Origin of the sequence: Hungatella hathewayi WAL-18680 (genome assembly GCF_000235505.1) — a bacterium.
GTDB classification, from domain to species: domain Bacteria; phylum Bacillota; class Clostridia; order Lachnospirales; family Lachnospiraceae; genus Hungatella_A; species Hungatella_A hathewayi_A.
In genome coordinates, this window is the sequence record NZ_JH379027.1 from 1,839,284 (window position 1) to 1,890,469 (window position 51,186).

The window sequence follows — 51,186 nt, forward strand, 5'->3', positions numbered from 1 at the left end:
CAAAACAGCTACAATGCATGCGGAACCACCGGCGGCATTACCATATCCGGAGGCGGTGCAGCCGGTTCCATTGCGGGGAGCGGGACTTCCGGAAGTTCGGTGGTCCGGTGTTACAGCGAGGAATTGCTTACTGGCGAAAGCACCGGCGTGGTAACGAAGCTGGACGCATCCACCAACAAAAAGATTTGGGAGCAGACAGACGGATTGAACACGACGGCGGACGGAGAGCGTGTGGGAACCGGTCGGGTATGGTATACCAGCCTGGCATCCGAAGCGACAAGAGGTCTGCCGACGTTTGACGCCCCACAGACGATTTCCATAACGCTGAATGCGGCGGACGCGGATACGGGGCGGAGCGAAACGCTGCCCACCTCCATAACTGGCGCGCTGCTTCGGGGAATTCATCAGGAGAACACTAATGAAGCGTCATTTGAATCGGAATCAGCAGCCACGGTGGCCGGCCAGTTTTCCAGGTATGGCTCCGTCAATGCCAATAAATACATAGGTTTCAAAGCGGGAAATGTGGACTTAGGGGCGCTGACTGCTTCTCTGCGCCAGCCAACTGGGAGCGCAGGCACGGTCAGCCAGCTGACTCTGTATACGGGAGCCGCCTATACCCTGGGGACAGCGCGTGTCGTCCTGCTGGATTTTGCAGGAACGTCCGGTGGCCGGTATGAAGTCCGTGTGACGATACCGGCGGTTACCAGCAAGACGCTGAGTGTGGAACTGACGAGAAATGTAACCGTCAATTTGACGCCTGACAGCACGAAACATAAGGATTACAGCAATGATGCTTCCATTATGAATCACGGGAATTATCCGGTGGAGGGCGGCATTATCAGTCTGACGCCTTTGAGTGGTGGCAGCTATGTGGAACTGACGCCAGTGTTTGAGGAGTCGAAGCTAAGCGGGGACAAGTGGATTACGGACAGCGCCGGAGGTGTCCGGGTAGGCATCGCGGAGCCGGCAGCCAACAAGGGGGGCATTATTCCGGCGGACGGTCTGTACTACAATCCGGCCAGTCCGGGTGCCTGGATGAACTGCAGGCTGAAAGGAAACGGGACATTGCGATACCGGTATTTCATGGAGTATACGGCCTATTTTAACTTCTGGGAAAATGACTATGGCTACGATGTCAATTATCAATTCCAGGTGGCTGAGAATGACTTTACCGCAAATTCCGGCGAAGCACAGCTGGTTCCGTAGGCAGGTGGACGAATATGCAGGAACATAATCAGAGGAACAAAAGCAGACAAAGATACCGTCTGCACCGGAACCGGATTCTGCTTGTCATGGGCTGTCTGCTTGTGACAGCAGCTGTGGCAGGAGGTATCGCCGTGTTTGGATTTCCGGCGCCGGTTCAGGCGTGGATGGATATTCAGCCGGACAGACATGCTGTCTCCGGGAGTCTCCATAACAGGGAGAGCCGGGAGATTGATAAAGATAACTTCTGGGTGGTGTTAAACCAGCTGCCCACCATACCGGAGGGAAGCCGGGAGTGTAACATCGAGTATGAAAATCCGGACAGCAATCATTACAGCGCCCGGGTCAGCCTGTATCTGACAGAAAGCGGTCAGCTTCTCGGCAGCACCCGCCGCGTGGACCCGGGAAATTATGTAGAGGTTATCCAGATGAACCAGACGCTGGAGGCGGGGGAATATCCGCTGACCGTCCGGATAGAGCTGTTCGAAGAAACAACCCCATCCGGAACTATGACGCTGGAAATGACACTGCGCATTACAAAGCCGTAATCGGCAACAAATGATAGGAGAATGTTATCATGAGCAGACATCAAAGACGGGGCAGATATACCAACATGCTGGTATTGTCGCTGGCGGTTATCTTCTGCCTGGTGGTGCTGGGAGTGGCCGGAGCGGTTGTCTATGCCAGCCGCTCCCAGCCGGAAATCCACATCCCCCAGATGGAACCGGATGGGAACGTCCAGATAGGAACCCTGAGCGACCCGGCGGGCAGACAGGCGGAACTGGACGACACGGTGCGGGAGGGCCTTCTGACATTTGCCATCAACGCCACGCCGTCCATGAAGGACGGGAAGTCGGCGGCCAATCTGATGATAGAGAATCCGCCGGAAAACACCAACCGCTTTACGGTGACCATCCGCCGGGATGATACCGGGGAGGAAATCTACAAGTCCGGCTATCTGGACCCGGAGCAGTATATAGAGGAGGTGCCTCTGGACCAGGAGCTTCCGGCAGGAGAGTACACCTGCACGGCCTGGTTTGACGCCTACCGCATCAGTGACAACGCCTACATCGGCCGGGCTGCCGCACAGATAAAACTGTATGTGCAGAACTGATGGCCGGACATAAATATCAGGAATATCAGGAAAAACAGAGAAGACACAAGAGGACAGGAAGGATGAGAACACTCATGAATGGACAGGAGATACGGAAGGAGCGCACCCGTGGAAGACCAAAAAAGGAAAGACAGAATGCCAATACCGGCCGGGTGCCGGTCGCCGTGATTCCAGGCATCATTCTGCTGACCGTGGCGCTGATGGCAGTTCTTTTTTATCTGAAAGAGCAGAGTAAACCGGCCCCCGCTCCGGGCCTCGTCTACGAGGCGAATATCGTGGAAGGGGATATCCCCGGCAAGACCAGGGAGGAGCGGCAGAGGGAGCTGGATTCCATTGTGCAAGAAGGCATGCTGTCCATGTCTATCAATGCCACGCCCTCTGGCAGAACCAACGGGGCGGACAGAACGATCAACTGGCTGATAGAAAACCCCTCCAACCAGGGGAAGCTGATCCGCGTGGAAATCAGCCGGGAGGATACCGGGGACATCATTTATGAGACAGGCGCTATCCCGCCCGGTAACTATGTGGAGTCCGCCCCGTTGAAAGTGGACCTGCCGCCGGGCCAGTACAGCTGTATTGCAAGATTCTACGCCTACAAGGAGGAGGATGAAACCTACCTTGGCCAGGCCGCCGCCCAGATAAAGCTGGTGCTGTATGAAGATGAGGAAGGAGAGGAGACAGGAAATGAAAAAACGAATTAACCGGACCATACTGTCCGCCGTTCTCCTTCTGTCCCTGGCCAGCCGGTGGAGCCCTGTCTACGGGGCCGTGGAGGTGGAATCGGAATCAAGCGTTGTATTTCCAAAGGCGGATGGAGCCCGCCAGGTGGACACGGAACTGCACGGCGCCATAGAGGTGGCGCTGATATCGGCGGCCCTGCCGTCGGATGTGGAATTCCGCATCAATCCGGAAGGGCGGTTCTCCCTGGACACGCCGGATGGGCAGATGGAAAACCCGTCGCCGGATAAATTCACGGTGACCAACCTCTCCAGGGTGCCGATCCGGCTGGAAATCGCCTCCGTCGATGAAATCCGGCCAGGGGATGTCACCTTCCATTCCCTCAAAGATGTCAAGGACGGCCCGCCTCAGAGCTTTCAGTTGGTGGATAAGCTGTCAGGCGTCAATGATTTTGGTACAGCCATCCTGGTGCTTGGAGAAGCCGGAAAAACTTACCACAGTGAAGCAGATTTTGAGCGGCATGCCATTTATCCGGGAAGAACAGGAATCCCGGTGGCGGACAGAATCGAGGCGGAGAGCGCGGCCAGACTCCAAATCTACGGAAAAGTCATGGCGGACTTCTATGGGGAATATCAGTTCACCGTCCGCCCTACCTTAAAAGTCAGTGCGGTACGGAATCAATAGTCCGTCTGAATATATCAATGAAAAAGGATACAGGAGGAAAGAAAACATGAGAAAGAGCAAGAAGAGGAAACAGATCACAGCCATCATGCTGGCGGCAGGAATGGCAGTGGCCGGAAGCGCCCCGGCCTTCGCATCAAGCGCCGGAACAGTAAAGGTGGAAGTCCCCGCCGGCACCGGTGCGGCAGAATCACTGGGAACACCAACCAAGACCACTATCAACGGAACCATCAATGTAACCACAGTTAACGTGACGGTACCACTGACCGCCGCCTTTGATATCGACCCAAACAAATACGACGGCAATGTGGGAACCCAGATCACCACCCAGTCATCCGACTACAAAATCGTCAACAATTCGGCATCTCCCATCTGGGTCTATGTATCGGCCGTAGAAGCCGAGGATGTCAGCCTGGTAGATAGTATATCAGCGCTGGACACTTCCAAGACCATGATGCTCGCCATCAAAGAGAAAAGCACGGTAACCACCAACGCAGCAACCACCAAAGATTTCTGGATGACGACGGCTGTCGATAATAACACCAAGAAATATGTCCTGGACCCGGACAGCGCCGCCAATAAAGGCCAGATAGCAGCCAAGAGCGGCTCCACCCCCGGTGAGATGGAATTGTATCTTTACGCACTGACCAAAACCGGCTGGTCCCACGAGGATAAGTTCACCATAAAACCAAGCTTCATGATCACCGTATCCGACCCGACGCTGTAACCTGACCAAACAACCATAGAAAATCAAGGAGGAAACCCATATGGCAACCAGAATCCCATGCACCCCATTTGGCAAAAAGATGAAAATTGCAATGGTCGAGCAGGACATCCCCCAGCAGGAGCTGGCCAGACGCCTAGGCATCGCCAACTCCACCGTCAGCGACATCATTTACGGCCGCAACCAGTGCGAGCGCACCAAGGAGCGGATTGCGGAAACGCTGGGCATTAAAGGATAAATAAGGATACCCTCACCGGGGATTTGGACAGAGAGAGTCCCGGGTGAGGGTATTTTTCTGTCCATCTGTACACATCCCCCAATTTGTGGTAAAATATATCCATTAATGTGTTAACATAGAAAGCATAGTGAGAGGAGACTTAGACATATGTATGTAGAGAATAAGGATGTGGCATTGACCGATTTGGGCGGCGGAGTCGTGAGAAAGGTGCTGGCGTACAGCGAGAACCTGATGAGCGTGGAGCTGCATTTTGATAAAGGGGCTGTGGGGGCCAAGCATTCCCATCCCCATGAGCAGATTGGTTATCTTATCTCCGGCTCTCTGTTATTCCAGGAGGCGGGAAAAGAGGATAAGGTGCTGGTGGCCGGCGATACCTACTATGTGGAGCCGGACGTGGAGCACGGCGTGGTGGCGCTTGAGGAGACCATGCTGCTGGACATTTTCACACCGATGAGAAAAGACTTTGTTTAATACTTTGTAAAAGGCGGATACTGTAATGAATTATGGAATGAGATGCCATGATATCTGCCCCAAAGCAGACATGGATACGGTATTTGATGCGGTGCGGGATTTGGGGATTCACCAGATTCAGCTGGCATTTGGCAAGTCCATCGCGGGACTTGATTTCAGTTACGGACATTATTCTCCGGGACTTGGGAGGATGGTGGCGGAGAAGCTGCGGGAGCGGGAGATTCACGTGGCGGTGCTGGGCTGCTATATCAACCCAACCAACCCGGATGAGGCGAAACGGCAGACGGAGGTGCAGAAGTTTATCGAGCATCTGAAATATGCCAAAGCCATCGGAGCCGACATGGTTGGCACGGAAACTGGGCGGTATGATGCCAACTTTCGGGTGGTGCCGGAAACCCGCACGGAGGAATGCTATCGTCTCTTATTAAAGAGCATGCGGGAAATCGTGGCGGCGGCGGAGAAGCTGGGCGTGATTGTGGGAGTGGAAGGCGTTCATGACCATACCCTGTACAATCCGCAAATCATGAGGCGTTTCCTGGAGGATGTGGATTCCCCCAACGTGGAAGTCATTCTGGACCCGGTGAACCTGATTGGCGAGGATGAGATAGAGTCCCAGGCCCAGGTGATTGACGAGGCGTTTCGTCTCTATGGGGACAGGATTACCATGGTTCACGTAAAGGATTTTACAAGGGACAGCGAGGGGCTTCATTTTGCCCATGTAGGCGATGGGCTGTTTGATTACGCACCGCTGTTGAAACATTTGAAAGAACAGAAACCTTACATTACCATGCTTCTGGAGAATTCCGCGGCAGAGCGGTACCACAGGGATGTGGAATATTTACGGAAGATATATGAGAATGTGTAACTCATAACAAGGAGAGAGACCCATGACATTAAAAGAAGAAGCGCTGCAAAAGCATTATGAGTGGAAGGGCAAGATCGAGGTGGTTTCCAGGACCCCAATCACTAACCGGGAACAGCTGTCCCTGGCTTACACGCCGGGGGTCGCGGAGCCGTGTCTGGCGATTGCGGAGGATCCCATGAAGGTCTATGATTTGACAAGGCGGCAGAATCTGGTGGCGGTCATCACCGACGGCACCGCGGTTCTCGGCCTGGGAGATATCGGCCCGGAGGCGGCCATGCCCGTGATGGAGGGAAAATGTGCCCTGTTTAAAGAGTTTGCGGATGTGGATGCATTTCCCATCTGTATTGATTCCAAGGACCCGAAGGTTATCATTGATACCGTGGCGTTGATATCTAAAAGTTTTGGCGGCATCAATCTGGAGGACATCTCAGCTCCCAGATGCTTTGAGATTGAGGAGGAGTTGAAGAAGCGATGTGATATTCCGGTTTTCCACGATGACCAGCACGGAACCGCCATTGTGGTGTCCGCAGCCCTGTTAAATGCCATCAAAGTAACCGGCAAGAAGATGGGCGAGTTGAATATCGTCATCAACGGCGCCGGCGCCGCCGGCATTTCCATTGCGAAAATGCTGCTGGCACTGGGATTTGGCGACGTGATTCTCTGCGATATCAAGGGCGCTGTCTACGAGGGCGCTGACTGGACCAACCCGGCCCAGGCGGAGATGGCGAAGGTGACCAACCGCACAAAACGGCAGGGGAATCTGGCCGATGTGATGAAGGGGGCCGATGTATTTATCGGCGTGTCCAGACCCAATCTGGTGACGCAGGATATGGTGCGTTCCATGGCGGATGGGGCTATTGTATTTCCGATGGCGAATCCGGTTCCGGAGATTATGCCGGAGGAGGCGCTGGCGGCAGGAGCGGCGGTGGTAGGCACCGGGCGTTCCGATTTCCCCAACCAGATTAACAATGTGTTGGCATTTCCGGGGATTTTTAAAGGGGCGCTGTCCGTGATGGCGACGGATATCACCGAGTCCATGAAGATGGCGGCGGCAAGAGCCATTGCCGGGGTGGTGAAGCCGGAGGAACTCTGCGCGGAGTATATTCTGCCGAAGGCCTTTGACCCGGAGGTGGTGAAAGCGGTGGCTGGGGCCGTGGCGGAGGACGCGAGGAAGGCTGGGCTGAACCGGCTGTAAGGAAATTGTGACACCGTATCATAGGGCCTTTCATGGCCATCATGATAGATATGAAAAAACTGATGAATGATCAGTGAAGAGAAAAAGGAGGCAGAAGATATGGATGATTATAATGTAACAAACCAATGGTACCAGGCACAGGAGATTCCCCGTGAATATGAACCGGTGGGGAAATATACGGCGAAGACGTTTGGATGGATGTTTCTGGGTCTTATGGTGACATTCCTGGTATCCATGGCGGGATATATGACCGGGGCCATTATCTATGTATTTATGATTCCCTATGCAATTTTTGTGTTGGCAATCGCGGAGGTGGCGGTGGTACTGTTCCTTTCCGCCAGAATCAACAAGATGTCGGTGGGAGCGGCCAGAGGTCTGTTCTTCCTGTACGCGGTGTTGAACGGCATTGTATTTTCAGCGTATTTCCTGATGTACAATGTGCTGGATATGGTGATTGTGTTTGCGGCTACCAGCGTGTTCTTTGGCGTGATGGCAGCGGTTGGGTATGTGACGAAGGCCGATTTGAGCAAGCTGCGCAATTTCCTGGTGGGCGGTCTGATTTTCCTGGTGGCGTTCTGGCTGTTTGGAATGTTTATCAATCTGGCCCAGTTTGAGATGATCGCATGTACGGTGGGTATCTTCATTTTCCTGCTGTTCACGGCTTATGACACTCAGAAAATCAAGGCATACCACGCGGCATATGGCTCCAACCCGGAGATGGCGAAGAAGGCGTCTATCTTCTCGGCGCTTCAGCTGTATCTGGATTTTATCAATCTGTTCCTGTATCTGCTTCGTGTGCTGGGCAGAAGGAAATAATCAGTTTTTCTGTGTAGAATTAAAAGATCCCGCAAGCCAGTAGATTTGGTTTGCGGGATTTTTTTGCTGTTTTATCGTTTATTTCATGGTATGAGGCAGGCGTCCCCGGAGGAATCGCTTCTTCAGCTCGCTCCAGCTGAAGGGGAGCAGGGGGTAAATATAGCTTTTGCCGGCGATGGTCTTGTTGAAGACGATGGCGCAGACCGAGAAAATGATGCCGAAGGCGTAGCCCCAGTAGTTGAAGATGGCTGTGGTTATGAGAATCAGCATGCGCATGAATTTTAGCGCATATCCAAGCTCAAAGCTGGCCTGGGAGTAGTTGGCTACGGTGACGAAGGCCATGTAGAGCATGGTCTCGCTGTTGAACCAGCCGGATTTCACCGAGTACTCGCCCAGCACGATTCCGGCAATCACACTCAGCGGCGTTGTCAGCATGCTGGGAGTGGTGATGGCCGCAAGCCGGAGGCCGTCGATGGCGAATTCCAGAATCAGCAGCTGGAAGATCAGCGGCACGTGGGCCGGGTCCGACAGCTGGATGAATTCCAGCCAGGACGGGATAATCTCCGGGTTCTGCATAAACAGCAGCCAGGTGGGAGTGAGAAGCAGTGTCAGAATGGAGATCACCATTCGGGACAGCCGCAGGTAGGTTCCAGTAATAGGAGGGAAATAGTAGTCATCCGCCTCCTCGATGATATCGAACACGGAGGAGGGAAGAATCATGGCCGCCGGGGAGTTGTCCACCAGGATGATAATGTTTCCCTCCAATATGGATGCGGCTGCCGTATCCGGGCGCTCGGAAAATTTGAATTTGGGAAACGGATTGAACCATTTGCCAGGATACAGGCATTCGGCCAGACTTTCCTGATTCATGGTCAGGGCGTCTACATGGAGGTTTTGGATGCGGTTTTTAATCTGGTCCAGCATTTTTTCATCCACCCGGCCCTTCATGTAGCAGATGGCGATGTCGGTGTGGGAGCTTTCCCCGGCGTTCATGATTTCCATGGTCAGCTTGGGGTCTCGGATGCGGCGGCGTATGAGGGCGGTGTTGAAGATGAGGGTCTCCACAAAGCCGTCACGGGAGCCGCGCAGTACCTTGTCCTTTTCCGGCTCGCTGACGCCTCTGGCCGGGTAAGTCCGGCAGTCCATGGTGAGACAGGTGTCGTAGCCGTCGATGAAGAAGCAGGAGATACCGGATAACAGCTGGACAATCATGTCATCCTCATTTTTTACCAGGCCCACTTCGCCGTAGGGCAGATATAATTTGGAGAATTCGTGGGCTGTCTTTGGCATGTCCTCCGGCTTGATGCCCTCCCAGATTTGGAGTACCTTGAGCAGCACGTCGTCCTTGGTAAAGCCGTCTATAAAGTAAATGCAGGTCTCCCGACCGCCGATTTTCACAACCCGGTAGACCACATCAAAGTTATTTTCAACATTCAATTTCTGGTGGAAATATTTCATATTATCCGCCAGTCTGCTGGAAAATTCCATATACATCCTCCTTTGGCACATCCGCAAAGCCAGGGGCGGTTTTGCAGATTGTTTGTTTTAGATAGGAAAAGTATGTGCAGATTGGGAAAAAATATGAATGAAATCAAAAAAGACCCGCCGGAATGGACTGGATTCCGGCGGGGGATGTGTTTTTAATGAAGATTATTTTTATTGCCGATTCCATATTCCCGGAATAACTGCTCCCGGAACTGCCTGTCATTGGCTGCTTTTAATAAATCGTCGGTTCTGGAACTCTTGAGAAGCTCCGCCGTGAGGGCCGCAAATTGATTCATGCCCTGCTCAACCCCTTGTTCAACCATTCCTCGAATTGCTTCACACATATTGATCGTACCTCCTTCTTCCCGATAGGTTTCTTTCATCTGTTCCAATTCACTGGAGCCGGTCATCGCTATGATGACATCATAGGCATCCTCGTCCAAAGCCCGGAAGATGTCCTCGTGTTCAAAGGTAAAGTTTTCCCATAAAATCCTTCCTTTCCGTAAGCGGAAGGTGCGGAAAGGAGCAGATTACGGCAGGGCGATAAAGGAGCTGTTTTTGTTTCCATTATACCTGTCGTATCATGAAAATGCAAGAGTTCCTTGTCCGTTCACCATCCCCGTTTTCTGTGAAATCACCAGCGAATCTGCCGGCATGTGAAAAATGCTTGATGTGATGCTCATGATACGTCTGGCAGATGAACTGCCACGTAGATATATGTATCATATCACAGACCATTTGTTTGCGCAATAAGAATATTTTAAGGTGGAAATGATTCCAGTCATTCTTTTTGTAATTCCAATCTAAATAATCCGTCAATTGCCCGCTCGGCTTGTGCAAATTCACAGAATAGACGTTGACATATGTGGTAGGAAGTGGTATATTTACCATGTGAGAAGCACAAAGGGGTGCCTTGCAAGTTTTTGGCATGGGATTCTGCCAAGATATTACATGTATAATGTGACGGTTGTGTATCGTGGCAAAGGAGTTGACTTCTGTGGGGGAATGACGACTCCAAATAAGGGCCTGTGGACGAATGTCCACAGGCCCTTAACGTTGTGCAAAAGGTCGATAAAATACCCTTATAAAAGGGAGGAGCCGGCTGACCCTTTCGAGCCGCCGGCGATTATGAAAAAAATTTATCTAAATGTAAAGTTGTTAGCCTCTTCATTTGATACTCTTAGTATACAGGCCATTTGTTAAGAAAATATATCCTTCATGTAAAAGATATGTGAATAGATTGTGAATGATAGTAGCCATATCAGCCCTGGAAATGATAGCTGTCTAACAGCTGGTTTTTCATATTCCAAAGTGGCTGTGACAAATCCACATGGGTCCGGTGAGGATATTCCAGACGCAGGGATTCCTCCCAGAGGGTGGCCAGCTCGCTCTTGCAGTAAGCCTGAAGCTCCATCACCTTCGGTGACTCGTAGATGCAGACGCCGTCCTTGAACACCGGTATCATCAGCTCCCGGAGGGTATAGCTGTCAGGAGCCAGATGGGTCTTCTTCCAGGTCTCCACCGGGTCAAACAGCAGCAGCGGGTCCTTGGAATTGTAGGTTTCATCCACCAGACAGATTAAATCGGCGATAATTTTGCCGGTTTCTTTATTATAAATCCGCTGAATCGTCTTGTTGCCCGGGTTGGTGATTTTCTCAGCATTTTCCGACAGCTTAATCTTGGGGATAAATTCTCCGGTCTTCTTGTCCTTCACCGCGGCCAGCTTGTACACGCCGCCAAAGGACGGGCAGTCCTTGGAGGTAATTAAGTTGGTGCCGACGCCCCAGGAATTGATGGTGGCGCCCTGAAGCTTCAGGCTGCTGATTAAGTTCTCGTCCAAATCGTTGGAGGCGGAGATGACCGCATCCGGGAATCCGGCCGCATCCAGCATTTTTTTCGCCTTCTTGGACAGGTAGGCCAAATCGCCGCTGTCCAGACGGATGCCGTAGAAGGTCAGCGGAATGCCGGCCTCCCGCATTTCGTTAAAGACCTTGATGGCATTGGGCACGCCGGATTTTAACGTGTCGTAGGTGTCCACCAGAAGGATGCAGGCGGAGGGGTAAAGCTTGGCATAGGTGCGGAAGGCGGTCAGCTCGTCCGGGAAGCTCATAATCCAGCTGTGGGCGTGGGTGCCCTTGATGGGAACGTCAAACATCTGGCCGGCCAGCACGTTGGAGGTGCCGATACACCCAGCGATCATGGCGGCTCTGGCCCCGTAAATGCCGGCGTCCGGTCCCTGGGCCCGGCGAAGGCCGAACTCCATCACCCCGTCCCCCTGGGCGGCGTAAATCACCCTGGCGGTCTTTGTGGCAATCAGACTCTGGTGGTTGATGATATTTAAAATGGCCGTCTCCACCAGCTGGGCCTCCATGATGGGAGCGATAACCTTCACCAGCGGCTCCCGTGGGAAGACAACCGTGCCCTCCGGAATGGCATAGATATCCCCTGTAAATTTAAAATGATGGAGATAATCCAGAAAATCCTCCCCAAACAGCCCGGTGGTCCGCAGATAATCCACGTCCTCCTTATCAAAATGCAGGTTCTTCACATACTCAATCACCTGCTCCAGCCCGGCGCAGATGGAATATCCGTTGTTGTTGGGATTGCTGCGGTAAAAGGCGTCGAAGATCACCGTCTCGTTGGCATCCTTCTCTTTAAAGTACCCCTGCATCATGGTCAATTCATACAAATCTGTCAGCAGCGTTAAATTTCTCTGAGCCATTTTCAATTCTCCTTTTCGTGGGAGTGCTCTCGCCTGATAAGAAGCGGGGGTACTCATTTTTTCAAATTTAACTGAAAGTATAGCATAGATTTTACAAAATACAAATAGTTTGATAAAATTTTAACGAAAAATAATGGAAAATACTCGCCAGGAATCCGCAAAATAGGGAATAAGTCTTGACTTTTCTACCAAGAATTACTATACTCAAATAGTTAAATGAATAAAGGACTGCGATGGAGACAGTAGGTCTGTACGGAAAACAGAAGCGAGCCGGGGACGGTGGAAGCCCGGTGTGAGTAGGACAGAATCGAATATCACTCTGGAGTCTTGGCGCCGAACGATATCATATTCGTCAAGTAAGCGCTGACGGTTTTCCCCCGTTACAGGGAACTCATATGATAGTATGCAGTGACAGGTGGTAACGAAGCAGCTTTCGTCCTTTTTTGCAGGATGGGAGCTTTTTTACATTATAAAGAAACTTTGCAGAAAATACGCCAAAGCATACTGGATAAGAAACTAAAAAATGGAGGTTACTTGCGATGTACAACAAAGTCTCTACGGATTTAAAATTTGTAGAAAGAGAAAAAGAAGTAGAAAAGTTCTGGGAAGACCGAGACATTTTCGGCAAAAGCATCGAAGACCGGGAAGGACATCCGACATACATGTTTTACGACGGACCGCCTACCGCCAACGGCAAGCCTCACATCGGCCACGTGCTGACCCGTGTTATTAAGGATATGATTCCTAGATACCGGACCATGAAGGGCTACAAGGTGCCGAGAAAGGCCGGCTGGGACACCCACGGACTTCCGGTGGAACTGGAAGTGGAGAAGATGCTGGGACTGGACGGCAAGGAGCAGATTGAGGAGTACGGTCTGGAGCCATTTATCGCGCACTGCAAGGAGAGTGTGTGGAAGTATAAGGGCATGTGGGAGGATTTCTCCTCCACCGTCGGATTCTGGGCGGATATGGAGCACCCTTATGTGACTTATGAAAATGACTATATCGAGTCCGAGTGGTGGGCATTGAAGGAAATCTGGAACAAGGGCCTGCTGTACAAGGGCTTCAAGATTGTTCCCTACTGTCCGAGATGCGGCACGCCGCTGTCCAGCCACGAGGTGGCCCAGGGCTACAAGGATGTGAAGGAGAAATCCGCCATCGCCCGCTTCAAGGTAAAGGGCGAGGACGCCTATATTCTGGCATGGACCACCACGCCGTGGACCCTGCCGTCCAACGTGGCGCTGTGCGTGAACCCGGATGAGACCTATGTCAAGGTTCAAAACGGCGACTATACCTATTATATGGCGGAAGCCCTTTTGGAGAAGGTTCTGGAGGGAGAATATACGGTTCTGGAGACATATCAGGGCAAAGAACTGGAATATAAAGAATATGAGCCGTTATTTGACTTCGCGCTGGATATCTGCGAGAAGCAGCACAAGAAAGCTTTTTATGTGGTATGTGATAATTACGTAACCCTGACAGACGGTACCGGCGTGGTACACATTGCCCCGGCCTTCGGTGAGGACGACTCCAAGGTGGGACGAAAATACGACCTGCCCTTTGTCCAGCTGGTGGACGCCAAGGGCGAGATGACAAAGGAGACCCCATGGGAGGGCACCTTCTGCAAGAAGGCGGACCCGCTGGTGTTGAAGGACTTAAACGTGAGAGGACTTCTGTTCTCCGCGCCGGCCTTCGAGCACAGCTATCCCCACTGCTGGAGATGTGACACCCCGTTAATCTACTACGCCCGCGAGTCCTGGTTCATCAAGATGACCGCCGTGAAGGAAGATTTAATCCGCAACAATAACACCATCAACTGGATTCCGGAGAGCATCGGCAAGGGACGGTTCGGCGACTGGCTGGAGAATGTTCAGGACTGGGGCATCAGCCGGAACCGTTACTGGGGAACTCCGTTAAATGTGTGGGAGTGCGAGTGCGGTCACCAGCATTCCATCGGAAGCATCGAGGAGCTGAAATCCATGTCCGACAACTGCCCGGACAACATTGAGCTTCACCGCCCATTCATCGACGAGGTGACCATCACCTGCCCGAAATGCGGCAAACAGATGAAGCGGGTGCCGGAGGTTATCGACTGCTGGTTCGACTCAGGCGCCATGCCATTTGCGCAGCATCACTATCCATTTGAGAATCAGGAATTGTTCAAGCAGCAGTTCCCGGCGGACTTCATCTCCGAGGCGGTGGACCAGACAAGAGGGTGGTTCTACTCCCTGCTTGCCATCTCCACACTGATTTTCAACGAGGCGCCTTATAAAAATGTCATCGTGCTGGGCCATGTCCAGGATGAGAACGGACAGAAGATGTCCAAATCCAAGGGAAATGCCGTCGACCCGTTTGACGCGCTGGCCGAGTACGGCGCGGACGCCATCCGCTGGTATTTCTATGTCAACAGCGCTCCGTGGCTGCCCAACCGTTTCCACGGCAAGGCGGTGCAGGAGGGCCAGAGAAAGTTCATGGGCACCCTGTGGAACACCTACGCCTTCTTCGTGCTGTATGCCAACATTGACAATTTCGACGCGACGAAGCATGAACTGGATTATGAGAAACTGACTGTCATGGACAAATGGCTGCTGTCCAAGATGAACACCCTGATTCAAGACGTGGATGCCCATCTGGAGAATTACCGGATTCCGGAGGCGGCGAGAGCGCTTCAGGATTTCGTGGATGATATGAGCAACTGGTACGTGCGCAGAAGCCGTGAGCGTTTCTGGGCACAGGGAATGGAGCAGGATAAAATCAATGCCTACATGACCTTATACACGGCCCTTGTGACGGTGTCCAAGGTGGCGGCTCCGATGATTCCGTTTATGACGGAGGAGATTTACCGGAACCTGGTGTGCAGCATCGACAAGGATGCCCCGGAGAGCGTGCATCTGTGCGACTTCCCGGTAGCGGATGAGTCCCATATCGACAAACAGCTGGAGAAGGACATGGATGAGGTCTTAAAGATTGTGGTGATGGGACGCGCGGCTAGAAATACGGCCAACATCAAGAACCGCCAGCCGATCGGCCAGATGTTTGTGAAGGCCGCCGACACCCTGTCCGAGTTCTACGTGGAAATCATTGAGGAAGAGCTGAATGTGAAGAAGGTGACATTTACCGATGATATACGAAACTTCACATCCTACAGCTTCAAGCCCCAGTTAAAGACGGTGGGACCGAAGTACGGCAAGCAGCTTGGCAATATCCGCACGGCCCTCGCAGAGATAGACGGCAATGCGGCCATGGATACCCTGAAAGAAAAAGGAGCGCTGACCTTTGATTTTGGAGGGGAGGAAGTGGTACTGACAGAAGAGGATTTACTGATTGACACGGCACAGATGGAGGGCTATGTATCCGAGGGCGACAACGCGGTCACCGTGGTTCTGGATACCAACCTGACACCGGAGTTAATCGAAGAAGGATTTGTGAGAGAGTTAGTCAGCAAGATACAGACAATGAGAAAAGAAGCAGATTTCGAAGTCACCAACCATATCAACATTTACCAGGATACCAACGACAGAATCGCTGAGATTATCAAGGCACACGCCGATGAAATCAAGGCGGAGGTTCTGGCGGACAATATCTTCATCGGGCAGATGGGCGGATATGCAAAAGAGTGGAACATCAATGGCGAGACAGTTATGTTGGGCGTGGAAAAGACTGTGAACCAATAGGAAGGTGTAGGAGGAATCGGAAAATGAAAATGGGTTTTGACAAAGAGGAGTTTAAAAAATCGGTAGAATATAATGTGAAGAATCTGTTCCGCAAGACTATCGATGACGCGAAGCCAAACGAGGCATTTCAGGCGGTGGCTTATGCGATCAAGGATGTGATTATCGATGAGTGGATTGCCACCCAGAAGCAGTATGCAAAAGAAGATGCCAAGACCCTGTACTATATGTCCATGGAATTTCTCATGGGGCGTGCCCTGGGCAACAATATTATCAACATCATGGCCTGGGATGAGGTGAAAGAAGTCCTGGAGGAAATGGGCTTTGACTTGAATGTGCTGGAAGACCAGGAGCCGGATGCGGCTCTTGGAAACGGCGGATTAGGACGACTGGCCGCCTGCTTCCTGGATTCCCTGGCGACCCTTGGATACCCGGCTTACGGCTGCGGCATCCGTTACCGCTACGGTATGTTCAAACAGAAGATTGAGGACGGCTATCAGATTGAGGTGCCGGACGAATGGCTGAAGGACGGCAATCCCTTCGAGGTGCGCCGCTCCGAGTACGCCACCGAAGTCAAATTCGGCGGCTACGTGAAGACGGTCTGGGAGGACGGCAGAGAGAAGTTCGTGCAGGAAGGATATCAGTCCGTCATGGCGGTGCCTTACGATTTGCCGATTGTGGGCTACGGCAACAACGTGGTCAACACCCTGCGTATCTGGGATGCCCAGCCAATCAACACCTTCAACCTGGAATCCTTTGACAAGGGCGATTACCAGAAGGCGGTGGAGCAGGAGAATCTGGCTAAGAATATCTGCGAGGTTCTCTATCCCAACGACAACCACTATGCAGGCAAGGAGTTGCGCCTGAAACAGCAGTATTTCTTTATCTCCGCCAGCGTGCAGAGAGCCGTGAAGAAGTACAAGGAAACTCACCCCGATGTGAGAAAGTTCTACGAGAAAAATGTGTTCCAGTTAAATGATACCCATCCCACCGTTGCAGTGGCAGAGCTGATGCGTGTGCTGCTTGACGAGGAGGGACTTCCCTGGGATGTGGCCTGGGATGTGACCACAAAGACCTGTGCCTACACCAACCACACCATCATGTCCGAGGCGCTGGAGAAATGGCCAATTGACTTGTTCTCCCGCCTGCTTCCGAGAATCTATCAGATTGTGGAGGAGATCAACCGGAGATTTATGGAGCAGATTCAGCAGATGTATCCTGGCGACGACCACAAGATGGCGCGGATGGCGATTCTCTATGACGGACAGGTGCGGATGGCCCATCTGGCGATTGTGGGAAGCTTTTCCGTCAACGGCGTGGCAAGACTCCACACGGAGATACTGAAGACCCAGGAACTGAAGCATTTTTACCAGATGATGCCGCAGAAGTTTAACAACAAGACCAACGGCATCACCCAGAGACGGTTCCTGCTCCACGGCAATCCACTGCTGGCGGCGTGGGTGACGGAGAAGCTGGGAAGCAAAGCCTGGGTGACCGATTTGAAGCAGATCAAGGGCATTGAGGCGCTGGCGGAGGACGAGACGGCCCAGAAGGAATTTATGGAGATTAAGTTCCAGAACAAGATTCGTCTGGCCAAATACATCAAGGAGCACAATGGCATTGATGTGGACCCAAGGTCCATTTTCGATGTGCAGGTGAAACGTCTGCACGAGTATAAGCGCCAGCTGATGAACATTCTTCATGTGATGTTTTTATACAACCAGCTGCGGGATAATCCCAATATGGATATGGTTCCGAGAACCTTCATCTTCGGCGCCAAGGCGGCGGCGGGATACCGCAGGGCAAAGCTGACCATCAAGCTGATTAACGCGGTGGCAGACGTGGTGAACAACGACGCGTCCATCCAGGGCAAGCTGAAGGTGGTATTTATTGAGGACTACCGTGTGTCCAACGCGGAGATTATCTTTGCGGCGGCTGATGTCAGCGAGCAGATATCCACGGCCAGCAAGGAGGCTTCCGGCACCGGCAACATGAAGTTTATGTTAAATGGCGCCCTGACTCTGGGTACCATGGACGGAGCCAATGTGGAGATTGTGGAGGAAGTGGGCGCGGAGCACGCGTTTATCTTCGGTATGTCCTCCGATGAGGTTATCAATTACGAGAAAAATGGCGGCTATGACCCGATGACCATCTTCAACAATGACGCCGATATCCGCCGGGTGCTGATGCAGCTGATAAACGGGTATTATTCCCCGCAGAATCCGGAGCTGTTCAGGGAAATCTATGATTCCCTGTTGAACCGCAACAGCAGTGACAGAGCCGATACGTATTTTATCCTGAAGGATTTCCGTTCCTATGCGGATGCACAGAAGCAGGTGGATGCGGCTTACCGGAACCAGAACTGGTGGGCGAAGGCGGCCATTCTGAACGTGGCGAATTCCGGCAAGTTCTCCTCCGACAGAACCATCCAGGAGTATGTGGATGATATCTGGCATTTGGATAAGGTGGAAGTGAAACTGTAATATTGGAATTGTAATCGTTGGAATTATAATTACTGTAATTGCAATCAAGAGTATATTAAAAATCCTCTTTTCATACACTGTTATAGCAGTAAGAAGTGCAAGGGGTTGAATATGGCTTGAGTGTGTAAGCTTGCTTACTAAGCTCAAGCCATATTCATCCCCGTATAGGGCGCACGCCCGACATGAATCATTTGGCGGCCAGTACATCTGGCTTTGGAAAAAATGTTTATCCGCCAAATGATGAATGGCACTTCTGGCCCATCGACAAGTTGAGAAAGGGGATTTTTTTATGAGGCGGATATGGACAGGATGCCTGCTGGCGCTTCTGATTCCCTATGTGGTGACCCTGGTGTGGTCGGGGAGCATACGGGGGGAGCAGCAGAAGCAGATGGCGGTTGTCAGCGGGAAACGGATTGCGTTAGACGGGGAGCGCACCGGCTATGTGGACGCGGAGGAGTACCTGATTGGCATGGTGGGCCGGCAGATGCCGCCGGATTACGGGGCGGAGGCGCTGAAAGCCCAGGCGGTGGTGGCCAGGACCTATATCTATAAGAAGATGGGAGATTCCGACGAGATTAAGGAGTCGGAGCTTGGAATCACCTACATAGAGGAGTCAGGGCTGGAAAAGCTGTGGGGCAGCGAGAAATTTGTGGAGTACTATGAAGCCATCGGCGACGCGGTGAAGGCTACGGCAGGCGTGGTGATGACCTATGAGGATGAGGAGATAGACGCCCTCTATCACCGGGCCAGCGCCGGAATGACCAGGGCCGGGGATGAACACCATCCATACTTAGAACCGGTAGAGAGCCGCCGGGACGTGGAGGCGGAGAATTACCTGTCGGTGATGAACTGGCCGGCGGAAACATTTGTCAGTAAATTGAAGGAACTGGGGGAGGATACGGAGCTTGCCGTCTCCCAGGTGCCGGAGTCCATCCAGATGATAGAAAAGGACGGGGCCGGCTATGTGGGGAAGATTCAGATAGGAAACCATATCTACACCGGCGAGGAGGTCTCAAAGGCTCTGGGCCTGGCGTCCAGCTGCTTTACGCTGGAGGGCTATGAGGGGCAGATACGGGCCGTCTGCAAGGGAATCGGCCACGGCTACGGCCTCAGCCAGTATGGGGCAAAGATGATGGGGGAAGAAGGATATTCTTGGGAGGACATTCTGAATTATTATTATAAAAATATAAATTTAATTTCATCATGAATCGTGTATAAGACCGTCACCTTTGGTAAGAATATTATCGAGGTGATAAACGGTGAAAGAGAAATTAAATCAGATGTTCAAGGATAAACTATTTCTTGTCATGCTAGTGTTAGGCCTGCTGACTATTGTGGCTGCAGCAGGAGTGATTACCATTCAAAGAGGAAATTCCAAATCGGAACAAAATCCATACATGCAGATGCAGGAGCCGGGACAGTCAATCGCCGGTGAGACGGCTGCGGAGACAGAGTACCAGATAGCCGGCAATTCAAATGCGGACAAAGTAGAAGCAGTTACGGAAGAGACCACGGCTCCCCAGGCTTATGCGGAGGGTGACGTGGACGGCCAGGCGGCCATTGTTGGCGCCGGCAAGGATGCGGCTGTGCCGCTGGTGCTGAATTTCAGCGATACCAGCAGAATGACATGGCCGGTGTACGGCAATATCGTGCTGGATTATAGCATGGACAGCACCATTTTCTTTAATACCTTACAGCAGTACCAGACCAACCCAGGACTTGTAATTCAGGGTGAGGTCAGCAGCCCGGTCTATGCGCCGGCCAACGCGAAGGTAGTCAATGTTGGGGCAAACGAGGAAATTGGTAATTATGTGGTACTTGATCTGGGGAACGATTATATCGCTACCTGCGGTCAGCTAAAGGAAATCCAGGTGATGGAAAATGAATACCTGGAGGAGGGCCAGCTGATGGGTTATGTGGCTGAGCCGACAAAGTACTATTCCGTGGAAGGCAGCAACATTTTCCTGGAATTACAGCATGGAGACAAGACTGTCGACCCGCTGGACTATCTTCAGTAAGAGGGTGTGACATAAACAAAGGCCGCTGGGAGCAAATCGCAGTGGTCTTTGTTCTGTGCATATTTCATAAAAAACTAATAATTTGTTCATACGATTTTCAGAGGTTTCCGTTATACTGGTAGAGAATAAACGATAACAGGAGTGAACTATGAATATCTTATTTTTTCTGACACCCAAAAGCGACGTTGCTTTTATCTATGACAATGAATCTCTCAGACAGGCGCTGGAGAAGATGGAATATCACAAATTTTCTGCCATTCCCATGATTAACCGGCAGGGGAAATACATAGGTACCATTACAGAGGGGGACATGCTCTGGGGGATAAAGAATCAGTATAACTTAAGTCTGAGGGAAGCGGAGAATATCCCGGTGACCAGCATTCCCAGACGGCTTGACAACCGGCCGGTGTCGGCGGACGCGGCCATGGAGGATTTGATTGACAAGGCGCTGAACCAGAATTTTGTTCCGGTGGTGGATGACCAGAAGAATTTTATCGGGATTATCACCAGGAAGGATATTATCAAATATTTCTATAACAAGCTGGAGACGCAGGGCTGATTTTTGTGCGAAACTAATAAAGGAGTGTGAAGCATGAATTTTCAGCATATGGAGGCGTACTGCGGGGCGGGGGAGGCAGGCCTTGCCTGCTACGGCCTGGAGAAGGACTGTGTCCTGCGTCTGATGCACTGCTCGGAGAATGCCACATTTCTGGTGGCGGAGAAGAGCGGCGGCAGAGCGCGGGGCGTGATGCGGGTGAGCCGGCCAGGTTACCACACGCTGGCGGAGACGGAGGCGGAGGTGCGCTGGCTGGAGCAGATTGTGGCGGAAGGCACGGCGGTGATTCCAAGGCCCATCCGCTGTCTGGATGGACAGGCGGTGGCCCGTGTGCAGGCGGAAGGGCAGGAATACCACCTGGTATTAAGTGAATATCTGGAAGGAGAAGCTCCGGACCCGGAACACGGGGGCCGGGGCTTTCCGTGGTTTAGAAAGATTGGGGAGACAGCCGCCAGACTGCACCGGCAGACCATGGAGTGGAAGGAGAGCCGGGACCTGTGCCGTCCGGTCTGGGACTGGGAGGCGGTTCTGGGCGTGGACGGGCTGTTTGGCAACTGGAGGCTGTGCCGGGAGATAACCGGGGAGGAGAGGGCGGTTCTTGAGGAGACCTGTGAGGAAATCAAAAGACATCTTATGTGGTATGGCAGGACGGAGCAAAACTTCGGTCTCATCCACTCAGACTTGCGGGCGGCCAACCTGCTTGTTGAAGGGGAAATGCTGAAGGTGCTGGATTTTGACGACTGTGGTTTTGGCTGGCATCTCTTTGATCTGGCAGCGTCCTTCAGTTTTATTGAGGACAGGCCGGAGATCGCCCGGTGGACGGAGGAATGGCTGGAAGGGTATACCGGAGTGCTGGAGCTTGGGCGGCGGGACTATGAGATGATTCCCACATTTTTGATGGCGAGACGGATTCAGCTGCTGGCCTGGATTACCAGCCACGACGATTCGGAGCCGGTGCGGGTGTATGAAAAAGGATTTGCGGAGAATACCCTTCGAATGGCGGGGGAGTATCTGGGAAAGAATAGAGGATAGAGCGGGTGGAGAAAGAGCGTATGGATATCAATCTGGAGTATTACCGGGTGTTTTATCATGTGAGCAGACTGGGGAGCATTACCGGGGCGGCGGAGGAGCTTTGCATCTCACAGCCGGCAGTGAGCCAGGCGGTGAGACAGCTTGAGAAGGCGCTGAACTGCCAGCTGTTTATCAGGACCTCGAAGGGGGTGCATTTGACGGAGGAAGGGGCTCTTCTGTATTCCTATGTGGAGAGAGGGCTTTTGAGCATTCAGGACGGGGAAGGAATGCTTCGCAGGATGCAGGATTTGGAGACGGGGGAGATACGGATTGGGGCCAGCGATATGACGCTGCAGTTCTATCTGCTGTCCTATCTGGAGGCATTTCACGAGCGCCATCCGGGGGTGAAGGTGATGGTGTCCAACGCGCCGACGCCGGAGACCATGGAGTCGCTGTATGAGGGGAAGATTGATTTTGGGGTGGTGAGTACGCCGTTAAAGCCCCGGCCGGAGGTGAAAATGACGCCGGTGAGGAAGATACGGAACGTGTTTGTGGCGGGAGAGCGGTTCGCCTATTTGAAGGGGAAGACGCTGGAATATGAGAGTCTGCTGACGCTGCCCTGTATTCTGCTGGAGCCGAGAACCAGCACCAGGACGTTTCTGGATGAATTTCTGGCGGAAAACCAGGTGAAGCTGGCGCCGGAGTTTGAGCTGGCCACCAGCGATATGATTGTGCAGTTTGCGCTTCGGAATCTTGGCATCGGCGGTGTGGTGTGGGATTTTGCCAGGGAGAAACTGGAATCCGGGGAGCTGTTTGAGTTGAAGTTTTTGAGGGAAATGCCGGAGCGGGAGTTCTGCATTGTGACGGACAAGCGCAATCCCATGTCGCCGGCGGGGCGGCGGCTGTTGGGGATGATGATAGAGCATGAGGAATGTTAAATGATGATATAATCTGTACTTATGATGAACATAATAAATATTGATTTTATTTATGAGAAATTTTCGTGTATTCTTAGCATGCAGAAGTTTTTTGAATGTGGATTCGGAGAATGAAAAGGTGTTCATAATAAGGAGGACTATCATATGGTAAGAGCAATCGTAGGCGCCAACTGGGGCGATGAGGGCAAGGGCAAGATTACGGACATGCTGGCGGAGCAGGCGGACATCATCGTCCGGTTCCAGGGCGGGAGCAATGCCGGGCACACCATTATCAACAATTATGGCAAGTTTGCGCTTCATCTGCTGCCGTCGGGGGTATTTTACAATCATACCACCAGTGTCATTGGCAACGGTGTGGCGCTGAATATCCCGTATCTGTTCAACGAGATCAAATCGCTGACGGACAAGGGAGTTCCGGCGCCGAAGATTCTGGTTTCCGACAGGGCGCAGATTCTGATGCCTTACCATGTGCTGTTCGATACTTACGAGGAGGCCCGCCTGGCCGGGAAATCCTTCGGTTCCACCAAGTCGGGGATTGCGCCGTTTTATTCTGATAAATATGCCAAGATCGGGTTCCAGGTCAGCGAGTTGTTTGACGAGGAGACCCTGAGAGAAAAGGTGGAGCGGGTGTGCGAGCTGAAGAATGTGATGCTGGAGCATCTGTACCATCAGCCGGCTATCAATCCGGAGGAATTGTATGCGACGCTGCTGGAGTACCGGGATATGGTGGCGCCTTATGTGTGTGATGTGTCGGCTTACCTCTATGAGGCGATAAAGGAAGGGAAGAATATCCTGTTGGAAGGACAGCTGGGCTCCTTAAAGGACCCGGACCATGGGATTTATCCGATGGTGACGTCATCTTCCACGCTGGCGGCCTACGGGGCGATTGGCGCGGGGATTCCGCCCTATGAGATTCAGAATATTACCACCGTGGTGAAGGCGTATTCCAGCGCCGTAGGCGCGGGGGCCTTTGTCAGTGAGATATTTGGCGAGGAGGCGGACGAGCTTCGCCGCCGGGGCGGTGACAGAGGAGAGTACGGCGCGACCACCGGACGTCCGAGACGGATGGGATGGTTTGACGCGGTGGCGTCCCGCTACGGCTGCCGGATTCAGGGAGCTACGGAGGTGGCGCTGACGGTGCTGGACGTTCTGGGGTACTTAGAGGAACTGCCGGTCTGCATCGGGTACGAGATAGACGGAGAGGTCACCAGAGATTTCCCGACTACGGTGAAGTTAGAGAAGGCCAAACCGGTCTACACCACGCTTCCAGGGTGGAAATGTGAGATTCGCGGGATCAAAACCTATGAGGAACTTCCGAAGGAATGCCGGGATTATATCGAGTTCATCGAGAAAGAACTGGGCGTCCCGATTACCATGGTTTCCAATGGACCGGGGAGAGATGAAATTATTTACCGGAAGAGAGAACGGTAGGACGAAAAACTGCATTTAGGGGTTGTAGTCCAGATACGGATATGCTAAAATATGATGCAAGGGACAATCATGTCACTGCAAGGGTTGATTGCGCATGCTTAGGCAGGTGCAATAGGTATGGCATTCTATGAAAATGGAATGCCATACCTGCCTTCCATCACGTCGTACATAGATGGGAGGTGGTGATGCGTATGAATTTTGACTTTAAGGATTTGATGGCATTTGGTATGTTCATAATCGCATTGCTTGCCTTTATTAATAATAATAATCGCGAGTAGATTTTTCTAAAATCCCAGTAATGGGTACAGAAAAACCGCCCTTGTATACTTTGGCGAGTCTATAAGGCGGCATTTCTGTTGCTTTGTATAAGGCCAACCTCTTGTATGAGGTGGTTGTTCCTTTTTATGTCTTTATTATAATCAATTTAATTTAATTATTCAAGTATTTTCTTAAATTCTTTCACTTATTCCTATGTTCAATCTCTTCCTCCGAATCCTTATGCTCTTTCAGATTCTCAATCAATTTCAAATAAACATAGGCAATCACCGGCAGGACGATGGTGCAGAAGAGGGCGGCCATGAGGCAGCTTCTGGCGAAGGGGCTGTCGATGATGGCGAAGATTATGGTGGCCAGGTAGAGGAGGGCGATGAGGACCAGGACTACGATGGCGATGATTCGTTTTTTATTCATGGCAGGTTTCTCCTTATTCTTGGTAGTGGATGCTGTGTGGCGATGAGAGTGCGGCGGCTACTCCGCCAGACTCTCCCAAAGCTCGTAAAGTTCAGTCAGTCTCTCCGCAATCCTTTCTTTTTCCTGATGAAGCTCCATCAGCCGGGCCACGTCGGAGCAGATGTCCGGCTGGAGCAGCAGTTCATCGATGGCAGCGTCACGCTCCTCCAGCGCCCCAATCTCGTCCTCCACCTTTTTCAAATCATTCTGGCGTTTGCGGAGCCGGGCCTGTTCTTCCTTCTGGGCCTTCCAGTCCTGTTTTACCTCGGACACCCCGGAATCCTGTGAGACGGCGTCATCCCCGGACGGCGCCACATACAGCTGGTTCATCAAATCCTTCTTTTCCAGGTAATAATCATAATTTCCAATATAATTGATAAATGTCTCCCCCGTCAGTTCCAGAATCCTGGTGGCCGTCTTGTTGATAAAATAACGGTCGTGGGACACATAGAGGACGGTTCCGGTGTACTGGTTTAACGCCTGCTCCAAGATTTCCTTGGAGGTGATATCCAGATGGTTGGTCGGCTCATCGAGAATCAGGAAATTGGCGTTAGACAGCATCAGCTTGGCTAAGGACACCCGGCCCCGCTCGCCGCCGCTCAAATCTCCGATCCGCTTAAACACATCGTCGCCGGTAAACAAAAAGGCGGCCAGCACATTTCGAATCTTCGTATTGTTCATATCAGGATAGGTATCCTGAAGCTCGTCAAATAAAGTCTTCTCCATATGGAGTACCTGGTGCTCCTGGTCATAGTATCCGATATGTACCTTGGAACCCAGCACAATCTCCCCGGAATCCGCCGGCAGCATATCGTTGATAATCTTTAGCAGCGTGGTCTTGCCGGTCCCGTTGTTGCCGATGACCGCCACCCGCTCCCCCCGCTTGATATCCATATCCACATGGGAAAACAGATGGTTGGAGCCAAAGGATTTGCCAAGGTTCCGGACCGTCAGCACGTCATTTCCACTGGTGATGTTGGGCTCTAAGCGGATGTGCATCTCGTCGTTGACCTCCACCGGCTTGTCCAGCACCTCAATCTTGGAGAGCATCTTTTCCCGGCTCTCCGCCCGCTTGATGGATTTCTCCCGGTTGAAGGATTTTAACTTGGCGATGACCTCCTCCTGATGGCGGATTTCCTGCTGCTGGTTTAAATAGGCCTTCAGCTGGGCGTCCCGCAGCATGGCCTTCTTTTCGCTGTATGCCGAGTAGTTGCCCAGGAACACGGTCCCGTGCCCATTGTCCAGCTCGATAATCTTCCCGGCCACCCGGTCCAGGAAATACCGGTCGTGGGCCACGATAATCACGGCGCCCTTATAATTGAGCAGGTAGGTCTCCAGCCAGGCGATGGACTCCATGTCCAGATGGTTGGTCGGCTCGTCAAGCAGAATGATGTCCGGCTTGGACAGCAGCAGCTTTCCGAGGGAGACACGGGTCTTCTGGCCTCCCGACAGGGTGTGAATCTGTTTCGTGAAATCCTCCTCCGCAAACCCAAGCCCCTTTAATACGCCGGTCACCTCACTTTGGCAGGCATATCCGCCGGCCAGCTCAAACTCATGGCTGAGTCTGGTGTAGGTGGAGAGCATTTCCTCCAATTCCTTCCCCTCAGCGTGTTTCATCTCCACTTCCAGAGTCCGGATGCGCTCCTCCATCAGAAGCACGTCCCGCTTCACCTCCAAAAGCTCTTCAAATATGGTCTTGTGGCTGGTCAAATCCTGGTGCTGGGCCAGATAGCCCATGGTTTTCCCCTTGGAAAGCACCACCGAGCCCTCGTCGGCCGCCAGCTCCCCCACAATCACCTTCAACAGCGTGGACTTTCCGGCCCCGTTGATTCCCACAATGGCGGCCTTCTCCTGGTCCTCAATATGAAAGGATATATCCTCTATAATAACGTCAGTGCCAAACGCCTTACTGACATGGCTGCATGTTAAAATCATAGTTCCTCCCTGAAAACGCTCCATTTTCGACAGTTTCCCATCAGAACGCACACTCTAATCAAGTATAATATAGCCGGACAAATTTTTCAAGGATGCAAAACCTGTTTGACATTGATTTAACAACTGGGTATAATGAATACAGTGATTATAGTAAGGGAAGGTGAAGTGCCGTGGAACGGAAAGAAATCTCCAAAGCAGTCATCTCCAGGCTTCCAAGATACTACCGGTATCTGGGAGAGCTGATGGAGGATGGCGTGGAAAGAATTTCATCAAATGATTTGAGCATACGGATGAAAGTGACTGCTTCACAGATTCGCCAGGATTTAAATAACTTTGGCGGTTTTGGACAACAGGGATATGGGTATAATGTCAAGTATTTATATACGGAGATTGCCAAGATTCTGGGCATTGACCGTCAACATAACCTGGTGATTATCGGAGCGGGTAACCTGGGGCAGGCAATCGCCAACTATGCCAATTTTGAGAGACGTGGTTTTATTATCAAAGGGATGTTCGACACGAACCCCCGCTTAATCGGGCTGGTGGTTCGGGGAATTGAGATTCGCGGTGTGGAGGATTTGGAGCAGTTTATCGTGGACAATGATGTCCAGATAGCGGCTTTGACCATACCGAAGACCAAGGCGCCGGAGATTGCGGACCGCCTTGTGAAAGCCGGAATCAAGGCGATCTGGAATTTTGCACATACGGACCTTGTCGTTCCAGATGATGTGGTAGTGGAAAATGTTCACCTGTCAGAAAGTCTCATGCGTCTGTCCTATAAAGTGTGCAGCATGCAGGACCAGGAAGCGGAGAATCAGAATAAGTCATGATACTTGGAATTGGAACGGATATGATAGAGATTGCGCGAATTCGGAAAGCCTGTGAAAAAGAGGCTTTCCTGACGCGGACCTTTACCGAGCTGGAATGCCGGCAAGCAAAAGGGAGTGCCTCAATGCTTGCTGGCAATTTTGCTATCAAAGAAGCGGTGGCAAAGTCTTTTGGAACTGGTTTTCGAACATTTATGCCTGGAGATATTGAGGTGCTGCGGGATGAGCTGGGAAAGCCTTACGTGGTATTGTACAGGGGCGCAAAGGAGATGGCAAAATCCATGGGAATGAGCAGAATCCATGTCTCCATCACCAATACGTCAGAGTATGCCCTCGGGTTCGCCGTGGGGGAAGGAGAGAGGTAGATGAGAGTTCTGGTGTCAGGAAGTCAGATGAGAGAGATTGACCGGTATACCATGGAAGAGATTGGCATCCCCTCCATGGTGTTGATGGAGCGGGCGGCCATGGCCGTGGTCAGCCAGGTGGAGCAGCGGTGCACCAGGACGGACCGTATCTGGGCTGTCTGCGGCACCGGGAACAACGGGGCCGACGGCATTGCCGTGGGCAGAATGCTTCATCTGAAGGGATACCGGGTCTCCATTCTGCTGTGCGGGGATACCAAGCGGGGAACCGCGGAATATCACCAGCAGCTGGCCATTGCAAAGGCCCTGACAGTGCCGGTGATAGAATATCATGATTTTATTCCCGGCTCCTGCGACGTGATTGTGGATGGCATCTTCGGTGTCGGCCTTGGAAGAGAGATAGAAGGGGAATACCGGGAAGCCATGGAGATGCTTGAGAGCCGCCATGCCAGGGAAGTGATTGCCATTGACATTCCCTCCGGGTTTCACAGCGATACGGGACAGATTATGGGAATCGGGCTGAAAGCCACGGCCACGGTGACCTTCGGATATGAAAAGCTGGGCTCGGTGCTGTATCCGGGAAAGGCGTACTGCGGCGACGTGGTGGTGGCTGACATCGGATTTCCGGAAGTCAGCTATGAAACATGCGGGGGAATCCGTTACTTCACCTATGAGGCGGAGGATGTGAAAAGACGGCCGGTCCGGCCGGCGGATGCCAACAAGGGAACCTTTGGAAAGGTCCTTATCGTGGCGGGCTCCAGGAATATGAGCGGGGCGGCTTACCTAAGCGCCCTGGCGGCCTACCGGATGGGAGCCGGTCTGGTGAAGATACTGACGGTGGGGGAAAACCGGCAGATACTCCAGACGCAGCTGCCGGAGGCCATTCTGGAGACCTATGACATGGAGGACGGGGAGATATCGGAGTCACAGATTGCAAAGGCCTGTGACTGGGCCACAGTGATTGTGCTAGGGCCGGGAATCGGCCGGGAGCCATACGTGGAGCAGCTGGTGAAGAATGTGCTGGTGCAGGCCTACGTTCCCATCATCATCGACGCGGACGGGTTAAATGCCATTGCCGCCCACCCGGAGCTGACCCAGTACTATACGGAGAACATTATTATCACTCCCCATGTGGGGGAGATGTCCAGACTGACGGGGCAGAGCATTGAGAGCATCAAGGCGGCCCCTGTCGACACAGCCCTGCGCTACAGCGGACTTCACGGCATCACCTGTGTGCTGAAGGACGCGGTGAGCGTGGTTACCGGAAAAGAGGGCCAGGTGTATCTAAATACCAGCGGCAGCAGCGCCATGGCCAAGGCGGGAGCGGGCGATGTATTGACCGGAGCCATAGCGGGACTGCTGGCCCAGGGGGAAGAAAACTGGGAAGCCGCCATCCTTGGCGTGTACCTACATGGTGTGGCAGGCGACAGATGCCTGGACAGACTTGGCGCTCACGGTCTTCTGGCCGGAGATATTACAAATGAACTTGGGGTGATATAATATGAATATATCAATAGAGAATTATTTGCAGCATTACATGAAGAATCAGACACAGAATCACTATCAGATGGAGGCAGAAACAATCATGAGACCCTATACCAGGACCTACGCAACCGTCAATCTGGATGCGGTCAGGTACAATTTAAAAGCGATGAAGGCGAACTTAAACCGGGGGACTGGAATCATCGGTGTGGTGAAGGCGGACGCCTACGGCCACGGAGCGGTGCCGGTGGCGAGAGCCATTGACGAGTATGTCTGCGGTTATGCGGTGGCCACGGTGGAGGAAGCCATGCAGCTTCGGCGCCACGGCATTACCAAACCGGTCATCATTCTCGGCGTCACCCATGAGATTCATAACCGGGAAATGATTCGCTATGGGATACGCTCCACCATCTTTACGATGGATCAGGCGAAGAAGCTGTCGGAGACGGCGGTGTCCATGCACAAACCGGCGATTGTTCACCTGGCGCTGGACACGGGCATGAGCCGCATCGGCATGATGCCGGTGAAGGAGAGCGTGGATTTGATTGAGGCGATGAGCAAGCTGCCATCCCTTCAGCTGGAGGGGCTGTTCACCCATTTTGCCAAGGCGGATGAGGGGGATAAGACCTTCGCAAAGCAGCAGATAGAGCAGTTTCAGACATTTTTGAATATGCTGGAGGAGCGGGGGATTAAAATCCCGGTGAAGCACTGCTCCAACAGCGCGGGTATCATCGATATGAAGGAAGCCAACTTCAACGCGGTGCGGGCCGGCATTTCCATGTACGGACTGTATCCGTCCCAGGAGGTGGATACCACCAATGTCATCCTGATACCGGCCCTGGAGTGGAAGAGCTTTGTCACCTACGTGAAGGAGATTCCGGAGGGGACACCGGTCAGCTATGGGGGAACCTTTGTGGCGGATAAGAAGATGACGGTTGCCACGATTCCGGTGGGATATGGGGACGGTTATCCGAGAAATCTCTCCAACAAGGGCAGTGTGCTGATTCACGGGGAGCGGGCCAGAATACTGGGGCGCGTCTGCATGGACCAGATGATGGTGGACGTGACGGACATCCCGGATGTGAAGGTGGACGATGAGGTGACGTTAATCGGAATTGAGGAGGAGGACCAGATTACGGCTGTGGAGCTGGCGGAGACAGGCGGCGGCTTCCACTACGAGATTCTCTGCGACATCAACAAGCGTGTCCCAAGAGTGTACTTAAAGGGCGGCCAGATATTTGGCAAAAAAGATTATTTTAACGACAGGTACGAGGACCCCCGCTAATCGGCGTTAACGGAAAGCCCGTCTAAATCATATGATAGAAGGTGTAGAGTAGTGTATACACCGGCACAAACAGGTCAATACTACATATATAAATTTCATGAATTGACGGAGAGTGTAAACGTGATTATAAGACGAGGCGATATCTATTATGCGGATTTGAGACCGGTGGTCGGGTCGGAGCAGGGCGGAATCCGTCCGGTGCTCATCATACAGAACGATATAGGAAACAAACACAGTCCCACAGTCATCTGTGCGGCTATTACCTCAAAGATGAACAAGGCCAAGCTGCCAACCCATGTGGAGCTGGACACCAAGAAATGTGATATGATCAAGGACTCGGTCATCCTGCTGGAGCAGCTGCGGACCATTGACAAGCAGCGGTTGAAAGAGAAAATCTGCCATATAGACGAGGAACTTTTGAGAAAAGTGGACACCGCCCTGATGGTAAGCCTGGAGCTTTCTACATAGAGCGGCATTGACGAAAGACGTAGAATCTGTTATAGTTGCAATGGTTACTGTACGAATGACGAGGAAAAGAGGGAATTTTAAGGGTTTATGGACGATAGTTATTGGCCGCTCAGTTTGGCCGTGTTTATCGCGTTTCTGATTGTGGAAGCGGTATTTTACGGATTCGGGGCGGCGATTCAGAATGTGAATGTAAATGACCTGGAAAAGGAGATGCTGGCCGGCAATAAAAAGGCCCGCCATCTGTTGCGGATCGTCAACCGCCCGACCAGGTTTGTCAATTCCATACAGATAGTTACCAATGTGATTGGTATTGTCATCGGCGCCTATATTCTGGGGGCCTGGAGACAGAAGTTTGAGCATCTGTTCCCGGTGACCGGGGAGCGGATCTGGTTTCCGGTACTCAGCATGGCGCTCAGCAGTATCATACTTTTAGTGCTGTTAATCAGCTTTGGCATTGTGATTCCCAAGCGGTGCGCCGCCAAGAACCCGGAGAAGTGGGGCTATGCCCTGGTTTCCGTTGTGGGGGCGGTGAGCACGGTGCTTCTGCCGTTTATCGCGGCGGTGACCGGCATTTCCTATGTGGTGCTGCGCCTTGTGGGCATTGACATGAATGCCGAGGATGACAATGTGACAGAGGAGGATATCATGTCCATGGTCAATGAGGGCCATGAACAGGGCGTCCTGGAGGCCAGTGAGGCGGAGATGATAACCAACATTTTCGAGTTCACGGACAAGGATGCGGGCGATATTATGACCCACCGGAAGAATCTGGTGGCTCTCGACGCGGAGACGCCTCTCGGGGAGGCGGTCAGCTTTATACTAAAGGATGGGAAAAATTCCAGATTTCCGGTTTACCAGAAGGATATCGATGACATTATCGGCCTGCTTCACATGAAGGACGCGCTGATATGCGTGGAAAATGAAGGGAACCGGGAGATGGCGATCGGACAGGTGCCGGGACTTCTGCGGGAAGCCCACTTTATTCCGGAGACCAGGAAGCTGAGTTCCCTGTTCCAGGAAATGCAGTCTCAGAAGATACATATGGAGATTGTGGTGGACGAGTATGGCCAGACGGCCGGGATTGTCACTATGGAGGATATCCTGGAAGAGATTGTGGGCAATATTTTGGACGAGTACGACGTGGACGAGGAGTTTGTGGTCCAGACGGCGGACGGGTATGTGATGAACGGTATGACACCTCTGGAGGATGTGGCGGAGACGCTTCAGATTGAATTTTCCGAGGAGGACTACGACTCTTACGATACCATGAACGGATTTCTCATCTCCAAGCTGGACAGGATTCCACAGGAGGATGAGGATTCCGAGGTAGAGTTTGAGGGATACATTTTCAAGATTATCAGTGTGGAAAACAAGATGATCCGCTCCGTGAAGGTGACTCCCGTTCCCAAAGTGGAGACGGAGGAGGACCAGGCGGAGGGAAAGAAGGATTCGTCTGAGGAAGAGGAATAAGAAGGCAGCAGAGGAGTTTTTGACAGGACAACGGAAACTGAACATGTCAGATATGCTGGAAAAGGAGGACGCCCGCAGCAAGGCGTTCCCTTTTTCTGTCTTTTAGTAAAGCATGGACAGTGCGGTTTGAAACAGAAGAGTAAGGGGTATTTATGAGAGAGTTATTACTTGATACGAAGACAATGATGCAGGACAAAATATTTTTGAGCAAGGCGGTGCGGATTGCCCTTCCGGTGGCGATGCAGGGCATGCTGAACACGGTGGTGAACCTGGTGGACAACTTGATGATTGGAAGCCTGGGCTCCACGGCCATCGCCTCGGTGGGACTGGCCAACAAGGTGTTTTTCGTGTACTCGCTGCTGGTGTTTGGCGTGGTCAGTGGATCGGGAATTCTGGCGGCACAGTACTGGGGGAACGGGGATGTGAAGAATATCCGGAAGGTGCTGGGACTGGCGCTGATGATTGCGCTGTCGGCATCGCTATTGTTCCTGATTCCGGCCAGGGTGAATCCGCAGATGATGATGCGGATCTTCACCACCAGTGAGGCCAGCGTCCAGATGGGGGCCTCCTATCTGGCGGTGGCGGCATTGACCTATCCTTTTTATGCGGTGACGACCACTTATGTGGCCATGCTGCGGGCGGTGAACCGGGTGAAGGCGCCGGTGATTATCAGCTGCTTTACCATCTTTATCAACATTATCTTTAATTATATTTTGATTTTTGGAAAATTCGGCGCGCCGGCCATGGGCGTAGTGGGCGCGGCCATTGCCACGCTGCTGGCCCGTGTTGCGGAGGCAACAGCCATTCTCTGCGTGGTGTACCTGACGAAATCGCCGCTGGCCTGTCACGTCCGGGAGCTGTTTGGCTATTCGAAAGCATTTTTGAGACAGTTCTTTGTGACGGCGTCGCCGGTGATTGCCAACGAGTTTGTGTGGGGACTGGGAACCACCATCTACTCCATGGCCTACGGGCGGATGGGGGATGACGCGGTGGCGGCCATCACCATTGCCACCACCATCCAGGATATTGTGGTGGTGCTGTTCCAAGGACTCAGTGCGGCCACCGCCGTGATTCTGGGCAATGAGCTGGGAGCCGGAAGGCTGAAGGTGGCGGAGCGGTATGCCAAGAATTTCTTTATCCTGCAGTTTCTCGTGACGGTGGCGGCGGCCCTGGGGTGCGTGGGCATCCGCTGGGGCATCATCGGGCTGTACCAGCCGGGAATCTCCGACGCGGTAGCCATGGACGTGAGCCGGTGTCTGATTGTATTTGCCTGCTTTATGCCGTTTAAGATGTTTAACTACGTCAATATCGTGGGCGTACTGCGAAGCGGCGGCGATACCAGAATGTGCCTGTTTATCGACACCAGCGGGGTGTGGATTATCGGGATTCCGCTGGCGTTTGTCGGCGGGCTGGTTCTGCATCAGCCGATTTATGTGGTGTACGGAATGGTGATGCTGGAGGAAGTGTATAAGACGATTCTGGGGTACTGGCGGTACCGGCAGAAGAAGTGGCTGCGGAATCTGGCGGCTGAGGTGTAATGTATAATGTGTAAGGTGTAAAACAGTGGCATCTGATAGAAAACGCGTGAGCGTGGAAATCGGTGGGAGCGAATCCGGGAGTATCCGGGTTCGCTCTTTTTTTTCTGCAAATTCTGCAAATGCTTCAAATTCTGCAAATCGACATGAAAAAACAGGGATTTCTTAAATAATAGACAAAAATCGATAGCGAAATTTGGTAATAAGTGTGATTGAATTATTGATACATCAATGATATATTACTGATATATCACAAAACAAACAAAAACAAACGTGAGAAAAGGAGAGAGTATGGCAATTAAGAACAATGAAAACCCGGTAATGGAGACGGTTGCGGTAAATCGCAGCCAGATTGAGCATCGTGCGACCTGGATGGGGTTGATCTACGATGAGATGAAGAAGGAGGGGCTGGATGCGGAGGGCATCATCCGGCGGGCCATCAAGAGGACCGGATGCATCCACGGGGAGGGCTTCAGAAAACAGTGCGCCGACCCGGCTGACGGCAGCCAGTTCTGTCAGGTATTTCTCGGCACGGAGGACAATGTGGGGCCACAGACCTTCGGTATGGATCATATCTGCTCGGACAGAGACAACGTATCGGTGGAATTTCACTACTGCGCGCTGGTCAGCGCGTGGAAGAAGCTGGGGTTTGACGACGAAACCTGTGCACTGCTCTGCGATATCGCCATGGATGGGGACCGTGGAATCGCCGAGGCCATGGGGATGACACTGGATTTGACGGACACCATCGCAAAGGGCTGCGAGACATGTAAACTGCATTTTTACAAGTAAGTAACAATAAATGGGGGTTAAAAGACTAGGAGGAGGTCTCATATGAAAAAACAGTTTTTAGCGGCAGGGTTGTCAGTGGTATTGGGGAGTATGATGGTGTTGGCCGGATGCAGCAATGGAGATGGGGGAACGACGACGGCGGCATCCGCCACAGCGCAGGAGGAGAAGAAGACGGAAATGACCACGACGGCCGGCGCTGCCGGGGACACATCTGCCGCCGCTAACGGGGCGGTGACCAAGGACAACGCAAAATGGAAGGTTGGCGTGACCATCACGGACCTTACCGTGCCGGTTTGGGATGACTACGCCCAGGCAATCAAGAAATACGGGGAGCCGGAGGGGATGTACGTCAATATCGTAAGTCCCGAGGGCAACGCGGCCGAGCAGATATCCCAGATGGAGAACTTCGTCACCGACGGCTATGACGTGATTGTGGTCAGCGCCGCCGACAATGAGTCCATGGGGCAGGAGGCGAAGAAGGTGACGGAGGAAGGCGTGATCGTCTTCTCCCAGGGTTATGAGTTTGACAATTACTCGGCGGCCATGCTGGAGGAGAAGCAGGTGTTCGGACATCACACCGCAGAGATGGCGTCAAGATGGATTAACGAGAAATATCCGGACGGGAAATGCAAGGTGATTGTGGCCGGCAACCAGACCATCCCGCTGATGATGGAGCGGACCGAGGGCATTTACAACGGCCTCAAGGAATTTGCGCCCAACGCGGAAGTGGTGGCCACGGTGTACGGCTCCAATGAGGAAGAGTTCCTTCCCATGATGGAAAATGCATTTACCGCCAATCCGGACGCCAACATGGTGATTTCCTACTGTGCAGGCGGAGCGCTGGCGGCGCGCGAGGCGGCCAAGGGCATGGGGCTGGCTTCCGATGACTTCGGCATTTTCTGTACTGACTGTGACGACGGGGTGGCGGATGCCATCTACAACGACGACTTAATCCGCGGTGGACTCAGCATGGGCGGCGGGGATTACATGGCCAAGGCGGTTGTGGAGACGCTGGTCAAGATGTTGAACGGTGAGGAGTATGACAAGGTCATCAACTTCCCGGAGATAGAGGTCAACAAGGACAACGTGCTGGAGCAGGCGGACGCCCTGGGATACAAAGTACAGTCTGCCAAATAGAGGACTGTTGATATAACGAAAGGCATGGTAGTATTGCCAATAGGACTATTTCCCTGCCTTTCCCATATCAGATTCGGAAAGGATGACAGCGGATGGAGAATAACATAGCGCTTGAATTGAAAAATATTTCGAAACAGTATCCCGGTGTGCTGGCGTTAGACAGTATGAGCATCACGTTCCGGAAAGGCGAGATACACGCCCTGCTTGGAGAGAACGGCGCCGGAAAGTCCACGCTCATCAAGGTGTGCACCGGCGCCATAAGACCCAGCTCCGGCACCATTGAGATAGGGGGACAGCAGTTTTCCCATATGACGCCCCAGCTCTCGGAGCAGAACGGGGTGGCGGTGGTGTACCAGGAATTGAACCTGGTGGAGGAGCTGTCCGTGGCGGAAAATATTTACCTGGGCCAGAAGGCAGGCGGGAGGCATCTGTTTAACGGAGCCGCCGTGGCGAAAAAGGCCCAGGAGCTGCTGGACCGGCTGGAGATGAATCTGCCGGCCACGGCTAAAATCAAGGAACTGAGTCCCGGCTACCAGCAGCTGGTGGAGATCGCCAAGGCCCTGAGCCTGGACGCCAGGATACTGATTCTGGACGAACCCTCCGCCGCGCTGACGGACAGCGAGGTGCAGAAATTATTTAAGACGATTCTCAAGATGCAGGAGATGGGCACCACCGTCATTTACATTTCCCACCGTCTGGATGAAATCTTCCAGATTGCGGACCGGGTGACGGTTCTGCGGGACGGCTGCAAGATTCAGACCCTGGATGTGAAGGACACGGACAAGGACCGGCTGATCAGCCTGATGGTGGGGCGGGAAATGACGGAGGTTTACCCCAAATACGAAGGCCGTGAGGGGGAGCCGGAGGACGTGATTCTGGATATCAGCCATGTGAGTGGCAATGGGCTGAAGGACATCTCCTTTCAGGTGAGAAAGGGGGAGATCCTGGGGCTTGGCGGTCTGGTGGGAGCCGGGCGGACGGAACTGGCCCAGATTCTGTTTGGCGTCGTGAAGAAGGACGCGGGGGTGATCCGGATTCATGGCCAGGAGGTGGAGTTCCACTCCCCCACGGAGGCGATTGCCCACGGCATCGCCCTGGTGCCGGAGGACAGGAAGCAGCAGGGGCTGATTCTGAACATGAGCATTGAGAAGAACATTTCCCTGGCATCCCTAAAGAGGATGTCAAAGGGACTGGTTATCAACAACCGGACAGAAAAAATTACGGCACAGGATTACGCAAAGGCGCTGAAGTTAAAAGCCGCCAGTCTGGAATATGACGCGGACACTTTAAGCGGCGGCAACCAGCAGAAGATTGTTCTGGCAAAATGGATGGCCACGGAGCCGGATATCATTATCCTGGATGAGCCGACCAGAGGCGTCGACGTGGGCGCGAAATACGAAATCTATCTTCTGATGCACGAGATGATACGGGCGGGGAAAACCCTGATTATGATTTCCTCCGAGATGGAGGAGTTGATCAACATGTCGGACCGCATCGTGGTGTTGAGCGAGGGACGGCAGGCAGGGGAACTGAAGAAAGAGGAGTTTAATCAGGAAACGATATTAAAATATGCGTCCGGTGCCGATGCGAAGGAGGTTTGTTCATGAGCGGGAAGATAGATGGGAAGAAGATTTTTAAACAGTATGGCATTACGCTGGTATTGCTTGCGCTGTGTATTTTATTTACGATATTGAACCCCGTGTTTTTTACACTGCGGAATATCATGAATGTGATGCGCCAGATGTCGATGATCGGGATCGCGTCGGTGGGCGGCATGTTCGTCATTATCCAGGGCGGGATTGACTTGTCGGAAGGCGCGGTGGTATCATTTGTAAATGTAGTATGCGCGTGGCTGATGATGAGCGCGGGGATGTCTCCGGAGCTGGCAATCCTTATCAGCCTGATTGTCTCCGCGGCCATCGGGTATCTGAACGGGGTGCTTGTAACCATGGCGAAAATGCCGCCGCTGATTGTGACGCTGGCGGTGCAGGGCGGACTGTACGGGATATCCTATATCATCACCAACAGTCATTCCATCGCCGGATTTCCGGACAGCTTCCGGTTCATCGGCCAGGGCTATATCGGCTTTCTGCCGGTTCCGGTGGTTCTGATGGTTCTGGTGCTGGCGATCGGGTGGTTTGTGCTGAATAAGACGTATTTTGGCCGCTACATCTATGCCATCGGTGGAAATGATGACGTTGCCAGACTTTCCGGCATCCGGGTGAACCGTATCCGGCGGCTGGTGTATATGCTGGGCGGACTGTTTGCCGGCGTATCCGGCGTCATTTTCCTGTCAAGACTGATGTCGGGGCAGGCCAACACCGGCGCGGGATTTGAGATGGATGTGCTGACGGCTCTCGTGCTGGGCGGCGTCAGCATCAACGGGGGCTCCGGGAAGATTTTTAATGCCGTCATGGGGGTGGCGATTATCGGAGTGCTGAACAACGGGCTTGTGCTGGTAAATGTGAACCAGCATGTGCAGGAAGTTATCAAGGGCGTGGTCCTGATTGCGGCGGTGGCATTTGACTGTCTGTCAAAGAGCAAGTCGTCCGGGAATGAGGCGTAGGGCCGGCCGTGATTGTGCAGGCGGTGGGGGCCGTCTGGGAAAGGCAGGGGTTAAATGGAGTACGCAGAACATTACTGCTATGTGGAACCTGATATCCGGTTACATTATATTGATGAGGGCAGCGGGAGGACCATCGTGTTTGTCACGGGATTTTCCGGCAGTGCCCAGGGGTTTGAGCATCAGATTGAGTATTTTAAACAGTCCTTCCGGGTGATAGCGGTGGACCCGCGCAACCATGGAAAATCATCCTGGTCTCCTAGGGGCAATACCTATGCGCAGCAGGGCAGAGATTTGGGTGTGCTGATGGAGACGCTGGGGCTGGAGCATGTGATTCTGGCCGGCTGGAGTTTCGGCGCCTATGCGGTTTTGAATTATCTGGAGCAGTTTGGGACTAAGAGGGTGGATGCGTTTGTCACGATTGACAATCCGGTCTGCGCGATTTCGGAGGACGAGAGAGAATTTCGCGCCGGGAATCTGGATATGCTGAGAGATTTTCATTTCCGGTATTTTCAGTCGGAGGAGGGATTCCGGCAGTTTGTGGTAGAGAATTTTATTGACGGAATCTTCTTTCTCAATCCGCCCCAGGACGAGGAGGGCAGAAACCGGGTGCTGAATACCTGTCTGCGCCTGCCTCTGGAGGTGGGGGACCAGTTGATTGTGGACGGTCATCTCTCGGACAAGAGGGACGTGATGAAGACGGTGGATGAGAGCATTCCCTGTCTGTTCTATGTGGCGGATTATCGGAAAGAGGCGGGGCTGCGGTGCATCCCCAGGGATTACCCAAACAGTGAGGTGGTGACCCTTGGAAACCATATGATGTTTTATGAATTTCCGGAGGTGTTTAACCACATTATGGAGGATTTCCTGCAGCGGCATCATCTGGTGGAATAGAGGGCGTGCGGCTTGTGGGAAAGGAAGAAGACAGGAGGGGAAACGGAATGAAGAAAATGATAAACGCCCCGGCGGATTTTGTGCAGGAGACGGTGGAGGGAATTATCGCCGCTTATGGGGACAGACTGACACTGCTGAACGGGGATTTCCGCATGGTCATGAGCAACCGGCCGGGGAGAGAAGGAAAGGTTGGAATTGTGACCGGAGGAGGCAGCGGGCATCTGCCGTTGTTCCTGGGATACGTGGGTGACGGCATGGTGGACGGATGCGCGGTGGGAAATGTGTTCGCATCCCCATCCGCCGGCAAGATGTCGGAGTTAATCAAGGCCTGTGATTTCGGCAGCGGGGTGCTGTGTCTGTACGGAAATTACGGGGGAGACAATATGAACTTTAAGATGGCCTGTGACGAGGCGGAGTTTGAGGATATTGAGACCAGGATTGTCACGGCCGCCGATGATGTGGCTTCAGCTCCGGCGGAGCTGGCACAGAAGCGCCGGGGAGTGGCCGGGTTGATCTACGCCTACAAGATAGCGGGGGCGGCCGCCGATGAGAGGCGGAGCCTGGACGAGGTGGCCGATGCGGCGAAGAAGGCCCTTGGGAATATCCGGAGCATGGGAGTCGCTCTGTCGCCTTGTATCGTGCCGGAGGTGGGGGAGCCGACCTTTTCCATCCCGGATGATGAAATCGAGATTGGTATGGGAATCCACGGGGAAAAAGGAATTGAGGTCTGCAAAATGCTGACTGCCGATGAGACGGCGGCGGTGATTCTTAAGAAGATTGTGGCGGATATGCAGCTGGAAGCGGGGGATGAGGTCTCCGTCATGATTAACGGGCTGGGGGCGACGCCGCTGGAGGAGCAGATGATTCTGTATCGGGCGGTTCACCGGACGCTCGACGAAATGGGCGTGTCGGTCTTTATGCCCCATATCGGAGAGTTTGCCACGTCCATGGAGATGGCGGGGCTGTCCGTGACCATATTCAAGCTGGACGAGGAGTTGAAGCGGCTGCTGCGCGCGCCGGCGTCGACACCGTTTTATACCAATGCAAACAAGTGAGTGACGAAGGGGTGAAGATTGATGGAGATACAGGCGGTAAAAAGGGCGGTATCGGCTGTCTATGAAAAGATGGCGGAGCAGAAGGATTATCTGATTCAGCTGGACCAGCAGAATGGGGACGGGGATTTGGGACTCTCCATGTGCGGGGGATTTGGGGCGCTGTGTGAGGCGCTTGACGCCACGGAGGAGACGGACTTTGGAAAGGTGTTTCTGATGGCGTCAAAGACGTTTAATGAGGCGGCGCCGTCGTCTCTTGGGACCATTCTCTCGTTTGGCATGATGGGGATGGCAAAGAAGCTGAAAGGAAAAACGGAGGTGTCCCAGGAGGAAATGGCGGAGGCGATGCAGGCCGGAGTGGACAATATCATGGAGAAGGCGGGTTCCAAGGTGGGGGAGAAGACCATCCTGGATGCGCTGGTTCCGGCCATAGAGGAGCTTCGCAGGTGTGGCGGGGAGATGGCGGCAGGCGATGTCTGGGCCGCGGCTGCCGCCGCGGCCGGACAGGGCTCCGAGAGCACCAGACAGATGAAATCGGTACATGGAAGAGCCGCTTACTATGCGGAGAAGAGTATCGGAATTCTGGATGGCGGCTCTGTTGTGGGGAAGCTTATCTTTGAGGGGATTGCGGAGTCTGTCAGGTAGATGGAAGACAGGAAGACAGACGAGCAGACAGGAAGGCAGGCAGACAAGAAGGTGAGTGGATTCACAAAAGAAGTTTTCACCTGTGTCGGTTTATGATATAATAATTGTCAGATGGCGAACGGAATGTTGCGATTAAATAGAACAAGGCGAGGGTGTACGTATGCAGAAGGTGGCTCTAAAAGACCAGGTATATAAAAGCATTTTAAAAGAGATTCTGGATGGAAAATTCAGCATGGATTCTATCATTAACGAGAAGGTTTTGTCGGAGCAGTTTGAGGTCAGCAAGACGCCGGTCCGTGAAGCTCTGGTCAGGCTCTGCAGTGAGGGTATTCTGGAAAATCTACCGAGATACGGATACCGCCTGATTCCGGTAACCCAGAATGAGATTCAGGAGATTATCGAATACCGGAAGGTCATGGAGATCGAAGCCCTCCGGCTGAGTTTTGATTATATCGGTCCTGCCGACATTCAGAAGTTAAAGCAGCTGGATGAGAGCGCCCAGGAGGCGGTCATCTCAAGGGACGTTCATCTGGCCTGGGAGAGAAACGAAAACTTCCACTGGGAGCTTGGCGATCTATGCCCCAACCGGTATTTCCGAAGCTCTATCAAAAGCGCGCTGACCGTGGGCAACCGCTATGCCAACCAGTACTTCTCCAGCATCTGGAGGGAAGACAAACCGCTAGACAGAAGCCACACAAAGATTATAGAGGCGCTGGAGGAGAAGGACCTGGCTAAGGCCCAGGAGATATTGACGTTTGATATTGAATTGATGAAAGCGATATTGTTATAGGAATAAAGCTCCCACACTGTAAAGGAATTTCCAATAGTGTGGGAGTTTTTTTGATACATATAAATTTATATATAGAGAGATAGAATGGGATGTATAAGAGGGAAAAAGTATGTTATACTGGAAGAAAACGAAATATAATAAATAAGCCATATATGTTAAACCATAAATAAGAGGCGGTGAAATGCATAAATATTATTATTTTCTTAATCGAAAAGACAGCATGGATGGTTTTAGAAAATCAATTAACAGTCGCTTTTTTGTAGATAAGTCTATGCTGATAGATTATTTGATAACCTGAAAATTAAAAATACTGTTTGCTACTATAAGCATTTAAACACCCATAACGTTATATGCATCAATTTTAATGACTATTTTGAAAATCTCTCGGTGACAGAGGGAATAGCGAAGATTTCTGAGCGTTTGATTCATGATTTAAAGCAGGCATTTCCCAATATTTTAGGAGGAGAAGATGATTTGATTCTCTGCTTGGATATGATTACACAGGTCAGTGGTGAAAAATTTATTTTTTTGATTGATGAATGGGATTGCGTATTTCGTTTTCATAAGGGAGAAGGGCAGGAACAGCAGCAGTTTTTGAGTTTTATGAAATTGTTATTGAAGGATAAGTCATATGTTGAATTGGCCTATATAACAGGCATTCTTCCAATTTAAAAATATAATACAGGATCTGCTTTGAATATGTTTCGCGAATATACTATGCTGGACCCTAAAAAGCTGGCGCCATTCTTTGGCTTTGCGGATTATGAAATTGAAAAACTTTGTGAAAATGGTAACGGGGTTGGAATGGAGCAGTTGAAAGAATGGTATGACGGATATTATATGCCTGAAATTGGGGATGTTTATAATCCACGTTCTGTTGTAGAAGCATTGGAAGAAAATTTGTGCCGGGATTATTGGAATAAGACCGGGGGATTTTCAGAACTGGAAGAGTACATTACCATGAATTTTGATGGGCTGGGTGAGGATGTGACAGCGTTGGTGGCCGGACAGGAAATCACAGTAAATGTTCTGGGATTTTCCAATGATTTGGATAGTTTTCAGGATAAAGATGAGGTATTGACAGCATTAATTCATCTAGGATATCTGACATACAAAGATGGGACAGTCAGAATTCCTAATAAAGAAATTAGAGAGGAATTTGTTAATAGTATTAAAAAGCTGTCATGGGGAACGGTGTCATTACTTTTAAAGCAGTCTAGGGAACTGATGGACGCCCTATTACTGCGTGACGTAGCGTTGGTGGGACAACTTTTGGAAAGCGTACATGACGATATGCAGGAATTTAAGGAGTATAACAATGAACATACACTGAAATGTGTGATTCATCTTGCTTTTTATGCGGCTTCAGATGATTATACGCTTCAATTTGAGAGTGCAGCCGGAAAGGGCTATGCAGACTGCTGCATGATTCCCAAAAAGCCAGGGCTCCCAGGAATAATTTTGGAGTTAAAATATAATGGAAATTTGGGAAAAGCAATTGAGCAGATAAAAGAAAAAAATTATATGAAAATTTTTGAACAGCAGGTGAAATCTATTTATTTGGTTACAATTAATTATGATAAGAAATCTAAGAAGCATAAATGTTGCATAGAAGTAGTGGATAATAAATGAGATTTAATGGAAATTTGGAAGAGTGGAAACTGTGGTGCGAAATGGAAGTAAACATAAAAATGCTTAGAGTTTCGCACCTTTGTAAATGAAGTTTTTATTTGGTTTATGAAGTGCTATATGATTTAAATGGATATATGCGGAAAAAAGGTACATACGCTTTGTGTACTTTTGACAATATGTTATGATATAAATTGTGAAAAATTGCTGTCACAGCTTGCGAAAGCTGTGTGGATTGAAACGCTTAAAGGGAACCGGGTCTCATAGGGTGTCAGGTCACAGCTTGCGAAAGCTGTGTGGATTGAAACTCAGTTTTTAATAATTCTTTCATTCCGTCCTGAAAGTCACAGCTTGTGAAAGCTGCGTGGATTGAAACGTTATTAAGTGTACTATCCTTATTTTCATCTTGTGTTGCAGTTTGCGAAGGTCTAGTGGGTTGAAAGCTTTCCATGTCCTTTTCAATTAGGCTTTTAATAGTCAGGGTTCGCAAGGGCACCAGTGATGAAATACCCATCAACATCTTTTTAATGTTTTTCAGGCAGATAGAAGGAAATAATTTCCTATCTACCTGAAACATCTGGCTAGGATGACGCATTGTAATCCCACCAAAGCAACGCAGTCTTTTGCCTTTTCGCCCTTGCCATCTCCCCTAAATGGTGATAAAATAGAAAAGATGTGCGCAGGACTGCGCGGGAAAAGGACGAATCAAGAATAGAAAAGGAGTGTTGTTCCATGTCTGGACATTCAAAGTTTGCTAATATTAAGCATAAAAAAGAGAGAAACGATGCGGCGAAGGGGAAAGTGTTTACGGTTATCGGCAGGGAGATTGCGGTTGCGGTGAAGGAAGGCGGGGCGGACCCGGCGAACAATAGTAAGCTGCGCGATGTGATTGCTAAGGCGAAGGCCAATAACATGCCGAACGATACCATTGACCGCGGAATTAAGAAGGCGGCTGGGGATGCCAATTCTGTGAATTATGAGGTGCTTACATACGAGGGGTATGGACCAAACGGTGTGGCGATTATTGTGGATACGCTGACGGACAACAAGAACCGGACGGCGGCCAATGTGAGAAGTGCATTTACCAAGGGAAGCGGAAATGTGGGGACGCCGGGCAGCGTGTCCTATATGTTTGACAAGAAGGGCCAGATTATCATCGACAAGGAAGAGTGCGAGATGGACCCGGATGAACTGATGATGGCGGCTCTGGATGCGGGAGCTGAGGATTTTGCCGAGGAGGAAGACAGCTTCGAGATTCTGACGGCGCCGGATGATTTCAGCGCGGTCCGTGAAGCGCTGGAGGCGGCCGGGATTCCCATGATGGAGGCGGATGTGACCATGATTCCGCAGACCTGGGTGGAGCTTGACGACGAGGATTCCATCAAGAAAATGAATAAGATTCTTGATTTGCTGGATGAGGATGACGATGTCCAGGCAGTTTATCATAACTGGGATGAGTAACGATATCTGAAAGAAAGAGTCATATATACAGGGTGCTGTTTCGCGGTCAGAGATGACTGGGGGATGGCATCTTTTTATTTGAGACTTAAGCGCAAACAGGCGGAGCGGGTAATTTGCGCAATATGGGTATCTGATGGAACGGGAATTTTTGGCTGGTTTCCCATTGCGGGCGTGAAAGGTCTGTGTTACAATCACCCATAGAATGAATAAAGAAGGCGTATAAGGTGAGAATGGACAGTAAAATCGAGGACTGGAATGAGGATGTGGAGTACGCATTCCGGCTGGCGAAGCGGATGGAGGAGTTTCGGAGCAATCCGGCGCTGGGGTACCGGACGGCTGGCTCCAAAGCGGAGTTTGAGACCGGGGAAATGCTGCTGGCGGAGATGAGACAGCTGGGATTTTCCAACGTGAGAAAAGAGCAGATCCGTGTGGACGCCTGGGAGTTTGAGCGGGCAGTGCTGCGGTGCCGGATAGAGGATACAGGACGATACCGGGAATTCCAGCTGGGGGCCTACCAGACCAATTTTCACACGGCCGGCTTCCAGGAATATTCCATCATCTACGCGGGAAAAGGAACCGCCCGGGATTACGAAGGTCTCGATGTGAGCGGAAAACTGGTGCTGGTGGAGATAAACCAGCGGGAAGAGTGGTGGATTAATTTCCCGGTCTACCAGGCCCACGTGAAAGGGGCGGCGGCAGTGATTGCCGTGCAGGAGCGGGGATTTGGGGAGGTTGACAGCACGGCGCTGAATGCCCAGGATATAGCCGGGCCGGCGGGTGCTCCCGCATTTTCCATCTCCCAGGCGGACGCGGCGGCGCTGCGGGAACTGATGGGGGATGGCAGGGAAATGAAGGCGCTGTTTGACGCGGAAACCTCCGTGCGGACGGACTGCCGCTCTTACAATATTGTGGGGGAGATACCCGGTGAAGAGGAGGAGATGATTCTTCTGACCGCCCACTATGACTCCTATTTCAGCGGTTTCCAGGATGACAATGCGGCGGTGGCCATGATGTTCGGGATTGGAAAGCATTTGCTGGAAAGGGGGTACCGGCCCCGGAAAACGCTGGTGTTCTGCGCGGTCTCGGCGGAGGAGTGGGGGGTATCCAACTCCAAGTACGACTGGTCCGTGGGCGCCTGGCGGCAGGTGTTTGAGGTACATCCGGAGTGGCAGGGCAAGGTGATGGCGGATTTGAATTTCGAACTGCCGGCCCATGCCCACGACAGGAAAGACGGCATCCGGTGCGTTTATGAATACGAGGATTTTCTCAGACATTTTCTGGGGACGATAAAGGTCGATGAAACGGCTTATCCCGGCGGAATCGAGGTTCACAGCCCCATTCAGACCATGTCAGACGATTTTTCCATGGCCATCGCCGGAATTCCGTCCATGGTCAATGATTTTACCTCCGGCTCCTTCATGGAGACCCACTATCACTCCCAGTTTGACAATGAGGAGTTCTATGAGGAGGCGGTATACCGGTTTCACCACTATCTGTACGGGGAACTGGTGCAGGCATTTGACAGGACGGTTCTGCCGCCCCTGGATTTTGGCCGGCTGTTTGAGGCCATGGTGGAGAGCATTGATTTGGAATTCTCAAAAGAGGCATATGAGAGTGGAATCCGGCTGAAACAGCTGGCCCTGCAGGCGGTGGAAGAGGGGCGGCGGGTTTACCGGTGGATCACGCAGATAAACCACATGGCCGGTATGACAGCCAGCGGCGGTTATGAGAGGGAGCGCCGCATTCTCATGCAGGTCTTTCGCAAGGCCCAGGATTCCTTTGTGCGCCTGAACTGGCACGACGAAGTATTATTTCCCCAGGAACTGGTCAGAAAGAACTTAAGCCATATCCGGCGTGCAGAATGCTGCCTGGACGGCGGTGATATCCGTGGGGCGCTGGAGGAGATTTACGAGATTGACAACAACCGGTATGCCTTTTTATTTGACAGAGAAGTGTTTGACTATTTTACCGACTATGTGTTTGGCAGGCCGAAGGAGGAACTTTTGTGGGGTGGCGGACGCATTGTCCATCATGAGAATCTGTACGGGCTGGTGAGCAGCCTGAGGAAGAAATATGAAACACACTCCACGGATGTCACTCAGGAGCTGGAGGTCCTGAAACGTGTGGAGGCGAATCAGATGGAATATTATCTGGCGGATATTGACTATATGATTCGGGAAACGGAATTGATTATCAACAATTTAAAGAAAATCGAAGGGATTTGAAATCATGGAAAGCCAGAAGCTATACAGGGTGGAAAGAAACGATATGGGACGGCTGGAGGAATTGTTGGCGGAGTGCTTTATGAGAGACCCGCTGTACTGCCGGCTGATACCGGACGAGGAGACGAGGGTTCGTCTGATGCCGGAACTGATGCACTGCGATTTGGAGGAAATGTTCGCGACCTGCGAAATCTTCGCGGACAGCCCGGACATTCACGGCGTGCTGGTGGTGTCGGACGAGTCGGAGCCCTACAATATATTTCAGTACTATCTGACGGAGGCCTATGCGTCCTTAAAGACGGAGGAATGTCTGATTCGGGAGGACCCCAGTCTTAAGACTTTCTGGAACTTCTTTCTAGGACGGGACTATTTAAATTCCAGATGGACGGACCAGCTGCATCAGGAGGAGCGGTTACATATCATTTATCTGGCGGTGGAGCCGGCCATGCAGCATCACGGCATTTCCACCCTGCTGATGGACGAGGCCATCGCCTATGCCAGGGAGCATCAGCTGATGATATCCCTGGAGACTCATAACGAGAAAAATGTGGCCATGTACCAGCACTATGGGTTTAAGATATACGGGGTGGTGGAGAAACATTTTGATTTGAAACAGTACTGTCTGGTGAGAGAGGTGCAGTAGAAAAATGAGTCATGTACGGTAAGATAAGACCATGTGACAGACGGCAGGCGTGGTGAAAAAAGTGTGGTGAAAGAAGGGAGAAAGACATGAAAATTGGCGTTGTGGGGAATGGCATGATTGTGAAACGGTTTCTGGAGGATTTAAAGCAGGTGGAGGGAGCTTCCGCCGAAGCCATCTGTGTGCGGAGCCAGAGCCGGGAGAAGGGGGAACAGCTGGCGGCGGCCTATGAGATCGGGAAGGTCTACACGGACTATCCGGAATGTCTGCGGGATGGCAGTCTGGATGCAGTATACATAGGTATCATCAATTCCGAGCATTACGAGTATGTCAAACTGGCTTTGGAAGCAGGAAAACATGTGATCTGCGAAAAGCCCTTTACGGTGGAGGCATGGGAGGCAAGGGAGCTTGCGAAACTTGCCAGGGAGAAAGGCCTGTTTTTGTGGGAGGCATTCAAGATTGCCTACTCTCCGGTATTTCAAAGTGTCAAAGAGCATTTAACGGAGATTGGAGCGGTCAAGCTGGTTCAGTGCAACTACTCCCGGGTATCCAGCCGCTATGCCGACTACCTGGAAGGCCGGGTGCTTCCCGCGTTTGACCCGGAGCTGTCCGGCGGCTGCATGTACGATATCAATTTATATAACCTGCATTTTACCGTCGGATTATTCGGGCGGCCAAATGCCCTCCACTACTACGCCAACAAAGGCTATAACGGCATCGACACCTCCGGCGTGGTGGTGATGGAGTACGACGGTTTCCAGGCGGTGCTGACCGGATCCAAGGACTCCTCCAGCCCCTGTGGCTGTGTGATTCAGGGAGAGCAGGGCTACATCCGCACGGAAGGTCCCGCCAGCGCCGCTTCCTCGGCGGAGATCAATCTGGGAAATGGTCCCGTCCCCATCGCCCAGGATGAGGAGAACGGCACCCTGGCCGGCGAGACGAGAGCCTTCGTGGCCCAGTATGAGAACGGCGACTACGAGTCCTGCTATCAGATGCTGGAGCACAGCGTCCTGGTGATGGAACTGCTGGAGGCGGCCGTCAAAGACAGATAAATAGCAGTATATTTGGAAAACCCTGGATAATATTTCAGGGTTTTTTTACATTTTTAGAAAATTGCTTGCAATTTTTATATAGACCATTTATGGTATATATAGAACCAATTGACACAGCATAGGAAGACTGGAGGAAATTTTTTTAAAATGAGAGGGCGTAAATATGTGAATTTTACTGAAGAGATGTTAAACAGGTTTCTGGAGTATCTGCAGGATGAGGAGCGGAGTCAGGCCACCATGGACAAATATGCCCGGGACGTGAGAAGGTTTCTGGATTATCTCGGGGAGGATGGCATTGCGGACAGAGAGAAAGTGAGGGCTTACAAGCAGGAGTTGAGGGAGCATTACAAGATAACAAGCGCCAACTCCATGCTGGCGGCGATCAACAGCTTTTTCGTGTTTGCGGGGCGTGGGGACCTGAAGGTGAAACTGTTTAAAGTACAGAAGATGTTATTTTGCAGCCCTGAGAAGGAGATGACGCAGAAGGATTATGAGAAACTGATACAGGAGGCCCGTGAGGAAAAGGATATGCGGATGAGTATGCTGCTTCAGACCATCGGAAGCACAGGAATCCGCATCAGCGAATTGAAATACATAACGGTTGAGGCGCTGGACACCGGCCACGCCGAGATCTACAACAAGGGCAAGTCGCGGGTGGTGCTGATACCGTCAAAACTGGAACGGCTCTTGCGAAAATACTGTAAAAAGGCCGGGATTGTATCGGGAAGCATTTTCGTTACCCGGTACGGCAACCCCATGGACAGAAGCAATATCAATAAGCGGATGAAGTAGCTTGGGAAGGCGGCGGGCGTGGCCCTGACGAAAGTATTTCCCCATAATCTGCGCCACCTGTTTGCGAGAAGTTTTTATAAAGTGGAGAAGGATGTGGTGTGTCTGATGGATCTGCTGGGGCACTCCAATATCAATACCACGAGGATATATACCGCGTCCACGGAGGACCAGCCAAGGCAGCAGATGGCCAGGATGAAGATGGTACTAGGATAAATTATCCGTAAAAATATAAAACCTCATAATATGAATTATATGGTGTTCTCTATGGCATTTGAGGTGTCAATCAGGGATTTTAGAGAGAATCTGGAATCATTTGAACTCAATGGACGGTAGATGGAACACTTTTTTCATGTTTCGGGGCATGGCTCGAAAGCAGCCGCGTTTTTTCTTCCCGCGCTGCTTCCACCATTCCTTACCGCCTACTATCACACACGTAACTATGCGCACCATCTGTCGAAAAATGTAGAAATTCGTTTTTTCATCTTGCAATTTTTACGAAAAAAGGTATAATAGATAGTATGCAAGAAGTAAAAAATTCTATATCTTGTTTTGTCGTTACCTCATAATTCATATTATGTGGTATAAGAGCCGAATAGCGCTCCATAGACAAGGCAGGGGGAAACAGGAAGGAGAATGAGTATGGCAACAAGAATACCATGCACCCCGTTTGGGAAAAGAATGAAAATAGCGATGGTGGAACAGGATATTCCACAGCACGAGCTTGCGAAGCGTCTGGGCCTTGCCAGTTCTACGGTCAGTGATGTGATTTATGGCAGAAACTGCTGCGAGAGAACGAAGGAGCGGATTGCGGAGACTCTTGGTATCAGGGTTAACTGAGAAACGTTGATTAACGACGTCATAACGTAATGGGGGAGGGGCTGTAAAAAAACTCCCCTAAAAGAAAAATCGCTGAGGTCGTGAGACTTCAGCGATTTTTTGGTATAATTAATTATGCGACTAAATAAAAATACCAATGATAATTATACAGTACGTCAACTGAAATTACCACTGGAAATCGAAAAATTAAATTGATATTTCTGATCCGGTATACACTTTCTTGCGAGGTAATGGACCACATCGACCTATCAAAATAATTTTGTTAGCGAAGGGAGTACAAAACAAGG

The 51,186-nt window shown here is 51.8% G+C and carries 46 protein-coding genes and 4 pseudogenes; 44 read left to right on the forward strand and 6 right to left on the reverse strand.

All coding sequences use genetic code 11. The features are described 5' to 3' along the window. From HMPREF9473_RS27625 to HMPREF9473_RS08260, 11 genes and pseudogenes are all read left to right on the forward strand, one after another. Positions 1 to 1,206, forward strand: a pseudogene (locus tag HMPREF9473_RS27625) (hypothetical protein); the annotation flags it as partial. A 14-nt stretch (positions 1,207 to 1,220) separates the two neighbouring features. Further along, a complete protein-coding gene (locus HMPREF9473_RS08215; RefSeq protein ID WP_006779617.1) occupies positions 1,221 to 1,751 on the forward strand; it encodes a hypothetical protein in 531 nt (176 codons plus the stop codon). Positions 1,752 to 1,780: 29 nt separating this feature from the next. After that, on the forward strand, positions 1,781 to 2,317 hold the full coding sequence (locus tag HMPREF9473_RS26100; protein ID WP_006779618.1) for a hypothetical protein: 537 nt from the start codon (positions 1,781 to 1,783) through the stop codon (positions 2,315 to 2,317). Positions 2,318 to 2,379: 62 nt separating this feature from the next. Next, on the forward strand, positions 2,380 to 3,018 hold the full coding sequence (locus HMPREF9473_RS08225) for a hypothetical protein (RefSeq protein ID WP_006779619.1): 639 nt from the start codon (positions 2,380 to 2,382) through the stop codon (positions 3,016 to 3,018). After that, the gene (locus HMPREF9473_RS08230) at positions 3,002 to 3,679 is read left to right on the forward strand and encodes a hypothetical protein (RefSeq protein WP_006779620.1); all 678 of its coding nucleotides are present in this window, start codon (positions 3,002 to 3,004) and stop codon (positions 3,677 to 3,679) included. The genes HMPREF9473_RS08225 and HMPREF9473_RS08230 overlap by 17 nt, the downstream gene beginning before the upstream one ends. A gap of 46 nt (positions 3,680 to 3,725) precedes the next feature. Continuing rightward, positions 3,726 to 4,403, forward strand: coding sequence for a hypothetical protein (locus HMPREF9473_RS08235; protein ID WP_006779621.1), 678 nt, complete (start codon positions 3,726 to 3,728; stop codon positions 4,401 to 4,403). Positions 4,404 to 4,443: 40 nt separating this feature from the next. Then, positions 4,444 to 4,638, forward strand: coding sequence for a helix-turn-helix domain-containing protein (locus HMPREF9473_RS08240; protein ID WP_006779534.1), 195 nt, complete (start codon positions 4,444 to 4,446; stop codon positions 4,636 to 4,638). Positions 4,639 to 4,785: 147 nt separating this feature from the next. Next, positions 4,786 to 5,109: a cupin domain-containing protein gene (locus HMPREF9473_RS08245; RefSeq protein ID WP_006779622.1), complete on the forward strand. Its 324-nt coding sequence runs from the start codon at positions 4,786 to 4,788 to the stop codon at positions 5,107 to 5,109. A gap of 25 nt (positions 5,110 to 5,134) precedes the next feature. Beyond that, on the forward strand, positions 5,135 to 5,974 hold the full coding sequence (locus HMPREF9473_RS08250) for a sugar phosphate isomerase/epimerase family protein (protein WP_006779623.1): 840 nt from the start codon (positions 5,135 to 5,137) through the stop codon (positions 5,972 to 5,974). A 22-nt stretch (positions 5,975 to 5,996) separates the two neighbouring features. Beyond that, positions 5,997 to 7,169: an NAD(P)-dependent malic enzyme gene (locus HMPREF9473_RS08255; protein WP_006779624.1), complete on the forward strand. Its 1,173-nt coding sequence runs from the start codon at positions 5,997 to 5,999 to the stop codon at positions 7,167 to 7,169. A gap of 99 nt (positions 7,170 to 7,268) precedes the next feature. Then, positions 7,269 to 7,985, forward strand: a complete 717-nt coding sequence (locus tag HMPREF9473_RS08260) for a Bax inhibitor-1/YccA family protein (protein WP_006779625.1) — start codon at positions 7,269 to 7,271, stop codon at positions 7,983 to 7,985. Between the two features lie 78 nt (positions 7,986 to 8,063). Here the strand turns inward: HMPREF9473_RS08260 and HMPREF9473_RS08265 are convergent, their stop codons facing one another. From HMPREF9473_RS08265 to HMPREF9473_RS08275, 3 genes are all read right to left on the reverse strand, one after another. Continuing rightward, positions 8,064 to 9,473, reverse strand: coding sequence for a spore germination protein (locus tag HMPREF9473_RS08265; RefSeq protein ID WP_006779626.1), 1,410 nt, complete (start codon positions 9,471 to 9,473; stop codon positions 8,064 to 8,066). A gap of 152 nt (positions 9,474 to 9,625) precedes the next feature. Then, positions 9,626 to 9,913: a hypothetical protein gene (locus tag HMPREF9473_RS28490; protein ID WP_006779627.1), complete on the reverse strand. Its 288-nt coding sequence runs from the start codon at positions 9,911 to 9,913 to the stop codon at positions 9,626 to 9,628. An 818-nt stretch (positions 9,914 to 10,731) separates the two neighbouring features. Continuing rightward, positions 10,732 to 12,192: a nicotinate phosphoribosyltransferase gene (locus HMPREF9473_RS08275; RefSeq protein ID WP_006779628.1), complete on the reverse strand. Its 1,461-nt coding sequence runs from the start codon at positions 12,190 to 12,192 to the stop codon at positions 10,732 to 10,734. Positions 12,193 to 12,731: 539 nt separating this feature from the next. Between HMPREF9473_RS08275 and ileS the strand changes: the two genes are divergently transcribed. The 9 genes from ileS (at position 12,732) to HMPREF9473_RS28120 (ending at position 24,578) form a co-directional block, all read left to right on the forward strand. Then, positions 12,732 to 15,866 carry an isoleucine--tRNA ligase gene (ileS, locus tag HMPREF9473_RS08280; RefSeq protein ID WP_006779629.1) on the forward strand — a complete coding sequence of 1,045 codons (3,135 nt, stop codon included), beginning with the start codon at positions 12,732 to 12,734 and terminating at the stop codon, positions 15,864 to 15,866. Between the two features lie 23 nt (positions 15,867 to 15,889). Further along, the gene (locus HMPREF9473_RS08285; protein WP_006779630.1) at positions 15,890 to 18,346 is read left to right on the forward strand and encodes a glycogen/starch/alpha-glucan phosphorylase; all 2,457 of its coding nucleotides are present in this window, start codon (positions 15,890 to 15,892) and stop codon (positions 18,344 to 18,346) included. 289 nt (positions 18,347 to 18,635) lie between these two features. Continuing rightward, on the forward strand, positions 18,636 to 19,553 hold the full coding sequence (locus HMPREF9473_RS08290) for a SpoIID/LytB domain-containing protein (RefSeq protein WP_006779631.1): 918 nt from the start codon (positions 18,636 to 18,638) through the stop codon (positions 19,551 to 19,553). Between the two features lie 52 nt (positions 19,554 to 19,605). Beyond that, positions 19,606 to 20,364, forward strand: a complete 759-nt coding sequence (locus HMPREF9473_RS08295; protein WP_006779632.1) for a peptidoglycan DD-metalloendopeptidase family protein — start codon at positions 19,606 to 19,608, stop codon at positions 20,362 to 20,364. 148 nt (positions 20,365 to 20,512) lie between these two features. Next, a complete protein-coding gene (locus HMPREF9473_RS08300) occupies positions 20,513 to 20,923 on the forward strand; it encodes a CBS domain-containing protein (protein WP_006779633.1) in 411 nt (136 codons plus the stop codon). Between the two features lie 33 nt (positions 20,924 to 20,956). Continuing rightward, positions 20,957 to 21,952, forward strand: coding sequence for a phosphotransferase enzyme family protein (locus tag HMPREF9473_RS08305; protein WP_006779634.1), 996 nt, complete (start codon positions 20,957 to 20,959; stop codon positions 21,950 to 21,952). Positions 21,953 to 21,972: 20 nt separating this feature from the next. After that, positions 21,973 to 22,869, forward strand: coding sequence for a LysR family transcriptional regulator (locus HMPREF9473_RS08310; RefSeq protein WP_006779635.1), 897 nt, complete (start codon positions 21,973 to 21,975; stop codon positions 22,867 to 22,869). 144 nt (positions 22,870 to 23,013) lie between these two features. Further along, complete coding sequence (locus tag HMPREF9473_RS08315) at positions 23,014 to 24,300, forward strand: adenylosuccinate synthase (RefSeq protein WP_006779636.1); 1,287 nt, start codon at positions 23,014 to 23,016, stop codon at positions 24,298 to 24,300. A 215-nt stretch (positions 24,301 to 24,515) separates the two neighbouring features. Continuing rightward, entirely contained in the window at positions 24,516 to 24,578 is a 63-nt protein-coding gene (locus tag HMPREF9473_RS28120; RefSeq protein WP_278245534.1) for a putative holin-like toxin, read from the forward strand. A gap of 181 nt (positions 24,579 to 24,759) precedes the next feature. Here HMPREF9473_RS28120 and HMPREF9473_RS08320 read toward each other — a convergent pair whose 3' ends face one another. Together HMPREF9473_RS08320 and abc-f are read right to left on the reverse strand one after the other, a co-directional pair. Then, the gene (locus HMPREF9473_RS08320; RefSeq protein WP_006779637.1) at positions 24,760 to 24,990 is read right to left on the reverse strand and encodes a hypothetical protein; all 231 of its coding nucleotides are present in this window, start codon (positions 24,988 to 24,990) and stop codon (positions 24,760 to 24,762) included. A gap of 57 nt (positions 24,991 to 25,047) precedes the next feature. After that, positions 25,048 to 26,964 (reverse strand): ribosomal protection-like ABC-F family protein, encoded by a 1,917-nt coding sequence (abc-f, locus tag HMPREF9473_RS08325; protein WP_006779638.1) that lies wholly within the window; start codon positions 26,962 to 26,964, stop codon positions 25,048 to 25,050. Positions 26,965 to 27,134: 170 nt separating this feature from the next. Between abc-f and HMPREF9473_RS08330 the strand changes: the two genes are divergently transcribed. The 17 genes and pseudogenes from HMPREF9473_RS08330 (at position 27,135) to HMPREF9473_RS08405 (ending at position 43,898) form a co-directional block, all read left to right on the forward strand. Further along, a complete protein-coding gene (locus tag HMPREF9473_RS08330) occupies positions 27,135 to 27,794 on the forward strand; it encodes a redox-sensing transcriptional repressor Rex (protein ID WP_006779639.1) in 660 nt (219 codons plus the stop codon). After that, complete coding sequence (gene acpS / locus HMPREF9473_RS08335; RefSeq protein ID WP_006779640.1) at positions 27,791 to 28,156, forward strand: holo-ACP synthase; 366 nt, start codon at positions 27,791 to 27,793, stop codon at positions 28,154 to 28,156. Before HMPREF9473_RS08330 ends, acpS begins: the two co-directional genes overlap by 4 nt. Beyond that, positions 28,157 to 29,653 carry a bifunctional ADP-dependent NAD(P)H-hydrate dehydratase/NAD(P)H-hydrate epimerase gene (locus HMPREF9473_RS08340; RefSeq protein ID WP_006779641.1) on the forward strand — a complete coding sequence of 499 codons (1,497 nt, stop codon included), beginning with the start codon at positions 28,157 to 28,159 and terminating at the stop codon, positions 29,651 to 29,653. Positions 29,654 to 29,738: 85 nt separating this feature from the next. After that, positions 29,739 to 30,920, forward strand: coding sequence for an alanine racemase (gene alr, locus HMPREF9473_RS08345; RefSeq protein ID WP_034859007.1), 1,182 nt, complete (start codon positions 29,739 to 29,741; stop codon positions 30,918 to 30,920). Positions 30,921 to 31,040: 120 nt separating this feature from the next. Then, positions 31,041 to 31,388, forward strand: a complete 348-nt coding sequence (locus HMPREF9473_RS08350) for a type II toxin-antitoxin system PemK/MazF family toxin (RefSeq protein WP_034858136.1) — start codon at positions 31,041 to 31,043, stop codon at positions 31,386 to 31,388. Positions 31,389 to 31,475: 87 nt separating this feature from the next. Then, the gene (locus HMPREF9473_RS08355; protein ID WP_006779644.1) at positions 31,476 to 32,858 is read left to right on the forward strand and encodes a hemolysin family protein; all 1,383 of its coding nucleotides are present in this window, start codon (positions 31,476 to 31,478) and stop codon (positions 32,856 to 32,858) included. A 152-nt stretch (positions 32,859 to 33,010) separates the two neighbouring features. Continuing rightward, positions 33,011 to 34,396: an MATE family efflux transporter gene (locus HMPREF9473_RS08360; protein ID WP_006779645.1), complete on the forward strand. Its 1,386-nt coding sequence runs from the start codon at positions 33,011 to 33,013 to the stop codon at positions 34,394 to 34,396. A 288-nt stretch (positions 34,397 to 34,684) separates the two neighbouring features. Next, positions 34,685 to 35,185 (forward strand): L-2-amino-thiazoline-4-carboxylic acid hydrolase, encoded by a 501-nt coding sequence (locus HMPREF9473_RS08365; protein ID WP_006779646.1) that lies wholly within the window; start codon positions 34,685 to 34,687, stop codon positions 35,183 to 35,185. 42 nt (positions 35,186 to 35,227) lie between these two features. After that, a complete protein-coding gene (locus HMPREF9473_RS08370; RefSeq protein ID WP_006779647.1) occupies positions 35,228 to 36,322 on the forward strand; it encodes a sugar ABC transporter substrate-binding protein in 1,095 nt (364 codons plus the stop codon). A gap of 92 nt (positions 36,323 to 36,414) precedes the next feature. Next, positions 36,415 to 37,929, forward strand: coding sequence for a sugar ABC transporter ATP-binding protein (locus HMPREF9473_RS08375; protein WP_006779648.1), 1,515 nt, complete (start codon positions 36,415 to 36,417; stop codon positions 37,927 to 37,929). Then, the gene (locus HMPREF9473_RS08380; protein WP_006779649.1) at positions 37,926 to 38,888 is read left to right on the forward strand and encodes an ABC transporter permease; all 963 of its coding nucleotides are present in this window, start codon (positions 37,926 to 37,928) and stop codon (positions 38,886 to 38,888) included. The genes HMPREF9473_RS08375 and HMPREF9473_RS08380 overlap by 4 nt, the downstream gene beginning before the upstream one ends. Before the next feature lie 54 nt (positions 38,889 to 38,942). Then, complete coding sequence (locus HMPREF9473_RS08385; protein ID WP_006779650.1) at positions 38,943 to 39,779, forward strand: alpha/beta fold hydrolase; 837 nt, start codon at positions 38,943 to 38,945, stop codon at positions 39,777 to 39,779. Positions 39,780 to 39,826: 47 nt separating this feature from the next. Continuing rightward, complete coding sequence (locus HMPREF9473_RS08390) at positions 39,827 to 40,834, forward strand: dihydroxyacetone kinase subunit DhaK (RefSeq protein WP_006779651.1); 1,008 nt, start codon at positions 39,827 to 39,829, stop codon at positions 40,832 to 40,834. 21 nt (positions 40,835 to 40,855) lie between these two features. Further along, positions 40,856 to 41,476 (forward strand): dihydroxyacetone kinase subunit L, encoded by a 621-nt coding sequence (locus tag HMPREF9473_RS08395; protein ID WP_006779652.1) that lies wholly within the window; start codon positions 40,856 to 40,858, stop codon positions 41,474 to 41,476. A gap of 160 nt (positions 41,477 to 41,636) precedes the next feature. Beyond that, positions 41,637 to 42,266 (forward strand): GntR family transcriptional regulator, encoded by a 630-nt coding sequence (locus HMPREF9473_RS08400; protein ID WP_006779653.1) that lies wholly within the window; start codon positions 41,637 to 41,639, stop codon positions 42,264 to 42,266. A gap of 288 nt (positions 42,267 to 42,554) precedes the next feature. Further along, positions 42,555 to 42,938: pseudogene (locus HMPREF9473_RS26105) on the forward strand (AAA family ATPase); the annotation flags it as partial. A 45-nt stretch (positions 42,939 to 42,983) separates the two neighbouring features. Continuing rightward, positions 42,984 to 43,898: a PD-(D/E)XK nuclease domain-containing protein gene (locus HMPREF9473_RS08405; protein ID WP_207636787.1), complete on the forward strand. Its 915-nt coding sequence runs from the start codon at positions 42,984 to 42,986 to the stop codon at positions 43,896 to 43,898. Positions 43,899 to 44,166: 268 nt separating this feature from the next. Here the strand turns inward: HMPREF9473_RS08405 and HMPREF9473_RS08410 are convergent, their stop codons facing one another. Then, positions 44,167 to 44,490, reverse strand: a complete 324-nt coding sequence (locus HMPREF9473_RS08410) for a hypothetical protein (RefSeq protein ID WP_034858137.1) — start codon at positions 44,488 to 44,490, stop codon at positions 44,167 to 44,169. Positions 44,491 to 44,627: 137 nt separating this feature from the next. Between HMPREF9473_RS08410 and HMPREF9473_RS08415 the strand changes: the two genes are divergently transcribed. From HMPREF9473_RS08415 to HMPREF9473_RS28705, 7 genes and pseudogenes are all read left to right on the forward strand, one after another. Then, positions 44,628 to 45,356, forward strand: coding sequence for a YebC/PmpR family DNA-binding transcriptional regulator (locus HMPREF9473_RS08415; protein ID WP_006779656.1), 729 nt, complete (start codon positions 44,628 to 44,630; stop codon positions 45,354 to 45,356). 230 nt (positions 45,357 to 45,586) lie between these two features. Beyond that, the gene (locus HMPREF9473_RS08420; RefSeq protein ID WP_006779657.1) at positions 45,587 to 47,581 is read left to right on the forward strand and encodes a M28 family peptidase; all 1,995 of its coding nucleotides are present in this window, start codon (positions 45,587 to 45,589) and stop codon (positions 47,579 to 47,581) included. A 4-nt stretch (positions 47,582 to 47,585) separates the two neighbouring features. Continuing rightward, on the forward strand, positions 47,586 to 48,221 hold the full coding sequence (locus HMPREF9473_RS08425) for a GNAT family N-acetyltransferase (protein ID WP_006779658.1): 636 nt from the start codon (positions 47,586 to 47,588) through the stop codon (positions 48,219 to 48,221). Between the two features lie 86 nt (positions 48,222 to 48,307). Further along, positions 48,308 to 49,270 carry a Gfo/Idh/MocA family protein gene (locus tag HMPREF9473_RS08430; protein WP_006779659.1) on the forward strand — a complete coding sequence of 321 codons (963 nt, stop codon included), beginning with the start codon at positions 48,308 to 48,310 and terminating at the stop codon, positions 49,268 to 49,270. A gap of 147 nt (positions 49,271 to 49,417) precedes the next feature. Further along, positions 49,418 to 50,275 (forward strand): annotated as a pseudogene (locus tag HMPREF9473_RS08435) (tyrosine-type recombinase/integrase). 426 nt (positions 50,276 to 50,701) lie between these two features. Then, positions 50,702 to 50,899: a helix-turn-helix domain-containing protein gene (locus HMPREF9473_RS08440; protein WP_006779662.1), complete on the forward strand. Its 198-nt coding sequence runs from the start codon at positions 50,702 to 50,704 to the stop codon at positions 50,897 to 50,899. Between the two features lie 114 nt (positions 50,900 to 51,013). After that, positions 51,014 to 51,153, forward strand: a pseudogene (locus tag HMPREF9473_RS28705) (transposase); the annotation flags it as partial. Positions 51,154 to 51,186 lie beyond the last annotated feature (33 nt).

Coding starts and splice junctions, on each gene's coding strand:
- HMPREF9473_RS08215 (WP_006779617.1), top strand. CDS start 1,221: ATGCAGGAACATAATCAGAGGAACAAAAGCAGACAAAGATACCGTCTG.
- HMPREF9473_RS26100 (WP_006779618.1), top strand. CDS start 1,781: ATGAGCAGACATCAAAGACGGGGCAGATATACCAACATGCTGGTATTG.
- HMPREF9473_RS08225 (WP_006779619.1), top strand. CDS start 2,380: ATGAGAACACTCATGAATGGACAGGAGATACGGAAGGAGCGCACCCGT.
- HMPREF9473_RS08230 (WP_006779620.1), top strand. CDS start 3,002: ATGAAAAAACGAATTAACCGGACCATACTGTCCGCCGTTCTCCTTCTG.
- HMPREF9473_RS08235 (WP_006779621.1), top strand. CDS start 3,726: ATGAGAAAGAGCAAGAAGAGGAAACAGATCACAGCCATCATGCTGGCG.
- HMPREF9473_RS08240 (WP_006779534.1), top strand. CDS start 4,444: ATGGCAACCAGAATCCCATGCACCCCATTTGGCAAAAAGATGAAAATT.
- HMPREF9473_RS08245 (WP_006779622.1), top strand. CDS start 4,786: ATGTATGTAGAGAATAAGGATGTGGCATTGACCGATTTGGGCGGCGGA.
- HMPREF9473_RS08250 (WP_006779623.1), top strand. CDS start 5,135: ATGAATTATGGAATGAGATGCCATGATATCTGCCCCAAAGCAGACATG.
- HMPREF9473_RS08255 (WP_006779624.1), top strand. CDS start 5,997: ATGACATTAAAAGAAGAAGCGCTGCAAAAGCATTATGAGTGGAAGGGC.
- HMPREF9473_RS08260 (WP_006779625.1), top strand. CDS start 7,269: ATGGATGATTATAATGTAACAAACCAATGGTACCAGGCACAGGAGATT.
- HMPREF9473_RS08265 (WP_006779626.1), bottom strand. CDS start 9,473: ATGGAATTTTCCAGCAGACTGGCGGATAATATGAAATATTTCCACCAG.
- HMPREF9473_RS08275 (WP_006779628.1), bottom strand. CDS start 12,192: ATGGCTCAGAGAAATTTAACGCTGCTGACAGATTTGTATGAATTGACC.
- ileS (WP_006779629.1), top strand. CDS start 12,732: ATGTACAACAAAGTCTCTACGGATTTAAAATTTGTAGAAAGAGAAAAA.
- HMPREF9473_RS08285 (WP_006779630.1), top strand. CDS start 15,890: ATGAAAATGGGTTTTGACAAAGAGGAGTTTAAAAAATCGGTAGAATAT.
- HMPREF9473_RS08290 (WP_006779631.1), top strand. CDS start 18,636: ATGAGGCGGATATGGACAGGATGCCTGCTGGCGCTTCTGATTCCCTAT.
- HMPREF9473_RS08300 (WP_006779633.1), top strand. CDS start 20,513: ATGAATATCTTATTTTTTCTGACACCCAAAAGCGACGTTGCTTTTATC.
- HMPREF9473_RS08305 (WP_006779634.1), top strand. CDS start 20,957: ATGAATTTTCAGCATATGGAGGCGTACTGCGGGGCGGGGGAGGCAGGC.
- HMPREF9473_RS08310 (WP_006779635.1), top strand. CDS start 21,973: ATGGATATCAATCTGGAGTATTACCGGGTGTTTTATCATGTGAGCAGA.
- HMPREF9473_RS08315 (WP_006779636.1), top strand. CDS start 23,014: ATGGTAAGAGCAATCGTAGGCGCCAACTGGGGCGATGAGGGCAAGGGC.
- HMPREF9473_RS08320 (WP_006779637.1), bottom strand. CDS start 24,990: ATGAATAAAAAACGAATCATCGCCATCGTAGTCCTGGTCCTCATCGCC.
- abc-f (WP_006779638.1), bottom strand. CDS start 26,964: ATGATTTTAACATGCAGCCATGTCAGTAAGGCGTTTGGCACTGACGTT.
- acpS (WP_006779640.1), top strand. CDS start 27,791: ATGATACTTGGAATTGGAACGGATATGATAGAGATTGCGCGAATTCGG.
- HMPREF9473_RS08340 (WP_006779641.1), top strand. CDS start 28,157: ATGAGAGTTCTGGTGTCAGGAAGTCAGATGAGAGAGATTGACCGGTAT.
- alr (WP_034859007.1), top strand. CDS start 29,739: ATGAGACCCTATACCAGGACCTACGCAACCGTCAATCTGGATGCGGTC.
- HMPREF9473_RS08355 (WP_006779644.1), top strand. CDS start 31,476: ATGGACGATAGTTATTGGCCGCTCAGTTTGGCCGTGTTTATCGCGTTT.
- HMPREF9473_RS08360 (WP_006779645.1), top strand. CDS start 33,011: ATGAGAGAGTTATTACTTGATACGAAGACAATGATGCAGGACAAAATA.
- HMPREF9473_RS08365 (WP_006779646.1), top strand. CDS start 34,685: ATGGCAATTAAGAACAATGAAAACCCGGTAATGGAGACGGTTGCGGTA.
- HMPREF9473_RS08370 (WP_006779647.1), top strand. CDS start 35,228: ATGAAAAAACAGTTTTTAGCGGCAGGGTTGTCAGTGGTATTGGGGAGT.
- HMPREF9473_RS08375 (WP_006779648.1), top strand. CDS start 36,415: ATGGAGAATAACATAGCGCTTGAATTGAAAAATATTTCGAAACAGTAT.
- HMPREF9473_RS08380 (WP_006779649.1), top strand. CDS start 37,926: ATGAGCGGGAAGATAGATGGGAAGAAGATTTTTAAACAGTATGGCATT.
- HMPREF9473_RS08385 (WP_006779650.1), top strand. CDS start 38,943: ATGGAGTACGCAGAACATTACTGCTATGTGGAACCTGATATCCGGTTA.
- HMPREF9473_RS08390 (WP_006779651.1), top strand. CDS start 39,827: ATGAAGAAAATGATAAACGCCCCGGCGGATTTTGTGCAGGAGACGGTG.
- HMPREF9473_RS08395 (WP_006779652.1), top strand. CDS start 40,856: ATGGAGATACAGGCGGTAAAAAGGGCGGTATCGGCTGTCTATGAAAAG.
- HMPREF9473_RS08400 (WP_006779653.1), top strand. CDS start 41,637: ATGCAGAAGGTGGCTCTAAAAGACCAGGTATATAAAAGCATTTTAAAA.
- HMPREF9473_RS08405 (WP_207636787.1), top strand. CDS start 42,984: ATGCTGGACCCTAAAAAGCTGGCGCCATTCTTTGGCTTTGCGGATTAT.
- HMPREF9473_RS08410 (WP_034858137.1), bottom strand. CDS start 44,490: ATGCGTCATCCTAGCCAGATGTTTCAGGTAGATAGGAAATTATTTCCT.
- HMPREF9473_RS08415 (WP_006779656.1), top strand. CDS start 44,628: ATGTCTGGACATTCAAAGTTTGCTAATATTAAGCATAAAAAAGAGAGA.
- HMPREF9473_RS08420 (WP_006779657.1), top strand. CDS start 45,587: ATGGACAGTAAAATCGAGGACTGGAATGAGGATGTGGAGTACGCATTC.
- HMPREF9473_RS08425 (WP_006779658.1), top strand. CDS start 47,586: ATGGAAAGCCAGAAGCTATACAGGGTGGAAAGAAACGATATGGGACGG.
- HMPREF9473_RS08430 (WP_006779659.1), top strand. CDS start 48,308: ATGAAAATTGGCGTTGTGGGGAATGGCATGATTGTGAAACGGTTTCTG.
- HMPREF9473_RS08440 (WP_006779662.1), top strand. CDS start 50,702: ATGGCAACAAGAATACCATGCACCCCGTTTGGGAAAAGAATGAAAATA.